The following is a 57671-nucleotide window of genomic DNA, read 5'->3' as shown; positions in this document are numbered from 1 at the left end:
GAGTCGTCCTATCATTCCGATGGGAAAAGATATTGGATTCCTTCCTGGAGTTAAGGAAGAAAAGCTTTTACACTGGATGCAGCCTATCTACGATAACATGGAATTCCTTTTTAATATTAGTGGTATGGGAGATTTTTCAGAGGTCTTACAATCTTTAATGGAAGCTAAAAAATTAGAGATGGAAGCTCTGACATATATTCGTGGAAGGTCCTTACCAAAAGTGTTTATGATTATCGATGAAGCGCAGAACCTTACACCTCACGAGATTAAAACCATCATTTCTCGTGCAGGGAAAGGCACGAAAATTGTTCTTACAGGTGATCCTACACAAATCGATAGCCCATACTTTGATGAAAATTCCAATGGACTTACCTATTTAGTAGGTAAATTTCACCATTTATCTCTTTATGGTCATATGTTCATGACACGTACGGAACGTTCCGAACTTGCTGCTGCTGCTGCAACTATTTTATAGTTTAGTGGTTTAGCCTAGGAAATCATAGATTTCTTCTTGAGCAGATTTTGGAGGGAACATGGGTTGTTTCTTGGGATCAATATCGGCAGATGTTGGTGTGATATCACCGCAGACTCTTTTAAAGTAATTGATTATCACTCGAAGAACTTTCAGAACTACTTGACAAATAGTTAGAAGACCTTTGATTCCAAAAATTTCTAACCAGGCATCCTTGCGAATCGTGGGTAACGCTTCATTGATTTCGAGACAAGGGGAAATAGTACATACTTTACTATAACCTCCTGTTGGAAGAAGCAAAGCAGTTTCAATATCGGAAATTCCTAATAACGCACGTACTCCTGTTAGAGTACTAAAAATTGGTAAATAGCTCAGGAAAGATTCAAAACATGAACGATACAACGGATTCTGAACAACATGTTGCTTATTTTGTTCAAAATAATGATCTAGTTGCCCAGTTGATGTGTGCTGGTGATTTATTATTAAAACTGTGTCTTGTGTAATTCTCATGCTTTGCTCAAGCTTGCTATTGTGGGATTTAGAGAAAAACTATAATGCAAAAATAAGTTTCCGGACAAATTCTGATTGAAATCCTTGTACATTTCAAGAAATTATTTACTGATTCGATAAAGAATGGGTTAAAGTTGGAGTGTGGCTTGAGAAAAATTAAAAATATGGAGGTGGAGAGACTCGAACTCTCGTCCTTAGTAAACTCCCTGCTAACCTCTACATGCTTAGTCCCTAGTAGTATTACATTGAATTTCCTCAGCTAAGAACATCTATGGAAACCAACGACTCTCAATAATCTCGAAAAAACCTTCTTGAGAATTAGAGAAGGTAAATTCCAACCAGATAGATGACGGTACTTCACAAACCTCTGGTGGAGTCTATGAGCACCGGGTTATCTAGAGGTTATCTAAATAACAACTTTTGCTAATTAAGCAGCTAGTCTTTCCTCAATGAGGTCAGAGAAACTGATAATTTCGCATTCAGCCTTAGGTTCGGCATTTATTGTTTTGTCGGCTTTTTAGGAGGCCAGCCAACGCCCTCCGCATGCAATTAACACTTCATTTCCAAGTCGAAACCTATACACCCCCAGAGTATATTTTAAATTTTTCTTCGCTTTTGTGCAACTCAAGTATCTCTCTATTTTAAATGTTGTCAAGAGAAGGAGAATTTTTCTCAAATTCTAGGGTAATGTGGACGAAAACCAGAAAAATCTTTATTTTGAGAGTGATTTTACATCTATACGTACTTAACGGCTAAAGCATGAATACGGAAGGCGAAGGGAGCAAGGAAAGTCTTGCTAACAGAGAAGAGAAAATATTGGATTTTTGGAAAACAAATCATATTTTTCAAAAATCCTTAAAAAACAGAGAAGGCAAAACTCTGTATTCTTTTTATGATGGCCCGCCGTTTGCTACGGGTCTACCCCATTATGGTCACCTCCTTGCAGGGACAATTAAGGATGTTGTCGGACGTTTTGCTACTATGGATGGATATTATGTTCCTAGGCGTTTTGGATGGGACTGTCACGGTGTTCCTGTAGAATATGAGGTAGAAAAATCTTTAGATCTTACTACTCCCGGGGCTATTGAAGACTTTGGGATTGCCAAGTTTAATGAGGAATGTCGGAAGATTGTTTTTCGTTACGTCGATGAGTGGGAACACTATGTAAATCGCTTGGGACGTTGGGTAGACTTTTCTGCTACGTGGAAGACAATGGATGCTTCATTTATGGAAAGTGTCTGGTGGGTATTTCGTTCTCTTTATGATCAGGGCCTAGTTTATGAAGGTGTGAAGGTGGTTCCTTTCTCTACGAAATTAGGTACACCTTTATCTAACTTTGAAGCAGGTCAAAATTATAAAGAAGTAGATGATCCTTCTGTAGTTATCAAGTTTGCTTTGCAAGGAGATCCTGCATCTTTATTAGTATGGACAACAACACCATGGACATTAGTATCTAATATGGCAGCTGCGGTGGGTCCTGAAATTACTTATGTACGTGTTGCGGATAAGGTTTCCAAAGAGGAATGGATCTTAGGCCAAGGGTGTTTATCCCGATGGTTTTCAGACCCGGATTCATATGAAATTTTAGAAAGTTTTTTAGGGACAGCTTTAGTAGGGAAAAGCTATGAACCACCCTTTAGCTTTTTTGAACATAAACGTGCAGAAGGAGCTTACAAAATTCTTTCTGGCTCATTTGTAGAAGAGAGTGAAGGTACAGGGGTTGTACACATGGCTCCTGCATTTGGTGAAGCGGACTTCTTTGTATGTAAAGAACACCATGTACCTATAGTGTGTCCTGTGGATAATCACGGATGCTTTACGGAAGAAATTCCTGAGTATCAGGGCCAATACATTAAGAATTGTGATAAGGGAATTATTAGATCTTTAAAAAATCTAGGAAAGGTTTTTTATCACGGGACTATAATGCACCGTTATCCTTTCTGTTGGAGAACAGATACCCCATTAATTTACAAAACAGTGAACTCTTGGTTTGTTTCTGTTGAGAAGATCAAGGATAAGATGTTGCGAGCTAATCAGAAGATACATTGGGTGCCTGAACATATCAAAGAAGGGCGTTTCGGTAAGTGGTTAGACGGTGCTAGAGATTGGGCAATTAGTAGGAATCGTTATTGGGGAACTCCTATTCCTATTTGGAAAAGTAAAGACGGGGAAATCTTAGTTATAGGCTCTGTAAAAGAGCTTGAAGAGCTTACTGGGGAGAAGATTTCTGATTTGCATTGTCATTTTATTGACCAATTAAAAGTTGAAAAAGATGGGAAGACTTTTCAAAGAGTTCCTTATGTATTTGACTGTTGGTTTGATTCAGGCGCTATGCCTTATGCGCAAAATCATTATCCTTTTGAAAATCAGAAGGAGACTGAAGCTGGGTTTCCTGCAGATTTTATAGCAGAAGGTTTAGATCAGACGCGAGGATGGTTTTATACTCTCACTGTGATTTCTTCTGCCTTATTTGATCAACCAGCATTTAAAAATGCGATAGTTAACGGTATTGTTTTAGCTGAAGATGGAAATAAGATGTCTAAAAGGCTAAATAACTATCCTAGTCCTATGGGAATTATGAATACCTACGGAGCTGATGCTCTAAGATTGTATTTGTTAGACAGCGTTGTTGTTAAGGCTGAGGATTTGCGGTTTTCAGATAAGGGTGTTGAATCTATTCTTAAACAAATTCTCCTACCTTTAACAAATGTGTTATCTTTTTTCAAAACTTATACAGATCTGTATGGTTTCGATGCTAATAATTACGATAAGGAAGAGATAACCTATACCGAGATCGATAGATGGATTCTTTCTAATCTCTATACTGTTGTTGGTAAAGTTCGTGAGAGTATGAGCTCTTATAATTTAAATACTGCTGTAAATCCTTTTGTTACTTTTATTGACGATCTAACAAATTGGTATATTCGTCGTTGTCGTAGACGTTTTTGGGAATCTGAAGATACTCCAGATAGAAGAGCAGCTTTTGCTACACTTTATGAAGTGCTTACTGTTTTCTGTAGAGTAATCGCTCCTTTTATCCCATTTATATCTGAAGATATTTACCAACAGATCAAAACTGAACATTCTCAAGAGTCTGTACATCTTTGTGATTTCCCTCATATAGATCTTGCTAAAGTATTTCCAGATTTGGAACAACGCATGAGCGATGCTCGAGAGATTGTAGGTCTAGGGCATTCTCTACGTAAGGAACATAAGTTAAAAGTACGTCAACCCTTAGCGAATTTTTATATAGTAGGTCCTAAAGATCGTTTAGATGAGTTGACTTCTTTTGAGCAACTCATCGCAGAAGAACTCAATGTAAAAAATATCGTATTTTATAAAGAGACGCCAAGCTTTGTAAAAACGACTGTGAAACCTAATTTTCGTTCTCTAGGTAGGAAGGTTGGTGAGAAGATAAAGGACGTGCAAAGAGCGCTGAGCTCTCTTTCTCAAGGGCAAATACAACAGTTGCTAAAACAACAATTTATTCTTCTTGATTTGGGTTTGGAAGAAATTACTTTGGGTATAGATGATGTATTAATTTCTTGGGAAACAGATCCAGGATATGTTGCTCGAAGTTCTTCGTTATTTACTGTGGTTCTTGATTGTCAGTTAACTGAAGATTTGATCATTGAGGCAATTTCTAGAGAATTAGTAAATAAAATTAATACAATGCGTCGCAATCATAAGTTGCATGTTTCTGATCGTATTCTTCTGCAAATAAATACGTCAGAAGACGTTAAAAAGGCATTTCTTCATTATGAAGATTACATTTGCGAAGAGACGTTGACTATTGGATTCGAATTTAAAGATACTGTTGAGGGAGAAGAGTGGGATATTAATGGACATCCTACATGTATTGCTCTTACATTAGCTCCCAAAGTAAACTAAGGTTCTGAAATTTCTTCAAAGAAGATTCTCTACAAAATAGAGAGTCTTCTTTATTTCTTCTTGTCATTTTTTGGAAATAGACGGCGATGTCTTTGGTAATACATATATCCAAAGATATAAACGAAGAATCCTAAAGCTAGGCTATTAACTAAATATCCAGGTAATGTGGTTGGAGCGGGAACATTTTTTAAATGTCCAAAATGTCCCAAAGGCCAGAAAATCCATAAGGGTGATCCTAAAAGATTTTCTATAGGAACAAAGCCAAATTCACGGCTATCAGCACTCATAGGATAATTATCTCCTAAAACTAGAACATGACCTTCAGGAATTTGTATTCCAAAATTATGAATGAATCTTGAGAATTGTTCTAGATCTTGTGGAGGAGGGCCTCTATCAATAAAACCTATATAAGGGCGATCTTCTGAAGATGCTTCTTGCTTTGTTTTTTCAGATTCTATGAACTTTTGTAAGGCGGGATCATTTTTAATGAAGATAGGAGAATCCATAACATAGAGATTCCCTTGGTTATAAAATGCATAACGACTTGGCAAAGGGTTGTATTTGGGATTTTTTGGAATAAAGAAAGAGCTAAAATTAATACCGCAGTTAAATAGATCAATTACCTGACTATCATTTAGTTGCATTAATGCGTGCGTTGGTTTTAGCTTATAACGCATACCCCCAAAACCTATTTTATAAGCTTCTCCCTTAGAATATTCGTAACAACCGTTATCCACTCCTGGAAAAGGTAGGGCAAAGAGTTTTGCCGTATCCTCTGATCCTCTCGCAAATGGTTGGTACTTGTAAGCAACGCCATCGGAAATAACAAATCGTGATGTATTAAGATTATTCCTAATAAGATGAATATGCTCTTGCCTTAGGGGAAGAAGCGTCTTCATAGGTTGTATAGTAGGAATTATTTGGTTGTTATAGTGTTGAAGATGGGGCGTAGGGTAAGAAACGTTTGGAGTGTGACAAATTTCTAAATAGGTTTGAGCTATTGGATTTGGAATAGTATGACATAGACTGGCTTGTTTATGAGTAAGAATACGTACCATAGCATAGTTGCCCATGCCAAAAAGATCGGAATAACTAACAGGAGATGTGTGGGGAGTTTTCAACGCGTTAGGGATATCATTATGCCAAGAACCATTGTGAAAAAATTTGCCGTAAGGGCCTTCCTGAGGTAATGAAATCTTACCACAAGGTTGGTTCATTTGTTTAAATAATGCTATAGTTTTTTCATTATTTATAATTTCTGTAGAGCCGTCGAAAGATATGTAGGGGACGTGATAGAGATTCTCAAGACCAAAATCATTAGGGAAATGAATAACCGCCCCATCTTTATCAAGACCGTAAATTTTTCCTCCGTAAAAATAGAGAATATCACCGGGTTTCCCCATACAACGCTTAATATAACGTTTTTTCCCGGGAATGAATCCAAAGTACTTTGTATCAGAATTTGGAATGGGAAGATCGCCAACAGTGAAAACTATAAGTCCACCACGAGTAATGGCTTCAGGACGTAATCCCCATGGTTTTTTCTCAAAAGGGAAGTGTAGACCGAAAGTTGTTTTGGAAACAATCATCCGATCTTGTTCTAAAATCGTTGGGCGCATAGACCCAGTAGGAACTTCATAAAGCTCAAACCAAAATTGACGAATAAGAAAAGCAACTACAGCGGCAAAAAGAATAGCTTTAGTAAGCTCCCAAGATTTCTTTGCAAAAGAAGCGGGATAGCATTTACTGAATCTCTGAGCCTGCTCTGCAAGTTGACTAGCTGTTTCTTGATCTTGTTGAAAGATAGCTTCTTCGAGTTGTTCTAGTAATATTTGTAATTCTTTTTGAGAGTCGGGATGTTGAGAAAGTTTTTTGCTTTTAAGTAACTTATAAGTCGAGTGCAGTATTTGACGACTTTTATTTAAGGAATACCGATGTCTCATGAAGATGCCTAGTGAAACCCTTAATTTCTTTCTGAGTTTGAGAGTCCTCATTTAAATGAGGGTTCGAAAAGGGCGTTCCCCTAATCGAAATAGTGGCTATATTTAGCGCACCTGAAATAGACAAAAGTTTTGCTGCATATTTTAATTGTAACATTAAAAATTAAAATATGGGCATTTAACAAAAGCCTTGACCGCTATTTTACTGTATCAGATTTTTCAATCAAAAATATTTTCTAGATAAGTTTAAAAATTTCGTATTTTTTAAGACTTAATCTATAAAAATGTCTAGAAACCACTTTGAAATAGGTTTGCCCATCCGGTTTATTCTTTAATCTCGGGAAGAGTATAAGAGTAGGGAGATATAGCTTCGTGACCCACATCAATAGTTCTTAAAACAACTGTCCCTTTTGGGGTTTCTATGCTAGTCCATAAGGGGAAAACAGAGATTTCACAAGCTGTGAAATACATGAGTACATTTTTTCCTGATAAAACGGATGAATCTTTAGGCCAACTCGCGCACCAAGCTTGAGCAGGCATTTTAAGAGAATGATTTCCCTCTATAGTAATTCTAGGTGACCACGGATCGCGGTTTTTACCCTGTCTTTTTATTAAATGATCAGGTGCTTCATTTAAAGAAAGTTGTAAGAGTGTAGAGAAAATAGGAAGATCTTCTGATTGCAAGCGCCGTAGTTGCTGAGTTTTTGGATTCAAACAAAAGATATGAGTATCTTTTTTTGATAGAGATATTAAAAAAACTCTTCTGGGGGAATGTAAATTGTTAATTAAGTTTTTCCATGGTGTATTTTGTACCAAGGTTCGATCTTGCTGAGATAAGTGTGGGAATTCTGTCATTTCTATCCATACAATGTTGGAAGACACAGATTTTACAAATAAAAAAAACTTTTGAACTCCCTTGCTGAAAACAGCGTAGTCCCCAGTTCGCGCACGAAAAATATTTTGTTTTAAAGAGAGGGGAGTTTCAGTGAAGGCAGAAAACGGATAGAGGAAAATTGCTAAAATAAAAAGTCTCTGAAACAGAGGTGATAAGCGTATTTTTTCTTGCTTTTTCATAAGGTATTTCTGTACACTTTTCCTTTAGTATTTCATGATGTTATTTCCCACATACCATAAGATGGTGATTTTGGAGTTGTCAATATGAAAAAGAACACTCATCCCGAATATAACAAAGTTTTATTTGTAGATTCTTCTACAGGATATAAATTTGTTTGCGGATCTACATATCAGAGCGATAAGACGGAAGTTTATGAAGGACAAGAGTATCCTGTATGCTACGTCAGTGTGTCCTCCTCTTCACATCCTTTCTTCACAGGAAGTAAGAGATTAGTGGATGCCGAAGGCCGGGTAGATAAGTTCTTGAAACGTTACAGCAATGCAAAACCTGCGCAACCTGCTCAAGCTTCTGTAGAAGAACAGCCTGTTGCTAAAGCTAAGAAAAAAACTTCCATAAAGAAAAAGAAATAGTCTTTTCTATTAAATTCTAATCTTTTTGTATAAACACGTTATCATTCTCTTTGATCTAGGAGATATTGAAACGTGTTTTTTTATTTAATGTTTCATTCGGAAATATTTATATCCCTTTAGTATATATTTTTGTCTTCCAATAGTTGTTGGAATGTTTTTTTCGTTTGCAGTGACTCATATTGACAGGATATGATAAAACATTGACTCATGATGTTGACCACAAGGTGATTGAAAATCTTCTTGTGTTAATAATGTTCTCTATGCCCTACAGAGCGTTAACTTGTTCTCTAATTTTCAATAATTGCGATATTGAAGAAGGAAACTTGTAAAACTTCAATGGGTAAAGAATTTGAAAAGTTAACTTAAAAGCTCCTCGGTATTCAATTCGAGAAGTATGTCAGGAACTCTTGATTGAGAAGTAATTCATGGAAAAAAAGATTTTAGAGTATTTGAAGCGTCTAGAGGAAGTGGAAGTTAAAATCTCTAACCCAGAAATTTTTGAAAATCCTAAAGAGTATAGTAGCTTGAGTAAGGAGCATGCGCGTCTTTCTGAATTAAAGAACGTATATGATAAGGTTTTAGGACAGGAAAAAGTTCTCAATGATGATAGAGAAGCATTAGTTCAAGAAAAAGATCCTGAAATGATCGCTATGTTAGAAGAGGGTATTCAATCAGGAAAAGTTGAAATTGATAAACTGTATAAAGTTTTAGAGAATCTATTAGTCCCACCAGATCCAGATGATGATTTAAATGTTATTATGGAATTGCGTGCGGGTACTGGTGGAGACGAGGCAGCTCTTTTCGTCGGAGACTGTGTCCGGATGTATCATCTGTATGCATCTTCAAAAGATTGGAAATATGAAGTCCTTTCTTCTTCTGAGTCTGATATTGGCGGGTATAAAGAATATGTAATGGGTATATCGGGAACAGGAGTAAAACGTTTACTACAGTATGAAGCTGGAACACATCGCGTGCAAAGAGTTCCTGAGACTGAAACGCAAGGTCGTGTGCATACTTCTGCAATTACTGTTGCTGTATTGCCAGAGCCTGCAGAAGACGATGACGAAGTCTTTATTGATGAGAAAGATTTAAAAATAGATACCTTTAGGGCTTCTGGGGCAGGGGGTCAGCACGTAAACGTTACTGATTCTGCAGTTCGAATCACTCATATACCCACAGGTGTTGTTGTTACTTGTCAAGACGAGCGTAGTCAACATAAGAATAAAGCCAAGGCTATGCGTATTTTAAAGGCAAGAATACGGGATGCAGAAATGCAGCGACGCCATAAAGAAGCTTCCGCTATGCGCTCAGCTCAAGTGGGTAGTGGAGATCGTTCGGAAAGAATACGTACGTATAATTTTTCACAAAATCGCGTGACTGATCATAGGATAGGTCTTACTCTTTATAACTTAGATAGAGTTATGGAAGGGGATTTAGATGCTATCACTTCTGCTTTAGTTAGTCATGCTTATCATCAGCTCTTGCAACATAATGGAAACGAAGAGACTTCTTAAAGAGGCTGCTGCATATTTAAAGTATCGGGGTGTAGCTTTTCCTGATAGAGAGGCTGCAGATATTTTAATGGACTTTCTTGGAATTAGTTCCAGGACACAATTAGCCACTATTCTATTAGATGAGGATCTTATCCCAATTTATTGGAGTCGCATTCAAAAAAGATCCAGACGTTATCCAACAGCATATATTCATGGTAGTGTGAATTTTTTGGGTCTGAATTTGGAAGTGGATTCTCGTGTCCTTATCCCTAGAATGGAAACAGAATTATTGGCCGAACTGATTATAAAATATTTAAGCAAACATCCTCATATTCAAACATTTTATGATGTTTGTTGTGGAAGTGGTTGTTTGGGATTATCTATAAAAAAATATTGCCCCAATATTAAAGTTATTCTTTCAGATATTTGCCCAAAAGCAGTCACTGTAGCTAAGACAAATGCATTTAAAAATAATTTAAATATTGAAATCTTTAATGGGGACTTATTTTCTCCGTATTCTTGCCCTGGAGATGCTTTTGTTTGTAATCCTCCCTATCTTTCTTTCGATGAGATCTTACGTACGGATCCCGAGGTTCGTTGTCATGAGCCGTGGAAAGCTTTAGCTGGAGGCAATTCTGGATTAGAATTTTATGAACGAATTGCTAATGAGCTGAATAGTATTTTGTCCCCTAGAGGCGTCGGTTGGCTGGAAATTGGCTATAAGCAAGGGAATGCTGTAAAAAGAATTTTTGCAAATCAAGGTATCTCAGGAAGTATACATCAAGATCTCTCGGGATGCGATAGGTTTTTTTTTCTTGAAAATCATGCAAGCGATACTGTATCCTCATGAGATTATTCTTGATTTTTGCTGAGTAGATGATCAGTTCTTTATCGCAAAAACTATCCTCAATTTTTTCTTCGCTGGTTTCCTCTCGTAGAATTACTGAAGAAAATATCTCTGAAGCGATCCGGGAAGTCCGCTTAGCCCTACTAGACGCCGATGTGAATTACCATGTCGTCAAAAGTTTTATTGCTAAGGTAAAGGAAAAAATTCTCGGAGAGGAAGTATGGAAACATGTTTCTCCCGGACAGCAGTTTATACGATATTTGCATGAAGAATTGACAGAATTGCTTGGAGGCAAGGCCGACTTAGTTACTTCAGGGAATCCTGGGGTTATTTTACTTTGTGGCTTACAAGGAACGGGAAAAACTACGACATGTGCTAAACTCGCTGCCTATGTTCTAGAGGAACGCAAGGCAAAGAAGGTATTAGTTGTTCCCTGCGATTTAAAACGCTTTGCAGCAATAGATCAATTAAGAAACTTGATTTCAAAAACCCAAGCCGAACTGTATAATAGCGAAGGTCAGGATCCTGTGAAAGTAGTTTCTCAGGCTTTAGACTATGCAAAACAGCATGGTCATGATCTTATTTTGATTGATACAGCAGGCCGATTGCATGTGGATGAAGTGTTGATGGAAGAATTGGTTTCCATACAAAAAATCTCTAAATCATGTGAACGGCTATTTGTTATGAACTTGGCTATGGGACAGGACGCTGTTACCACAGCCAAAGCGTTTGATGATTATTTAGATCTCACAGGAGTAATTATCTCCATGACAGATGGAGATGCTAGAGCCGGAGCTGTATTGTCGATGAAAAGTTTATTGGGAAAACCAATAAAATTTGAAGGCTGTGGTGAGAAAATACAAGATCTTCGACTTTTTAATGCTGAATCTATGGCGGATCGCATTTTAGGTATGGGAGACACCGTGCATTTTGTCCAAAAAATGCGTGAATGTATTTCTGAAGAAGAGGACGAAGAGCTTGGGAAAAAATTAATAGAATCGACCTTCACTTATGAAGATTATTATAAACAGATAAAGGCGTTTCGACGTATGGGTCCACTTAGAAAGCTTATGGGGATGATGCCGAGTTTTGGCGGTGCTAAACCTAGCGATAAAGATATAGCGGATTCTGAAGAGCATATGAAAAAAACAGAAGCGATTATCCTTTCTATGACTCCCCAAGAAAGAAAAGAGGGAGTTGATCTAGACATGAGTCGCATGAAAAGAATAGCTGCTGGCTGCGGATTGACTTTAGGTGATGTAAACCAGTTCCGTAAGCGTATGGCACAATCTAAAAAGTTTTTCAAAAATATGAGTAAAGAGAGAATAGAACAAATGAAAAAGAAAATGTCTGGAGGAAACCTGTGGCGTTAAAAATTCGTTTACGACAACAAGGGCGAAGAAATCACGTAGTCTATAGATTAGTACTTGCTGATGTTGAGTCTCCTCGTGATGGTAGATACATAGAATTATTAGGTTGGTACGATCCTCATAGTGCTGTTAACTATCAATTGAAAAGTGATAGAATTTTCCATTGGTTGAGTCAAGGTGCTGAACTTACAGAAAAAGCTGCTGTTTTGATTAGACAAGGCGCTCCTGGAGTTTATAGCGAATTGATGGCTAAACAAACTGCTCGTAAAGCTGCTATATGTCAGAAACGTCGCGCTTATCGTCAACGTCGTGCTTCAAAAAGAGCTGAAGCTGTAAAAGCTGTTGCGAAATAGTTTTTAGGGTTGGGATGGAGATCGAGATACTTTCTTTATTCCCAGACTATTTTGATAGCCCCTTACGTTCCAGTATTTTGGGCAGGGCTATTAAGAACGGGCTGTTAAAAATTCAATCCAGAGATATACGAGATTTTGGATTAGGAAAGTGGAAGCAAGTAGATGACGCTCCATTTAATAATGATGGAATGCTTCTTATGGCAGAGCCTGTAGTACAGGCAATACGACATATTAAAAGAAGTGATACCAGGGTAATACATCTTTCTCCTCAAGGAATGCTTTTAACAGCACAAAAGAGCCGAGAATTGGCGAAGTGTTCTCATTTGATATTCTTATGTGGGCACTATGAAGGAATTGACGAAAGAGCTTTAGAAAGTGAAGTGGATGAAGAGATAAGTATCGGAGATTATGTTTTAACTAATGGTGGAATTGCTGCTTTAGTCGTAATCGATGCTTTATCTCGGTTTATCCCCGGAGTTTTGGGAAACCAGGAAAGTGCGGAAAAAGATTCTCTAGAAAATGGATTATTAGAGGGACCTCAATATACACGTCCTCGAGTATTTGAAGGTAAAGAGGTTCCCCAAGTGCTTCTTCAAGGAGACCATCAAGCAATTGCTCGATGGAGAAAGAAAGTAAGTTTAGATAGAACCCGAGAAAGGCGCCCTGATTTATATGTGCGCTATCTTTATGATCGAGAGAACAAGGAAATTTTCCCACAGGAAGAAGATCCAAAACGGTGTACATTAGAAGGGGAGAGTGCTGTAGTTTTAAAGGTGGAAGATGTACAGCGATCTCGCAAATTTTATTCTAAGATGTTTAGATTAAATCAACCTGGCAATGATAAACTACAAATCCCGGGAAAGACGCAAATGGTTCTACATTTGCAAGAAGTAGGGTTAGAAAATAAAAATACAGCCATTTTGTCGCTTCGATTGGATTGTGAGGACGATTTTTTTAATTTTTTAGGACGATGGAAGATGCTTGGAGGGACTCTAGAACAAGCTGATGATCGTGGAGCGGTGAGAGTAGTACGTGATTTTGACGGACATCAATGGATGATCTCTTACAAAAAGGCAAAATAGAAATAGAGAATTTAGGTGAAGTATATGGGGAACTTAATTAAAGAATTGCAAGACGAACAACTTCGAACGGAAGCTCTTACAGATTTTCGTGTGGGTGATACAATTCGTGTGGCTACAAAAATTGTAGACGGTGGTAAAGAACGTACACAGGTATTCCAAGGAACAGTGATGGCCCGTAGAGGCGGAGGAGCCGGAGAAACTGTTGCTTTGCACCGCGTGGCTTACGGTGAAGGTATGGAAAAGAGTTTTTTACTTCATAGTCCTAAGATCGTAAGTATTGAAGTAGTAAAACGCGGTAAAGTTTCTCGAGCGCGTCTATACTACTTGAAAGGTAAGACTGGTAAGGCTGCTAAAGTTAAAGAATATATTGGTCCTAGAGCTGCTAAGAAATAGTTGGTTACTATTGAATTTAGCTGATTTCTGAATTCTACCTAAGATATACCGATCTATGAAGACACTAGCTATTGATGAAGAACAATTATTTCTATCAAAAACTATCTTTGAAGAAGAAGTTTTTGATGAGGGTTTCTCTATCATAGCTGGAGTAGATGAGGTCGGAAGAGGCCCTCTAGCAGGGCCTGTAGTTGCAGGAGCCTGCATACTTCCTCGAGGTAAGGTATTTCCTGGGGTGAATGATAGTAAAAAGTTAACTCCCAAGGAAAGAGCTAAAATTCGCGATATTCTATTGAATGATTCAGATGTATATTATGGAATTGGAGTTGTATCTGTAGAAAGAATAGATGAGATCAATATTCTTGAAGCAACCAAGGAAGCTATGGCAAAAGCAATAGCAAATCTGTCAATTTATCCTGATTTTCTTCTAATAGATGGCCTATATTTACCCCATAAAATTCCTTGTAAGAAGATTATTAAAGGAGATTCAAAATCCGCATCTATAGCTGCGGCATCGATAATAGCTAAAGAATATAGAGATGACTTAATGCGAGAACTTCATCAACACTATCCTAATTATGGCTTTGATAAGCATAAAGGTTATGGAACTGCCGCGCATTTAGCTGCATTGAAGGCTTTTGGCCCTTGTGATTGTCATAGAAAGAGTTTTGCTCCCATAAGGCAGGTATTCTAGTATTTTATGAAAGATAAAGTTCGTGTTCCTTTTTCACCTGATCAACCTTCGTGTGCACCGAAACTATTTACTGTTAGCGCTCCTGCAGGAGCCGGGAAAACTACACTAGTGCGTATGTTAGCACGGGAATTCCCTGAATCTTTTCAAAAAACCTTATCCTTAACAACACGATCTCCTCGTCCTGAAGAAGTTTCTGGTGTAGATTACTGGTTTGTTTCCCAAGAAGAGTTTAAACAACGATTGGATAGTAATGATTTTTTAGAGTGGGTTTCGCTTTTTGGAGAGTACTACGGAACAAGTCGTTTAGAAATTGATGAGATTTGGAAATCGGGGAAACATGCGGTTGCAGTGATTGATGTAGAGGGCGCTTTATCTTTAAAAAATAAGATCCCTACAGTCACTATTTTTATTTCCGCGCCTTCTCAAGAAGAACTAGAGAGGCGTTTAAAACATAGAGGATCAGAGAAAGATTCTCAAAGACAAGAACGATTGCAGCATAGTCTCGTTGAACAAGCTGCATCGGACCAATTTGAATACGTCATTATCAATGATGATTTGGAAAAATCTTACGAGATTTTGAAGAGTATTTTTATAGCAGAAGAACATAGGAACGTATTATGAGCAATAAAGATCGTTTAACAAATGAAAAGTTAAACCAATTGTTTGAAAGCCCGTTTAGTTTAGTTAATTACGCAATTAAGCAGGCAAAAATTAGAATAACAAAAGGCGACGTACGTTCTTCTAATGCAGCCATTGAGGCATTGGTTCTACTAGAAAGGGATGGTGTGCAGGCAGATTTTACAGAAGAAGATGTGGAAAGCACTACTGCTCCAGTTGCTGAGAGAAGAAGAGAAGGGACCTCATCAGGAAGAAGAAAAGATCCTTCGGCTTACACATGGAGTGATGTGAAATAATGCCCGCGCGCGTTTTAATTACTTCGGCATTGCCTTATGCGAACGGACCTCTACATTTTGGACATATAGCTGGAGCCTATTTACCTGCGGATGTCTACGCGAGATTTCGAAGATTATTAGGAGATGATGTTCTTTATATTTGTGGTTCTGATGAATATGGAATCGCAATCACATTAAATGCCGAACGCGCAGGTTTAGAATATCAAGAGTATGTGAATATGTATCATAAGATACATAAGGATACTTTCAATAAATTAGGGATTTCCCTAGATTTCTTCTCACGTACAACGAATCCTTTTCACAAAGCTCTTGTGGAAGACTTTTACCTACAGCTAAAATCGAAGGGCTTGGTAGAAAACAACATTTCGCTTCAGCTATATTCTGAAGATGAAAAGCGTTTTCTTGCTGATCGTTATGTAGAGGGTACGTGTCCAAAATGTAGATTTGATAGTGCGCGTGGTGATGAATGTCAAAAATGTGGAGCTGACTACGAAGCTACTGATCTAATTAATCCACGATCTAAATTATCAGGATCTCAACTAGTTCTTAAAGAGACTGAGCATGCGTATTTTCATTTAGAACGTATGGTTGAGCCTTTATTAGCGTTTGTAGAAAAGGTATATTTACCTGAGCATATTCGTAAGTTTGTTGTAGATTATATTAAGAATTTACGTCCACGTGCCATTACTAGAGATTTATCTTGGGGGATTCCCGTTCCTGATTTCCCAAATAAGGTATTTTATGTGTGGTTTGACGCTCCTATTGGTTATGTCAGTGCAACTATGGATTGGGCAGTATCTGCGAATAACCCTGATGCATGGAAAGACTTTTGGTTAGAAGAATCTACAGATTACGTACAATTTATAGGTAAGGACAATATTCCTTTTCATTCAGCGATATTTCCAGCTATGGAATTAGGTCAAAATGTCCCTTATAAGAAGGTTGATGCTTTAATATCTTCAGAGTTTTATCTTCTCGAGGGTTATCAATTCAGTAAATCCGAAGGGAATTATGTAGATATGGATGCCTTCTTGGATACGTATTCTCTTGATAAATTACGTTATGTGTTAGCTGCCACAGCTCCAGAAACTTCTGATAGTGAATTTACTTTCATAGATTTTAAGACACGATGTAATTCAGAGCTTGTCGGTAAGTTTGGGAATTTTATTAATCGTGTACTTGCTTTTGCAGAGAAAAATGGATTTAGAGAACTAGCATATTCTGCAGATATGTTAGAAGACAAAGATAGACAGTTTCTGGATGAAGCACAAAGAATTGTTCAGGAAGCTCGGGCATATTATAGTAAGTATAGCTTGCGTAAGGCCTGCTCAGCAATTATGGAGTTGGCAGCGTTAGGAAATGTATACTTTAACGATCAGGCACCTTGGAAGCTTCTTAAAGAAGGAATATCGCATCGTGTAGAGACTATACTTTTTTGTGCATGTTATTGTCAGAAATTATTGGCGTTGATTGCATATCCTATTCTTCCGGGGACAGCTTGGGAGATATGGAAAATGCTTTCTCCAAAATCTCTAGATCTTGAAAACCAGAATAAAGATCGTGTGGCAAGCCTTTGGGATGCTGAGTTTTTGGAGTTCTCAGACGAGGTTTTCTTTTTAACAACACCGCAGTTGTTATTTACAATTGTAGACTAGTTTCTTGTTTGTCTCATGAAGATGAGAAAGTTTCTTGTGCGGGTTGCGTAAGTTTCTCAAGGGCTTGCACAAGTCCTGTACAGCGATGTTGTACCTTATCATTTCTTGTGGCTATAGCTATTGCTTTTTTTGTTCCCACTAGAATGACAAGCTGTTTTCCCCTTGTAATTGCTGTGTAGAGAAGATTCCTATAGAGCATCATGAAATGAGATGTATGTATAGGAAGTACAACACAGGGACTTTCACTTCCCTGATATTTATGTACCGAAGTGGCATAGGCTAAAACAAGATCATCAAGTTCTGAGAAGGAATACACAACGTACTTTCCTTCCATATTTACTATAACACGCTTATTTTCAAAGTTGATCATGGAGATATAGCCAATATCCCCATTGAATACTTCTTTATTGTAGTTATTGCGGATTTGCATAACTTTATCTCCAATAGCATAGGAGTGAAACCTGCCGTGGAGAGTTGCTTGTTTAGGATTTAAAGCAGATTTTAGTACTTTGTTGAGATTATGAATTCCTAAAATACCTTTTTTCATTGGGGAGAGAATCTGAATATCTTTAGAATAAATATGATATTTCTTAGGAATAAACTGTGTGACTAGGTGGACAATATGATCCACAGCCTCTTGAGGATCCTCTTTTTGAAAGAATAAGAAATCCTTACGTCCTGATTCAGAATAGAGTATAGGGAATTCACCTTCATTTACTTTATGAGCATTGATAATGATATTTGAGTCATGTACCTGACGAAAAATCTTATTGAGCTTAGTTACGGTGATTTTTTTAGAATTGATAATATCTTTTAAGATATTTCCAGGGCCGATACTAGGTAGCTGATGTACATCTCCGATCAGGATGATAATCACATGATCAGGAAGTGCTTTCAGAAAATGGTATAGGAGATAGGTATCCATCATTCCTGATTCATCGACTATGATTAGATCGCAATCTATAGGATTTTCATAATTCTTACGAAATGAACGTGTTTTAAAATCATATTGTAGTAGAGCATGAATAGTCACCGAGTGCTTTCCGGTAATTTCTGTCATGCGTTTAGCTGCCTTTCCTGTAGGAGCTGCTAGAATGATTTTATAGGTAACCTGCTCAAATATCTTCAGAATAGCCTTTGTAATGGTACTTTTTCCTGTTCCCGGTCCTCCGGTAATGATGTGAATCTTTTCTGAAAAACATGCACGGACTGCTTCCCTTTGATTTTGCTCTAAGTGAAGGCTTAGATTGTCCTCAACCCATTGAATGGCCTTATTTCCATCTATAGAACGAATTTTCCTAGAGGAAAATAAGATCCGTTTTAAATCAGAAACTACAGTCTTTTCTGCTAAGTAAATATGCTTTACCCAGACGTGTGGTATGGTTTCTAACTCTTGAATATGCAAAAGATTTTTCTCGCGCATGCTATATACCTGAGAGATGATCTCTTCAGTTTGTATAATTTTTTCAGGAATGTCCTGATTTAGGAGTTTCTCTACAGCTTGAGCAAGCCCCTGTAGGGGATAACAAGTATGGCCATCTTCTTGAAGTTCTTCTAGAGCATGCTGTATTCCTGCAAATAATCTACTTTGTGAGTTTAGGGGTACTCCTAAGCGTGTGGCGATCAGATCAGCTGTTTTAAATCCAATACCCTCCATTTCTCTAGCGAGTAGGAAGGGATCTTCACAGATTTTCTCTATGGAGTGCTCTTTATATTTTTTATAAATTCTTACGCCATAGTGGATAGCGATATTGTATTGTTGTAGGAAAAGAAGAGTAGTTCTCAGATCTTTTTGTTCGCTGAGTTGTGTGCATAAACTATCACAGCGGGCTTGGCTAATTCCTGGAATTTCAATTAATCTTTCCGGTTGATTATCAAGAATATCAGCAGTCTCATTTTGAAATTTTTCGATAATCTTCTCAGTGATTTTCGGCCCGATACCTTTGACAAGCTTAGATGTAAGATAATTGACTATTCCACGGTTATCGCCCATTTCCGAAGAATCGCAACTGTATACTTGGAAATATTTTCCTAAATTTGAATTTTCTGACCATTTTCCATACAGGTGTAGCTGCATACCGATTTGTAGAAAAGAATCAGGAAACTGACCTTTGATAACGATGATTGTGCCCTTGTAGGGTATTCTCATGTGCGCAGCGGTTTCTTTTGAATCCTGATCTTCAAAAAGTACGCTTTCTAATTTTCCGGAAATTTTTTCCATAGAATTCTTAAATCTAATTTAGGGGAATCAGTGTCATAGGAGAATTAACTGACATATTTCCACAGCTATAGCTTAGAGGATTTGAGAGTATAACCTTTTTCAAGTGGCTTGCCTCCTAAGGCACGCGAATTACCCTTCTCCAATACTTTTTATCTATTGGAGACTGAAAAATTCCCTAGCGCTTAAATGTAACAACAAAAGACACCTATACACTAGTATTTCCAATGTGTCCATAAGAACACTTACGTAGTTTCTTTTTCTCACCAAGATATTCGCGTTATACATTGCGCTCTATATTTTCAAACGCGAGATTTTGATTTGATCTTTATCAAGTTTCATTGATTAAGATAGTAAGGCGAGTGTAGCTGAAGATAAATTTTTTATTCGATGAGTATTTTTAAAGATATACTTTCATCCTGAAGTAAAAATCGCTCTTGGATTCTTAAAAACAAGTTTTATAAATGTATCACGAGAAATTTTGTGTGCTAATCTGCAGAAGGAAGAATCTTGGATTCCTCTGGTTCCTTTTGATTTGCCTTTCTTCCGAAAAGAATCAAACAAATAAGACTGCCTCCCAACATCAAGAAAATCCCAACACCTTCTTGTAAGGTGGGCAGGGTCTTTTCATAAAGATAGGATAAAATCAACCCAAAAATAGGCTCAAAGATTAACATGGCTCCTAAAAGAGCAGGAGATAAATGTAAGCTAGCCTTATTCCATGACGTGATAGCTCGCGATGAGGAGAATATCCCCATAGCTGAGCAGAGAAGAATAAAGAGCAGTCGTTCTGATGTTGGGGTATGTGCTATAAAATTATGAGCAATGTGTGTGATACCTAGACAATCAAAAATAATAATCAGGGGGAGACAAATCGCCAACGAAGCTACCCCCAGCATCCCACACCATAAATCTGGAGAAATATTAGGATTTTTTAACAAAAAATCGTAGTTACAGATAATATAAGCAACCCAAATACCCGTAGATATGATTACACAAGAAAGCCCTATAAAATACTGTAGAGGGTTTACTGCTGTTGTTGAATGAAATTCGGAGAGATTTGTTAGCACGACCCCTAAGAAAATCACGCAGCTAATTGCAGAGAGTAGGGTGTAGGAAAGCTCTTTTTTCTTTACATTTGAATGAAATAGAACAGCTATGGGAGCTAATCCGGCGATAATGATAGTTATAGCGGCCCCCACGTAACGAATTGCCAAAGCAATGCCAAAATAGTAGACCATATTTACAAGAAAGGCCCAGAGGAAGCTTTGACCCCAAACATGCAAAGAGATGTTTTTAAAGATATTTTGTCTTTTCCATAGGATAGGGAACAGAGAAAAAATCCCGAAAATGGTATAACGGGTTAAGACAATATCAAGTTCTTGAAAAGATTCTAACAAATTAGGAATCACGAAGACTATTCCCCAGTAGAGACAAGCTAATAGACTATGAAATAGTCCTACAGGAACGCTACGGGATTGTTTTGTTTGAGAATCATTAACAAACATATCTGCCTTTGAAAGAATTAAATGGTTTTATAGGCAATAAAAGAGATATTTTACCATAAACAACATTTTTAATGGATTGAACACTTTATAATACTTGGGTGATTCTAATCCAAGTATTAATCCTCGGTTTATTTTCTATGAGAACCAAAGTACTTGTTTACTCTGACGAAGGCGTCTCTCCTTATTATTTGCGTCATCTGATCCGCTGGTTAAAAAATAGTCTTCCCTCTGAGGAGAACCTAGAAATCTGTCGCGTAGATGGGAATTTTCTTCTTTACGATCCTTTATGGGAATTTACAGCACGTCTACTGATTATCCCCGGAGGTGCTGATCGTCCTTATCATAAAGTTTTGCAAGGTTTAGGTACCGCAAGAATAGATAATTATATTCGTGAGGGTGGGAATTATCTAGGCATTTGTGCTGGAGCTTATTTTGCGTGTAAAAGCTTAAGTTTTAATGAGCCCGATGGTTCTCTTTATGTTGCCGATCGAGGATTAGGTTTCTTTCCTGGTCGTGCTGTAGGTCCCGCGTACGGTTCGTTATTCTCTTATACAAGTCCAATAGGTGTACGTGCTGCACCACTATTTTTTTCTAATTTGAATACGAGTAGTTGGGCTTTATTTAATGGTGGTCCGTATTTTGAATACGCAGATACCTATGCGGGGATTTGTGTAGAAGCTCGTTATGCGGATCTTCCTGAACAACCTGCTGCAATTATTTCTCGACGCTTAGACAAAGGTTTAGTCATTCTTTCTGGATTGCATATAGAGTATCTTCCTGAGTATTGTCAGATGTTAGAGGATAACGTCGTTAAGGCTCGCGAGATTTTAACAAACGCTACAGCTTTGAATCAGTATCGTGTATCCCTTTTATCACGTTTACTTCATACAACAACGTCTGTAATGATATGATTTAATGAGCGTTATCTCGAGATCGTTCTGGATTTTCTCGTCTAGAGAGATAGCTGAGATTTTGAATTTCAACTTCAGTTAAGTTAGCAATCACTAGGTTTTCTGTTTCCATAAAACGTGCCTGATTTAAATTCCGCATTGAATCTCCATGATTTCCTTGAGGATGAGAAAGAAGTCCGTATGGAGAACATTCTCTTGGGAATGATGTCGTATCTTTCTCTACGAATATCTTCCAATAATCTTCTGGAGATAAAATATAGACGGAGGTTTGGCTTACATCTGTGGAAATGTCTTGTTGAGGTCCCTCCTGAACTAAGAAAGTTTGAATTTCATCAAATTGAGGTGTGGAGATTGTCTCTGTAGACGCTCTTGCTCGTAGTTGGCCGTAGGGAGATTGTTGTAGAATCACCTCAGGATTTGTGTTGTGATTGCGATTTATTGATACGGATGTTCTAGGAGATTCTGTGTTTTTGGGCACGAATGTTCTTAGCTTATTATAAGGGGACTCGTAAGCAGTTGTTATAGGTGTGGCACGTGGGGATTCATGTTTAAGATTAGATGTTGGCTGTAGTACTGGTATGGATACCGGTAATTGTTGCGACTCAACTGTATTTCTCCGAAGATTTGGTAGTTCGGGTGTCCGTGTGAAGCGCATTTGTTCAATAGCACAAAATAGCGCGAAAATTTCCATTTGACGTACTCTAATATCGGGACATCCTGATCTGAGTAGTTGTAGGTTAATAATTTTTTCTTTAGAAACGCTAGCATTTAATGCTACATAATACTTCGTGAAGAAACTTTTGAAGATTTTATAAAGGGTCTCATCGATATCTTCTTTACTTTCTATAACCGTATTTTCATTAGGTGTTAAAGAGTCTCGAAGAATAGGAATTACGTAATTTAGATTCCCCAATGTCGTTCTTATGACCTGGCTTTCTATATTTCGGGATAAATTCTTTTGAAGAACCTGATGTATGTAACAGCGCTTTGGTTGTTCATTGATAACAGATTCTGTTTCAAGTTCTGCGAAATTACGAGTTGTAAGGGTGATATTAAATCCTATGTGATTTCTAGAAAGAGTGACCTCCTCACCATCTGTTTGACAGGTTTTCCATGAAGCTAGGATGCTTTGCAATAAAAATTGCGGATCTCTTAGAAAAATCTTTATCCAAGCATCCTTATCAGGGAAGAAATCCTCTTGATTGACGTGTATGAGATTCTCTATTGTTGCTTGTTCAGATCCTGAAGATATCTTTTGTTCTAGCTCTCTAAAAATAGCTTCAGGAAGTTGAGGAAGAGCCGGAACTGTTCTGGATATTATCGGTATGGGTTGTAGGTGAGATGGATACTTTATTGCCTTTTGCTTCTGATCATGAACATGAAAAACAATTTGTAAAAAACAGAGAATAATAAGAATCCCTGTGATGAATGCAGTTATGACAATAAGTATTTCTGATGAACAAGCTAAGCTTAAACAGGTAATCACAGATGCTGTAGCTAAAATAGCAGACACACTGATAAGGATCCCTAGAGCAGAGGAAGAAATGGATCGGTTATAACAAAGAGGAAAACTAGTTTGGGTCTGATTTTGTATGATTGTTTGTTGCGAGACAGGCTTGGTCATAGATTATATTTCCCTCTACGCCATACGAACCTAATAAAAAGAGAACTCCGGAGGATGGGTTCGAACCAACGACCAATGGATTAACAGTCCACTGCTCTACCGCTGAGCTACTCCGGAATATCCAAAGAAGACAATTCTAAGTGAAATAGCAAAAAAGTCAATAGGTTTTCTGTATAAATATGTTCTTGAGTCAGAGCTATCATTAACGTGAGATGAAAAGCTAAGTAGAACAAGGCTAAGAATTTTATTCATTGCTCTTTTTAATGAAAAAAGAGCTCTCTAACAAATCCTACGATTTCATCTGTGGACTTTTTTGGAGCGACCGTGGTTTCTGGTTCTTCATTTTCTATCAAAATAGGGTATGCAGAGCTGAAATATGTATGGGATTGTTTAGATAGCGCCTTAACAATATCTCCAGGGATATTTACATGATATAAACTTTCCTCTACTGCTAGGTAGAGAATAGACGTAAGTGCTGTAGCAAGATTAGGTAGGGAACTTTGTTTGCTTATATTGCTATGATACTCTAAGGATGGGACAGCAAGATAGGGGATTTCTTTATTATTCGATTTTATTCCATGAATGCGAGTGTTTACAAATAGACAACGTTTAATTAATACAGGGACGTCATCCAATCTTGATGAAAAAGATTGAGATGAAGAAAGTCTGACAGTTTCTTGGTTTTGTGGAGTGAAATTTTTCCATAATAATGACCAGTTCGTTTTTGACGATTGATTGTCATAGGGAAGTATAGTGAAGTTTGCTCCATGAACAAGAAGATCAGAGATCTCTATTTTCTTAGATAGAAACATAGAAATAAGAGAAAAACGTAAGTTCACATATTCAATTTCCATGGCATAAGGAAAGCGCTCCGAGGGCATGGGATTGTGAATACACAGATAACGAATTTTCATTCCTGAAGTTCTAGGAGATACTCTTCCTACAGTTACTTGAGTGTGTAACTTCGCAGATAACCAATGCTCAACAATGCTTTCTTTGCGAATCCAAAAATAAGCGATAATGCAAAATGCTAATAAAAATAAATTCTTTAAAAGTTTAAACATGCATGATGAGAATATTATTTATCTTAGTTCCTAACATAGATGAATAAAGAAATATTAGAAAATAAAAAAAGGCCCCCCTTCTTCTCAATATGGATGAAAGGAGACCTTGTAACATTAGAAAGAATACTTCTAAATTAAGGATTAATAATCCATTCCTGCGCCTGGCATTGCGGGAGCAGAAGAGGATTTATCTTCAGGAATATCGGCAATTAAAGCTTCTGTTGTTAATAGAAGTCCAGCTACAGAAGCTGCACTTTCTAAAGCACAACGTGTTACTTTAGTTGGATCGAGAATTCCTGCCTCAATCATGTCGGTGTAAGCATCGCGTAAAGCATCATAGCCTTCGCTAGAGGAACGAGAAAGCACCTGTTGACAGATGATAGCGCCTTCTTTACCAGCATTTGCTGCAATTTGCTTTAATGGAGCGGATAGTGCTTTGAGAACAATACGTGCTCCGATTTGCTCATCTTCATTTGTAAGAATAGGAATGAAAGCTTCTAAAGTGGGAATGCAGCGAACTAAAGCTGTACCACCACCAGGTAGAATACCTTCTTCAACTGCAGCAAGAGTTGCATGCTGAGCATCATCTACTCTGTCTTTTTTCTCTTTCATTTCGATTTCTGTAGCAGCGCCTACACGGATTACAGCTACGCCTCCGGAAAGTTTAGCTAACCGTTCTTGGAGTTTTTCTTTATCGTAATCAGAAGTGCTGTCTTCGATTTGTTTTTTGATATTTTCGCATCGAGATTCAATATCTTCTTTACTTCCAAGTCCTTCAACAATTGTCGTATCTTCTTTGGAAACGATTACTTTTTTAGCTTTTCCTAACATAGCTAGAGTTGTATTCTCAAGCTTCATGCCAAGCTCTTCGCTAATGAGCTGACCACCAGTTAAAATAGCGATGTCTTCTAACATTGCTTTTCTTCTATCGCCAAATCCAGGAGCTTTTACTGCACAAACTCTAAATCCAGCACGTAGCCTGTTCACTACTAAAGTGGCTAAAGCTTCACCTTCGATATCTTCGGCGATGATAAGTAGGGGACGTCCAGATTCTGCTACTTGTTGTAAAACTGGTAGGAAATCCTTAATTCCGGAAATTTTTTTGTCATAAATAAGCACAAGAGCTTCTTCCAAAACACATTCTTGTGTTTCAGGATTTGTAGAAAAGTAGCTAGATAAATATCCACGGTTGAAATTCATACCTTCGACAACGTCGAGAACAGTTTCGAAACCTTTAGCTTCTTCAACAGTAATAGAGCCATTTTTGCCAACTTTTTCCATGGCTTCGGCGATAAGATTACCGATTTCAGAATCGTTATTTGCAGAAATAGTTGCTACTTGAGCTATTTCTTTGTGATGTTGTACGGGTTTACTAATTTTTTTGATTTCATCGACAACGACTTTCACAGCCTTATCGATTCCTCTTTTGAGATCCATAGGATTGGCGCCCGCAGTTACGTTTCTCAATCCTTCGCTGTAGATAGCTTCAGCGAGAACAGTAGCTGTTGTAGTTCCGTCACCAGCTTTATCTGCAGTTTTGCTGGCAACTTCTTTGACCATTTGAGCTCCCATATTCTCGTGTTTATCTTCGAGCTCAATTTCTTTGGCGACAGTTACACCGTCTTTTGTAACTTGAGGAGAACCAAAGCTTTTATCGATGACCACATGACGTCCTTTAGGACCTAAGGTTACCTTTACAGCTTCTGCAAGAGTTTTAACCCCTTTATGGATTTTCTTTCTGGCGTCTTCGTTATATTTAATATTTTTTGCTGCCATTGTTTTTGTGCTCCTTAACTTTTTGCAATCTATAAATAATGATTTATCTTACTTGAGAACTGCCATAACTTCGCTTTCCTGAACAATGACGTACTCCTCACCATCGATGGTAAGGTCTTGTCCCGCGTATTTATCTATTAAAACAGTATCACCTACTGAAACCTCGAAAGGTAGGGTATTACCATCTTTATCTCGTTTTCCTGTGCCTAGAGCGAGTACTTCTGCTCGATCTTGTTTTTTCTTTGCCGTATCAGGTAAAATGATGCCGCCGCGCGCTGTAGAATCTTCTTCTTCTCTTTTCACTAAAATTCTATCGCCCAGGGGCTTAATCCTAAGGGTCGTTGCTTGATCTGACATGTTATAAGCTCCTTGTGTTTTATGTTCTAAGAGACTTTGCCGTTTCTCGAAAACGATATCAGAGTCTCTCGTTTTTGGCAATGATTTTAGCACTTAATAATATCAAGTGCTATTTTTTTTAGTTATTTCAAATTAAAGATGATAACTCCTGGATTTTTCTCTCTATAAAGGAAAAGGCCTTATGTATTGGCTCACTTGTTATCATATCCAATCCAGACTTCTTCAAGATTTCTAATGGGAAGTCAGAGCCTCCACTTTTTAAGAAGTTCAGATACGAGTTGAGAGCGTTGTCCTCTTTGTTAAGAATTTTTTCTGCAAAGCATAGAGAAGCAATGATACCTGTTGCGTATTGGTACACGTAGAAATTGTAATAGAAATGAGGAATTCTTGCCCATTCTATGTTAGAAAGAGTGTCGAATGTTACGATTTCTCCATAAAAATCATTTTGTAAATTCTTATAAGTTGAAGATAGGTACTCTTCGGTTAAAGGAAGACCTTGTTCTGCAGCAGAATGCACTTCATATTCGAAAGATGCAAATAACACCTGACGAAATAGTGTAGAGAAGATTGTATCCAGACATCTTGTAAGAATAGTGATTTTCTCTTCTTTAGAATCGCTCTTTTTAAGCATTGAGTCCATAAGAAGCATTTCATTTAGCGTTGAGGCAATCTCTGCAAGGAAAATAGGGTATTGTGCTTCATGGAAAGATTGATTCTTCCGACTGAAATAGGAATGCATGCTGTGACCACCTTCATGAGCAATTACAGATACATCATATAATGTTCCCGTGTAGTTTAATAGAATATAGGGGTAGCTATCATAACATCCCGAAGAATAAGCTCCAGAGCGTTTGTTAAGGTTCTCGTATTTGTCTACCCAACCTTCTGTAGTTAGTCCCTGTTTTAAAGTATCAACATATTCAGTTCCAAGTGGTGAGAGGCTGTTATAGATAAGATCAACGGCATCTTCATAAGAATATTTTTTTTCTTCGGATTGACTTAGAGGAGCATATACATCATAAAAATGGAAATCTTTTAGATTTAGAGCTTTTTGTTTTAGAGAGTAGTATTTTGTAATCAGTGAAGAATTTTTCTTCACGATTTCGATGAGATTAGTATAAACCGTTGTCGGAATATTATTATGATATAATGCTGATTCTAGACAGGAACTGTATTTTTTGTTTTTTGCATAGAATAAATGTGCTTGAACTTTTCCATTAAGGAGATTAGCAAAGGTATGTCGATAATTATAATATCTTTCGCATTGTGCTAGATAAGCTGTTTTCCTTAATTCTCTATCCATAGACTGCATATATAATGATGCTAATGCATGGGAAAGGGGATGAGAATTGCCTTCTGAATCGGTAGCTTGACCAAAAGGAATTTCAGAATCACTTAAAGAAGAAAATGCCTTGCTAGCCACTTCAAAAGGAGCAAATGCGGAAGCTAAGATTTTTTCTTCTCCAGGGGTGCCTGTATGCATAGATAGTCTAAAGATTTTCTCTAAATAGAATCTATAAGGTGCTAAGCAGGGAACCGATAAATGTTGAGCTATTATAGTCTCTGATAAACTAATTAAAGCAGGTTGTATCCAAGAGATTTCTTCAGAAAAGAGAGTATATAGATGTGTGATCGATTTTAGATCTGCGATTCCCTCCTGGTTTGTTATGTCTTGATCATGAACTAGATGAGCATAAACGTAGAGTTTGTCAAGCTTTCTTTCAACCGAGAAAAGTTTAGTTAATAGAGAAAGGAGAGATTCTGAATTCTCAATTTGATATTGCGTTGCTTGTAGTTCTGGCCAGGTAAGTGAGCCGTCCGTTTTCAGCCCAAAAGAATCCAAATCTGCTTTCCAGTCCGCTCTATTTGGGTATAGAGGACTTACATTCCAGCAGTCTTCGGTAGGGATTTCGTTTCTTGGACGAACTATTTGTTGTTTTTCTGTATCTATGGTCATGATGATCTATGGATTTTTGAAATAGTAAAAAAGAACTTACTATAAAGTAAGTTCTAAGAAAAAGCCAAGAACGATCACACACATTTTTTGTATATTAAAACTGATTGTCAGTATCAATAAATGTTGAGGAAACTTGTAGGTTTGTTTGAAGATAATGTGCGAGAGCTTTTGGTCCTACTTTTTCTGTTGCCGTATGACCAAAGGCTAGAAAATGCACATGATTTTCTATGGCCATTGACCATGCAGGTTCATCAAAATTTCCCGTGATGAAACAATCAATTTTACAAAGAATAGCTTGAGATAGCTCTTTGTAAGCTCCGCCGGAAATTAATGCTGCTGAGGAAATGGTTTGCGGACCACCAAGTGCTTGAGCTTTTATTGGAGACTGGTAGTAATTAGATAGATTTTCTACAAAATTATCTATAGATATTGGGGTGAAGGATCCTTGAACTCCTAGATAGGGAAGAGAGCTGCCAAATGGCTTTAAGTTTGTCCATTGTAAATCGCGAGCTACTTTCCAATTATTTCCAAGGATTGGATGCGCATCTAGGGGTAGATGATAAGATAATAACTGTATGTTATGCTTGATCAGGAGTTGTACACGCTTATAAAGCATTCCTGTAATAGGATAGGGCATTCCTTTCCAAAACAGTCCATGATGAACAATCAATATATTAGCGCCTAGTTTGACAGCTGCTTCTATGGTTGCTAGGTCTGCAGTTACCCCAACAGCTATCTTCTCAACATTCGTGTCAAGATTTCCTATTTGTAGTCCATTAGGGCCATAATCCGGAAATGATTCCGAAGAGAATAGATCGTTTAAATAGATAAGAAGATCGGTAACGTTCATGAGAAGATAATAGTTATAAGAAGTCATTATTAATTCATAAATGCACATTCTTGACAATCTTTACCAAGATATAGAGATATTACGATTATTTTTTTCTTATGTGATGGATCAGATTCTTCAAACTTTCATAGATAAACTTATTTTTTTTCTACCCAGACATCTCTCATAAGTAATTCTCTAATATATTGTTTATTAATCTCTTAGTTTGTTTTTGTTTTGCAAAATAATTTCACAGATAAAAATATAGATTCACTAATTAGTTAATTATAAATAGACTGCTTACCCTAATATATCAGGGCTTTTTAATTTAACTTGTTGCACCCCTGTCATTGGATAAGAAAACTATTCTTGATAGTCGTGGATCAATGAGTTGTCACAATACATTTTTTTTCTGTGTTAAATCATCTCTAGTTGATGATTGTTCATATTCTTGTATTTCACAGCGCTTGTATAAGCATGCTGTAGTTATATCTAGCGTTTTTTTGCGATCATATCTCTTGTCTTGGCTTCTGTTGTTTTTAGTGGAATCTCTGAGCCAATAATAATATTAGGTTTAGTAATCTCTTTAGTGCTTTGTGGATCTGTATTAATCTCTACTTTGTATTATTCTAGACGCCCTCATGTTATTATAACGCCTGTTATTGATCCTGGTATAAGTAGTTCTATTTCTCCTTCTACTGAAGAGGGTTCTTTTTTTGAGGATTTTACAGAGGTTAGTCCTAGCTCTACATTAGATTCTCAATTTGCTGCTGAAGCATCTTCTCAGGAAGAAATAGATCCTGTTTCAGAATTGCTTTCCGAAGTTGTTTCTATTGTTGCATTGGATTCTGATGTTGTTCATGAGGCATCTTTTGAAGAAGAGAGTATTTTTTTTGAGGATTCTGTAGAGGTTGGTTCTAGAGATACATTAGATTCTACAATTGATGGTGTGGAACCTTCCGATAACGATTTTGTTTTAGCTGAAACACCAGAATCATATTCCGAGAATGCTACCGCATCTATGTTAAATTCTAATGTTATTCGTGAGGAATGTTTCGATGAAGAATCGACTTCTATTTTAAATACCGCATTTAATTTATCTCCCTTGGTTGCTAGTGATGTCTCTACTAGAGAGGAAGATAGTTTAGAAATAGATATGGACTTAAGTTCGTTATACGATAGTCAATTAGCAATCAATACGGAGGCTGCTGTTGACGTTGCAAACTGTGTAGATGAAAGAAAGCTTATTCCACAAGGATTTCTTGAAATAGTAGAAAAAAATTATCCTAGAATTATCTATCAGATATGTATTGACGAGAGCTTAACAGTTCAAGAGCTACGCCTTCTTATAGAAGGCTTGATTGAGAATAGAAGGCTTGAAAATTATCCTGAAAGTCTCAGGATAAAATTACAAAGTTTCGGTTTATCTATTATAGAACTTAATTGTCATAATATTGAGCTGCAGCTCTTAGATGAAATTTTACTAAAGGAGTGCCCTTTTTATTTTCTCAATAAGTTGATTGCATTAGGGAATAGAGAATTGCCTGCAGCAGAGAGAATATCTCCTGCTGTTTATTGGACAAGTCGTTTAGGGTTTGTGAGTCAAATGGATACGATTTTCATTCCATCCGTTTGGATTTTATCTCGAGTAGCAACTCGAGAAGAATATGTGACGTTATTCGATCATGCTAAAAATAATACATGGAATCAAACTCAGGATTTAATTTCTGATTTGCAGAATCGTTTGATGATCTATTTAGATAGTGAATATAATCCAAGCTTTTCTTGCACGAAGAGTAGTGTTCGGTGGGATTTAAGAACTTCTTCTTGGCTTTTCTACCTATCTAAACACGGATTGAGTTGGGAACAGTTACAGTTATTTAGAAAAATAGATAGCCGTTCTGTGAATTTCCTTTGTGAAATTGAACAGCAAGGTCGAGGGGGACATTTAGCAAGAAATATGGTCTCTGTTTTCGCATATATCAATGAGAATCAAGAAAACTTCGATTCAAATATTGCATTATTTACATGGGAAGAATGGATGAGGGATTATTCTGAGAGTACTAAAAGAGGCGAAAGGTGGAGAACACACGAATCAACCATAAGGTTATTAAATGCTAAACGAAATGAATTAGATTCTCTTAAGGAGACTTCATTTGATTGCGAAGAGTTAAGTGGGTTGCCATATTATACTTATGATTTCTCTACAGGAGAAAGACGGACTCTAAGCTAACTAATTTTACATTCATTTAGTATCAGTTCTTGATTGTTATAATTGTCAGTTTGTAAAGAATCTAGGGTCTATAAATACTTAAAGAATAAGTAGATCATTTTATATTTTTTTTGAATTGCTAATATTTAGATTCACTTTCTGATTGAGGACATAATGCAAAAATTTGTCGCAATACATTTTCTTTTGGGTATCTAAAACACTCTCCTTAATATTAGGGCCTTAGCTATTTTATTATGTCAATGATACAGGATTATATGAGAATATTCCATGAGTCTTATTTTTGGAATAGATAGGGATAAAGGAACAAAGGCTCTAGCTTGATTTTCAAAATAGTATGGAATTGCTGAGAATAAGATTTTTTGTGTGATTGGGAATGTAGTGTGGCCAGTTCTATTGCTGATGTGGTCTTCCCAATAGTTGGAGAAAACACCTGACTTCGTTACCTAATAGATAAGTTGAATAAGGCTGCCCATTAGTCAGTAGGTTGTGTTTAATTATTCTTTCTATCACTGGCTATTCCTATTATTTATGAGATAATTCATTTGGCATTACGTCCTTGTCTACTTTTTAGTTTATGCTTTGGTATTTTCTTAGTTTCTATAGGAATAGCATCATATTTGAGAAGGGAACCTTCTATTCCTAAAGGTTCCCTTTCTGTCATTCGTCAAGCTTTTCTTAGCGTGATTTATAAGTTGATTCTTCAACAAAGATTATAGCTACATGAATTATGGGATGTTTCATTATGGTTGATTTCGGGAAATTTTATTTTCGACCCATCCGGAGAAGTTCGGCTTTGAGTGTTTACAAATAGCTTGTGGGGAAGTTGATCTTCTAGATTTAGAAGATCTTTTACCTATACATTGTCCTTTTTATTTAATCCAATTAGGTCCTAGGGAATTTCCTGAGTTAGAGGAGTTAGATCCGCCAATTTATTCGCTAAGCCGTTTAAGTTTGTCAGATAGTTTGGATACCGTATTCCATCTCTCTACGTATGGATGTTTGCGCAATCTATTCTCAAAATGAATATGAACAATTGTTACTGCATGCTAAAAACGCTACCTGGGATCGTGTTGAACATATAAGAGAAGATCCCTTGTGAGGTAAAATAGCTACACCCGGGCTACTATATCTATGTTAGCACGGTGTAACTTGGGAACAACTGAAACTTTGTAAGAAAATCTACATGAAATCGGTTAGATTTCTTTATGATTCAGAAAGATCAGATGAAGGTAGAGATCTTGGACGAATAATCAACTCTACATCGAATTATATTCACGAAGATAATGAAGAGATTGACTCCTTCATGGCTCTTACCTGGGAGGAATGGAGCGAGATTGTCAGGAAAATAGTGGGCATCCTAACTGGTGCTATAGATTTTTTGAATAAAATCGAGCGTGAAGAAGGTTTTCCTTATTATACAATAAATAGAACAAAGAGAGGGAGGGGAATCAATTAAATCTTTACTATTTCTTAATCTATTGAACTTTAATATGTTAAATGGTTAGTGTATTTCAAGTTTTTTGTTAAAATGAGAGTTCTTCCTTCTCTCTTAGAGGAATTTTTTAGTGAGGTATTTATGCAGGAGACAACCCCCCCCCCTTAGGGTCTAAATTAATGCAAGAAAGAACTTCTTTTCATTGTCTTGCAGAGAAGTTATGTAAAAATGCCTAAAGATATAGAGTGTGAAAACTTGTGCCTTATACATCATTTGGACATGTCTATGAGGGGGAAAGTTTTAATGAAGCTGGGAATCGCCCTATTCCCCCATATTGATGAGAATGATCCGAAAAATTTCGATCCATTCATTACTTTACTCACTTTTGATGAGTTGTGGGAAGATTATAAACATAATCAGGATAAACCTCCCTGGAGCTTCTATGATGCGATAATCACACTTTTAAATAAACGGAGTATAAATCCCGTACAAAAGTACAATGATGAAGCTACTCTTTTAGCTTTTCAGTATGACATAGATAAACTTACAGGAAATAGGTTGCTTGTAAGGGTTGATGACATCTGATTTGTAGGTTTTTTTATATGTTATTATTGTCAATAAGTTGAGTGAGTTAATGAATTTAATAAGTACACCTTCACATTCTGGTTCCAATGAATTCCCAATAATTAAACAAAATAGCCAATCGTGCTTAACAGATAAGTTGCGTAAGTACGCTTTAGTTACAACCAGTATTTTTTGTTCAGCTGTTGCTATTGCTATGGTAGCTATAGTTGCCTGTGGATTTATACAGCCTATAATTCTTGCCTGTTTATTAGTGTCTCTTATTGTTGCTGGAGTGATGTTGGTTTTAATGACCCGTCATATCCGTGACATGCGACCAGTACTTCCCTCAGGTTTTCTTAATGTAATAAAAAAAGAATACCCAGAAGCGCTTTACAACTTGATTATTCAGGAGAGATTGACTCTACAAGAGCTGCGTGTTGTTCTTTCAGGTTTATCTTCTGGAACATTTACTTTTCCTTCGAGCAAATGTCAAAAGAAGCTAGAGAGATTTGGTTTTGAGCGTTTGCAAAAAGCTTGTGAAGGAATTCAATTACCCGATTTAGAGAAGATTCTTTTGAAGAATTGTCCATTTTATTTTGTGAATAAATTTATTCAATTAGGTCCTAAAGAATTTCCTGAAGCGGAAAATATGGATCCTGAGATTTATTGGGTGTGTCGTACGGGGCTAGATTCTACGTATAATACCGCTTTTGATCCTGATGTATGGGTATTAGCTCATGTGGTCACTCAGGAAGAGTATGAAATGCTATTGATGCATGCAAAAAATAATACCTGGGACCAAGTTAGCGAGGTTTTTATTGCTCAAGAATTAAATCCTCGACTTAGAAAATTTATAGAAACTGCAAATGTTGAAGGTTTTCATATTGACAGGGATATGTTGTTGGGAGGTCTGATATTAAAGTGGTTGTTAAGATTATGTAAACACGGAGTCTGTTGGAAACAGTTGGAACTGTTCAAGGAAATAGAGTGCAAACACGTAAATTTATTTACTCTATTTGACTTGGCAGCTAGAAATTTGAATATCATGAGGTTAATGCTTGTTATTGCTCCCTATATCGATGAGAATAAGGAAGGATTCGATCCGTTTATTACTCTAATTACTTGGGAAGAATGGATTAGAGAATATGAACAAATAAAAGGAGCTAATTTCTTTTTCGGTAGGACTTTAAAGTTTTTAAGTAAGAACAGCCGTAAGACATTAAAGGATCCACCATCTTTTATAACTCCGGTATATTATATAAATACTCATACTGGTAGTAGAGTTTTGGAAGAAGATTCTGAAAAAGGAAAGAAGTTTTTTAATCCATAATGCCTTCTACCCCTATAATTTAGTTATCGTATCATGAATCTAGCCCCCCCCCATTCAGATGCCAGCGCTTCTTTGCCGATAGCGCAGGCCTCTTTTAAGAATAAGTTATATAAGAATATAGCGTTAATAGGAGGTGTTTTTTGTTTAGCCCTTTCCACGGTATTTGCAATTACGCTAGCTTGTGGATTTACACAGCCTATAATTCTTGCTTGTTTATTAGTATCAATCATTGTTGCTGGAGTAATGTTAGCCTTGGCAATTCATCGTATAGTACGCGGTGATATGCGCCATTCACTTCCCTCAGGCTTTCGTTCAGTAATTAAAANTTATTTTAGGTTTATCTTCTGGGACATTTACTTTCCCATCGATAGCATGTCAGGAGAAGGTAGAGAGATTTGGTCTTGAGCGTTTGCAAAAGGGTTGTGAGGGGATCGAATTGCCTGATTTAGAGAAGATTCTTTTAAAGAATTGTCCATTTTATTTTGTTAATAAGTTCATTCAATTAGGTCCTAAGGAATTCCCTGAAGCGGAAAATATGGACCCTGAAATGTATTGGGTGTCGCCAACTGGTTTGGCGGATAGTCCTGACATAGCGTTACATCCTTTTATTTGGATTCTTGCAAGAGTTATTTCTAAGGAAGAGTATGAAACACTACTATGTCATGCACAAAATAATACTTGGAATGAAGTCAGTAATTTAACCAAAGAAATAAAATCCCGCGTCAAGAATAGTTTGAAGGAATACGATGTTAGCGGACTTGGTGTGAAAAGAACTAGTCTCATGGTCGGTTCTCCGTGGCTATTACGCTTATGTAAGCACGGAGTCTGTTGGAATCAATTACAGTTATTTAATGAGGTAAGTAGTCAAAGTATCAATTTATTGAATGCTTTTGATTATTCATTCAGGGGTCTGAATCTCCAGCGATTGTTATTTGTCACTTCTTCCCGCTTAAAGGAAGATTCTCAGGATTTTGATCCGGGAATTGCTCTGCTGACATCAGAGGAATGGATTAAAGAATATGAAAAGAATCGAGATAAAGACGATTGGAAGCCTTTTAATGGTACTATAGATCTTTTAAACAAGCGTGGTAAAAAAATCTTTATAGAATTAGACAATGAGGGACTTCCTGTGGTTTTTAGATATGACATGAATAAGTCTACTGGAGAGAGAATTCGAAGGAAACGGCTCTCCCTCGATATTTAATTTTAAAAATGCTATAATCGTCTTTTAGTTTGTTTATTTTTAATAATTTAGAGGGCCATGAACCCATCAAGTATATCTTCACATTCTGGCTTAAATGGATCTTCAATAATTAAACACAATAACCAACCTTGTGTAAGGAGTAGGCTACATAAGTATACTTTAATTATAACTAGTATTTTTTGTTCCGCGGTTGCTATTGCTATGGTGGCTATAGTTGCCTGTGGATTTACACAGCCTATAATTCTTGCTTGTTTATTAGTATCAATCATTGTTGCTGGAGTAATGTTAGCCTTGGCAATTCATCGTATAGTACGCGGTGATATGCGCCATTCACTTCCCTCAGGCTTTCGTTCAGTAATTAAAAAAGAGTTTCCAGCAGCTGTCTATGATCTGGTAGTTCAGGAGAGACTAACTCTTCAAGAACTGCGTGCTGTTATTTTAGGTTTATCTTCTGGGACATTTACTTTCCCATCGATAGCATGTCAGGAGAAGGTAGAGAGATTTGGTCTTGAGCGTTTGCAAAAGGGTTGTGAGGGGATCGAATTGCCTGATTTAGAGAAGATTCTTTTAAAGAATTGCCCATTTTATTTCGTTAATAAATTCATTCAATTAGGTCCTAAGGAATTCCCTGAAGCGGAAAATATGGATCCTGTACTTTATTGGGTGTCTAGAACCGGATTTTCCTCTACTTGCAACACGGTCTTTGATCCTAATGTCTGGTTATTAGCTAATGTAGTGACTCAAGAAGAATACGAAATGTTATTGATACATGCGAAAAATTCTACTTGGGATCAAGTTCGAGAAACTTTTGTTAGAGGCGAACTACGTAATCGAATCGAAGCACTTATAGTCACGGCGGATGTAGAGCACTTCGATACGCAAAGAGAATCTCTGAAGTTATGTGTTGGTGGTTTAGGTTTCACATGGTTACTATATTTATGTAAGCATGGAGTTTGTTGGGAGCAGTTACAGTTGTTCAGAGAGATTGAGTGTAGGCATATTAATTTTATATCCATGTTCGATGTATCATCCAGAAGTATGGTGACTACGAGGTTGATTTACAGCATTGCTTCTTATATTGATGAGAATAAGGAATTCGATCCGTTTATTGCTCTAATTACCTGGGAGGAATGGATCAACGAATATGAGAATAATAAAAACAATCGTCGATGGCGTTTCTTTGACGGGACCACGAAGTTTGTAAATAAACAAAGTAAGCGTGTTTTAAAATACAACCAAGTTCCTGAGACCCCTAGCTATTCTATAGATAGCCGTACGGGTAAAAGAACCCTTGATTATGATCCTTCCGATAGTGGGAAAGATCAAGAAATAGAATAAGATTCGTGCACCTTATTCCTTTATCCCTTTCGTTGCTTAAGGATAATAGAGGTGTGTGGATAGATGACAGACGTGTCTTATTGTATTTACATTTTTTAGCAGCTAAACAACAGTTCTGATCGATACTATGACTGTGATAGGTGTTCCCCCCATTCCATCAGTGGTTAAGCAAGATGGTAGAATATGTCTTTTCTTAGATATCTTATATAAGAACTCTCTACTTATTAGCAGTATTTGTTGTTTATTTCTTTCTACCGTTTTCATGACATTAATTGCTTTCGGGGTGACTCAGCCCGCAATCATTGTATGTTTAACGGTATCTTTTATTCTCTCTGGAATGCTTTCAGCATTGATTTTGCATCGTTGTGCAACACGAGATTCAAGGTTGCCTATACCAGAAGGTTTTCGTTATGTAATTAGAAAGCATTTTCCTAAAGTACTTTATGATTTGGTTATTGAAAAAGGGATAACGATTCAAGAGTTGCGGGTTGTTTTATCGGGGTTGCATTCGGGATATTTTACTTTTCCATCGACAGCACGCGATGAGAAGGTAAAGAGGTTTGGTCTTGAGCGTTTGCAAAAGGCCTGTGAGGGGATCGAGCTTCCTGATTTGGAGAATCTGCTTTTAAAGCACTGTCCGTTTTATTTTATGAATAAATTTATCCAACTAGGTCCTAAGAATTTCCCTGAATCAGAAAATATACCTCCTGCTATGTACTGGTTCTCTCATACAGGTTTGTCAGATAGGCTAGATACCATATGTCATCCTTATATTTGGATTCTTGCTCAGGTAATCTCCCAAGATGAATATGAAACTCTACTTCTACACGCAAAAAAAGGAACTTGGTTTGCAGTTAAAGACTTGGAGGAAACGGTAATCAATAAAATCCGTATGCATATGAGGAATATTTTTCTAGATAAGTCATGGGTGGAAACAGAGAGGTTATTTACATGTATTAAGTTGCCCTGGCTATTATATGTATGTAAACATGGTGTTAGCTGGGGGCAACTAAAGCTGTTCAAAGAAATATGTTATGATGATGTGAAGTTCCTAAATAAGATTAATAGGCTAGGTGGGGGCATGAACCTAATGAAATTAGCGGCTACAGTTGCTCCTTATATTAATGAAAATAGAAAAGGATTTGATCCATATATAACTTTGCTAACCTGGAATGAGTGGAGAGAGGATAAAAAACACGCTAGCTATGATAGAATAGTAGACTTTCTAAATAGCCATAGTAAAAACCATTTAACGAAACAACTTGTCTTTAAAATTCCCTGTTATTCTTATGATTCCATTACTGGAGATCGTAAATTTAAGAGATGGCTGAAAATCACGAGTTAAATTCTTTTTAAATGTTCTTCCGTTATCTCGATTCACAGATTAGAAAGAGTTGGATTTATTAATTGTTTTTACCCGTGTAAATTGATATAATTTTTCGAATTTATTGGATTAAGTAGGGCGTGGATTATGAATCCTATACAGACTTCCCCTCTCCCAGGATCTAATGCTTCCTTGATATTGATAAGAAAAGACGGGGACACAAAGCCTTGTGTAACCGAAAAGTTGCGTAAATGTGCTGTAGCTATAGGTAGCCTTGCTTTCCTTGCCACATTTACAGCTTTTATTATTATGGGATTGACCCATTTTTCCATTGTTTTAGGTTTAATAATTTCTCTAGTTCTTTCGGGAGTAATGCTTGCATCGTTATATCGTTTATACCTTCCATGTCGAGAGAAACTGCCTATTCCCTCGGGATTCCTATCGGTAATTAAGCAAGAGTTCCCTAAAGCAATTTACGATTTAACTGTTCAGGAGAAGCTTACTCTTCAAGAGCTCCGTATTATTCTCACAGGTTTATCTTCCAAAACATTTACCTTTCCTTCGTTAGAGTGCCAGGAGAAGATAGGGAGATTTGGTCTTGAGCGTTTACAGAAGGCTTGTGAGGGAATTCAATTACCACATTTAGAAAACCTACTTTTAAAACATTGTCCTTTTTATTTTATAAAAACGTTTATTCAGATCGGTCCTAGAGAGTTTCCAGAAGCTGAAAATATGAATTCTGAAGTTTATTGGTTATCTCGTACAGGATTAACACACCGTTTAGATACAGCTTTTCATCACTATATCTGGATTTTTTCTAAAGTGGTTTCTAAATCTGAATATGAAACTCTATTAAGTCATGCTCGAAATAATACTTGGGATGAAGCATCTCCTATGGTTGAAGAAGTGCGAACCCGACTTATAGGTCGTACACCAAATGAGCCTGTGGAACATTTTCATATTGATAGAGCTTGGCTATCCCGTTGTTTTAGTCAATTCTCTCTAGAATGGTTGTTGTACTTCTGTAAGCATGGCGTTTCTTGGGATCAACTACAGTTGATTAAACAGGTAGAATGTAGGGATATGATCTTCCTTTCCATGTTTAATGATGCCAACGGAGGTGCAAATTTAATAAGGCTTATCCTTTCTATATATCCACATATTCAGGAAGATCATGATGAATTTGACGCTTCTATTATGCTACTTACCTGGGAGGAATGGATTGATGATTATGAGAAAAATAAAGAGAATCGCGACTGGCGTTTCTATGATAGGACGATTACCTTCTTAAATGGACGTAGAGGAGAATCTTTAATGAGAAAAGAGCCTCCACATATTCCTATTTATTCAATAGATAGCACAACAGGAATGAGGATACTCGAGTAATATACTTTCTAAAGAGGTGTCTTGAATTTATTTTTTTGTTATTTCTCTGATTGCAGCTAATAATTTTTTTAGATTGTTCTAAGAAATAAAAGATCCCGAGATAGATTGATTTTGCTTGTTGTTTTTAATTTTGGATGTGATTAAAAATCTTCGGATTTTTTTTTATTGCTAAAACTTTAGAAATAACTAGGTGGGTTATGACTTTAAACAACATATTCCCTCATATACAATCTCCTTCTTGTTTACCCTTAATGAATCTAGGAAAGAAAACACGCGGCGTATTGGATACATTGTGTAAGCATGCTATAACTATAACGGGCATATTTTGTCTTATCTGTGCTGTAAGCTTGCTGTCGGTAGTTATCTATGGATTTGCTCATCCCCTACTTGTAACGGGTGTAGCTTTATCTTTAGTTATTGTGGGAATAGTAAGTGCTTTGGCATTACGCTACGCAATGCGTGAGTTAAAACATCCTCTTCCTTCTGGGTTTCGTTCTTTGATAAAAGAAACTTATCCCCAAATTATTTACGATCTCGTGTTTACGAAAGCTCTTACCTTTAGAGAGTTTCGTGCTGTTGTATCCGGATTATCCTCAGGAAATTTTCATTTCCCCTCTGAAGACTGTAAGAATAGAGTAGAATCATTTGGTTTTGAGCGTTTGCAAAAGGCCTGTGAGGGTGTAATGCTTCCTAATCTAGAGAAGATCCTCTTAAAGAATTGTCCTTTATACTTGATAAATAAGTTTATTCACCTTGGTCCTATAGAATTTCCTGAGGCTGAACATATGGAACCTACTGTGTATTGGGTGAATCGAGTAGGTTTATCAGATATAAACCAAACAGCATTTCATCCTTTTGTTTGGTTATTAGCACGTCTTACTTCTGAAGAAGAATACAACATACTATGCCAACATGCACGAGACAATACTTGGCGAGATGTACGTAGTCTTGTTGAAGCGTTATATACACGATTTAGAATGTATTTAGAAAATGAAAATGTAAAAGGATTTGAAAGAAGAGAATCATGGTTATTAGAGGATCTCAATGGGTCTCGAGCTCCTTGGTTGCTGGCATTATGTAAACATGGGATTACATGGGAGCAATTACAGCTGTTTAAAGATATAGAATGTTGCCAACTCAGCTTCCTTCACACTTTCGATACATCTCGTGTTGGAGGTATTCTTATGGAGCTATTACTCGTTGTTTCTCAATACATCAATGAGGAGAATATAAAAGATTTTGACCCTCATATTACTTTACTTACATTGAAAGAATGGATGCACTTCTATCGCCACGACTCGCATCGTCTTTACGGTTTTCATAAGGGGGTCTTGGAATTTTTTAACAAACACAGTAAACATAATCTACAAAAACCGAAACTTTCTTCGTTTCATCTTCATTACTATCTCATGGATCCAAATACGGGAGTAAGATATCGCTAATCAGCAACCATTATTAAATAGGAATGGTGACTCTGACTTGATGTTCTAGTATTGATTTTCTTAAGTATTTAAGAATCAGTTTTTATATCTAGGCTCAAAAAAATTATTCTATTATCAATTACTATTTTATCTCCTAAGTGATTAATACATAATTTATACCTAAAGATATTGTGTTAGCATTGAAAATGAGACTAGATAATCAAAGACCTATGGGCTCTCAGGTAGGAAATAGAGCTACCACGCCCTCTGTTTCTAATACATTTGCTAAATCTAAAATTTCCTACGCTTTAATAACATTAGTCACACTATTTGCCATTGGGATAATAGCTCTTTCTGTTGCTATTCCTGTATTGGGCTTAACAATTAGCTTAGGGCTGCCTTTAATTGCTGCAGCAGCTTTTGGCTGTATTACTGCATTAATTGGGCTACAGCGTATTCATGCGCATAGAAGAAACCGTATTGTCGAAAATAAGAACATCCCTAATAAATTACGTGAGAGAATTTTTGCTAAATATCCTCGAGCTTTCGTATCTCATATAAATAAGCAAGATGGTTCTACAGCTACAGTTTGTGTGTTAGATAAATACAATTTATCATTTGCTCAGCTTTATAGATTAGGGGTTTTAGCTTCGGGAGCAGATATAGATCCCTTTACAGATTCTCAAGAATTAATCGCAGCCTTTAATAGTTTATCTCAAGAATCTCGAGAAAATTTGAAAACCCTAATGCGTAATGGTGAATTGGATTTAGATTCTATTATTGAAGAAAATTGCCCATGTTATTGGCTGGAAACTTTTTCTTCTAAGGTGCTTCAAGATTATAACAGTGATATCTTAAATAGTTTAATCACTGGACAGATGGCATTTTCAGGAATTTTTCACCCTCAATATTTACCGGTATTTTCTTCAATAAGCATGCAAGACTATCGAACATTATCTGCAGCTATGGATCAATCCATGTATACTATCTGGAAAGAAGATGTTAATGTAAAAGCCATAATAGATACAGCCTTGGCCACACAACCTTCTTTATCTAGAGCAGATAGAGAAGAGTTTCTGATTTGGCTATATTCAGGACTAGGGATTTGTACGTTAAATACAGAAGCAAAAGCTTTGCTAAAAGATCTTAGCGATCGTAAAGGTCAGTACTTAAATAAATTTTCAAAAAAACAGATTTGGAATCGTATTTTAGATATATCTACAGATATCGATGATGTTGAATTTCAACCTAGCCTTGCTTATAAAACCTGGGAAGAGTGGGTATAAAGCAGTTATATTTTTGATATAATATTCAAGATAATCAAAGCTACTTTTTAACCTATATGCGGTTTACCAATATCCTCATTTGACCTTGCAAATATGATTATATTAGTATGACTTCGGCTTTTATTTTTTATCTGACATGTCGAGAGTTCTCGATATAAAAGCTATGGAGAATGAAACAAATAGAGGTGTTGTGAAAGAAGATCCCTATTTAGAAGTAAAAAGACATTTAGCTCGTGAAGCTGCTGCTTTAGTAACCTCCGGAATGCTTTTGGGATTGGGGAGTGGTTCAACCTCTAGAGAGTTCATTAAGGCTGTTTCTGCAAAGCAAAAACGGGAAAACCTAGATATTCGTGCTGTAGCGTCTTCAAAAGAATCCTACTCTCTAGCAAGTAGTTTAGGTATTCCTTTGATTGATGATGAAGAATTCACTGAAACAGATCTTGCTGTTGATGGTGCTGATGAGATAGATCCCCAACTGCGTATGATCAAAGGTGGAGGTGGAGCTATGTTTCGAGAAAAGATTCTACTACAATCGAGTCGGCGATGTTTAATACTTGCTGATGAGAGTAAAAGTGTTGAGGTCTTAGGAAAATTTGGTGTGCCTGTCGAGATTAGTCCTTTTGGAAGGTCTTCTATTGTTGCTGCGTTGGCAAATCTTGGATATCAGGGGAATTTAAGAAAGAATCCTCGCGGAGGACTTTTTATTACTAATAACGGGAATTATATTTACGATATTCATACCCCGAATGTATATCCTCATCCCGAGGAAGATCTTCTGAAGCTATTACAAATTCATGGTATTATTGAAGTGGGGTTTGTTATAGCAAATGTAGAGGTATGGTTTGGTTATACCAACGGTCAGATTGGTAAGAAGATTACTGGTAAAGTATGAGTATAGAGAAAGAATTGCTCCAAGATACCCCTTTGGTTTTACTTAACTTTTACAAGTTAGTTAGCTTTTGTCATTACGCAGGAATTATCTTGGGTACCGATGAGAAGAAATTTGCGATATACGGACATGTATCGATGGGACAAGCATTTCAGAATTCTGATCCCTCACACTTTTCTTTATCACGACCACTAACTCATGATCTCCTAAATTTTGTTTTCTCAGGTTTTGATATTCATGTAGCGCGTGTTGTCATAAGTGATTACAAAGATAATGTATTTTACACACGCATGTTTTTAGAGCAAAAACAAGGAGATTTTCTCTATATCACAGATGTTGATGCTCGCCCTAGCGACAGTATTCCCTTAGCGCTTACACACAAAGTTCCTATTCTTTGTGTGAAATCTGTATTTGATGCTGTCGTAGCTTACGAAGAATAAAATATCACGGTATCTTATGGCAAAAATTCCCTATGCTATTTTAGAGAAAGGTTCATTGTTATTGGCTTCTCCTGATACGGATCAGGGGGTCTTTGCTCGCAGTGTAATTTTATTATGTGAGCATAGTCTTAATGGTTCGTTTGGACTGATTTTAAATAAGACATTAGGCTTGGAGATATCAGATGATATTTTTACTTTTGATAAGGTGTCTAATAACAATATCCGTTTTTGTATGGGAGGTCCCCTACAGGCGAATCAAATGATGCTTTTGCATTCCTGTTCTGAAATTCCTGAACAAACATTAGAAATCTGTCCTTCTGTATATTTGGGAGGAGATCTATCTTTTTTACAAGAGATCGCTGCTAGTGATACGGGGCCTACGATAAATTTATGTTTTGGTTATAGTGGTTGGCAGGCAGGACAATTAGAAAGGGAATTTTTAGACGGGAATTGGTTTTTAGCTCCTGCAAGTTATGAGTATGTATTTGCTGATAATCCTGAAAATCTTTGGTCTATGATTCTTAAAGATTTGGGAGGGAAATATGCATCGCTATCAACAGTCCCTGAAAATCTTTTGCTGAATTAGACTTTAGTTTTATTTAATCTTTAGTAAGTCTTTTTCTAGGTTTTAAAGCGGCTATGGCTCAGAATAATCCCGGATTTTTTAGGGGGTTATATGGCGGTTATTGATGAAACAACAATGACATATGCTGATGCTTGTCGCTATTTTCCTGGAGGAGTAAATTCTCCAATACGTGCATGCATTCCTGTAGGGATTGTTCCTCCCATTGTCTATAGTGCTTCTCGAGATATTTTTATAGATAGTTTCGGAAAAAATTTTATTGATTTTTGTGGATCTTGGGGATCATTAATCCATGGCCATAGCCATCCAAAAATTTTAGATGCGATTTGTACTGCAGCATCTCAAGGGACCTCTTATGGCCTCACTTCAGAAAATGAAATTTCTCTAGCAGCTACCTTACTGTCTTGTTTGAAGTTACAAGATCATAAACTACGTTTTGTTTCTTCAGGAACGGAAGCTACAATGACCTCTGTACGTCTTGCTTGTGGAGCAACTAAACGCTCGGTGATTATTAAATTTTTGGGATGTTACCACGGACATTCTGATATTCTATTAAAAGGAATTTCTATAGATGAGAGTAACCTTATGGAAGTTTCTCTTATCGTAGATAGATACTTTTCTTCGGATCCTTGTCTACCTCTTACGTTAATTTTACCCTACAATGATGTAAAAATTTTTGAAGAAGTAATGCAGAAAATAGGAGAACGTGTTGCTTGCGTGATCTTCGAACCTATAGCCATCAATATGGGTGTTATTCTTCCAGAATCTGGATGGATTGAGAGTATTATAACTACATGTCGATGTTATTCAGCTTTATCGATTATGGACGAAGTCGTCACAGGATTTCGTATGGGAATTCAGGGCATGCGTTCTATCCTCGATGCGATTCCTGATATTACTGTATATGGTAAGATTTTAGGTGGAGGTATGCCTGTCGCTGCACTCTTAGCTCATGAAAGTATTATGGATTATTTGATGCCTTTGGGAACAGTATTTCAAGCAGGAACTCTATCAGGAAATCCTATTGCTATGGCTGCAGGAAAAGCGTCTGTGGAGCTTTGCCAGGAGATAGATTTTTATCCCAGGTTGAAAAAGCTCGCAGAAGAGTTCTTATCTCCTATAGAAGATACAATCCGTTCTAAAGGATTCCCAGTCACATTAGTAAAAGCGGGTTCTATGTTCTCATTATTCTTTAGAGAAACACCTCCGAAGAATTTCTATGATGTGCAGCAATGTGACCAGGAAACATTCGGTGTATTTTATCGGTATGTATTTTCTCAAGGGGTGTATTTATCTCCTGCTTCTATGGAAGCGAGTTTCATTTCTGCTGTACATAGTAAAGAAAATCTAGCCTATACGCAAAATGTGCTTATTGATAGTTTAGTGAAAACATTCGAAAGCATTTAAGATAAAAGGTTTTCTCAAGGTTTTGAGGATATGAGCATGGAGGCAAAAAAACGTTCTCGTATTTTCCGTATACTATGTTTATTTCCTTTGGAATTAGGCAGATGGATAGGTTTTACCTGTGCGGTAATAAAAAGTTTCTCATGGAAGAAAAGTTTATTTCAGTCTGCAAGTATACAGGGGTATGATATTGGTGTTGCCTCCCTGCCTGTAGTTATGCTTACAGGAGCTGTTACGGGAGTTGTTTTAGCTCTACAATCCTATTATCAATTAGGTGTTCATGGCTTATCCTGTGCTATAGGATTTTTTGTTGTAAAAAGTATTCTAGTGGAAATAGGTCCCGTACTGACTGCTCTTGCTCTTTCTGGAAGAGTAGGAGGGGCAATTTCTGCATTCTTAGGAACTATGCGCATGACTGAACAAGTTAGTGCTATGGAAACTTTAGGGGTGAATCCTTTAGCCTATTTTGCACTACCAAGAATCATTGCGGGCATTATTGCTATGCCCGCGTTGGTAATTGCTGCAGTGTGGTCAGGAATTTTTTGTGGCTATTTACTATGTCGTTATGCCTTCCAACTTCCTGCTCAGGTCTATTTACATATGGTATCTGGAAATGTATTTGTATCCGATATTGTAATGGTAATTGTTAAATCACTAGTATTCGGATTTATTATTACGTCTTTAGCCTGTTATCAGGGATTAGGGAAGCATTGTCGCATTACAAATGTGGCGAAGGTGACTACAGCAGGAGTTGTTACTTCGTATATTTCTATCTTATTTGCTAATTGCGTGATTACATCATTCTTTCATGTTCTAGGTTACTAGGGAGAGAGGAAGGTATGGTAGAGCCCTGGATTTCTGTAGATCGTATTTATAAGAGTTATTGCAATACCGAAGGTCAAGGTCATATGGTATTGCATGGGATTTCCTTGCAGGTATTTCCAGACGAGCTCTTAGTGATTTTAGGTAAATCTGGGACTGGGAAAAGTGTCCTTCTTCGTCATATTATGGGATTAGAGATTCCTGATTCTGGAGAGGTACGTTATGCCAAGGAACTTACTCATAAAGGACGTTTAAAAGATCTCACCATTGGTATGGTATTTCAGGGTGGCGCCCTTTTTGATTTTCTTTCTGTGAGAGAAAATGTGGCTTTCGGTCTTCATGCATATAATGAACGTCATAAGATATTTTCTAAAGGTGAGATAAACGCTAAAGTAGATCAAGCTTTAGAGAACGTAGGATTAAGTTATGCTTCGGAGTTTATGCCAAACAAGTTGTCGGGAGGCATGGTCAAGCGTGTCGCTTTAGCACGTTCTTTGATTTATTCTCCTAAACTTGTTCTTTATGACGAGCCTACAGCAGGATTAGATCCCATGACGAGTCGGGAAATGACTCATCTGATTTTCCGTTTGCGTAAGGAACAGGGAATCGGAGGAATTGTTATTACTCACGATATAGCATTAGCATTAACTCTTGCAGATCGTATCGCTATTCATCATGAAGGAACAATTCCCCATATCTATACAAAGGAAGAGTTTATACAGACAAAGGATGTGCTGGCAAAGCAATTTCTTGCTAGTCAATGTAACATGCCGATTAAGGAGGGCTAGTGTCTAAAGAAGATCGTAAATCAATATTTTTTGGATTATTTCTTTGTGTGGGGATGTTAGGTTTGTTTTCTGTAATGCTATTTACTCCTAAAAGTCGCGGAGATGGCAAGCAAGAAATCCATGTAGCTTTTACTCATCTTAGTGGTGTGAGCAAGGGAATGAATGTTTGTCTTGCAGGGAAGATAATTGGTTCCGTAGCTTCTGTACAAAACATTATGGATAGAGGGATCTCTGGAAAGTCTGGAGAGCTTTATTGTTATGAATTGGTATTAAAAATCGATTCAGGAGTTTCTCTATATAAAGATGATACTTTTGCTATGTATTCCCCCAAAATCATAGGAGAGTCTATTGTAAACATTATTCCTGGGAAGACAAGAGGAGAGTATAATCGTCTTTATACTCAGGATTTAGTTTACGGACATAATATTGATCCTATTGAGAAATTGATACAATTTGTTGATAAAGCGGATAAGGCATTAGGGAAACTAGAAGCTGAAACTGTGAATCTCTATTCTAAAATATCAACTTTACTCGATGAAGAAAAAGATTCTTCGTTAGTGAAACAGGCTCGATTAGCAACAGAATCTATACACAAGAGCGCTAATAGATTAGCGGATTGTTTAGATAGTGCACGTATCGGACGTATCGATGGGTTAATGGAAGATTGTAAGGATATTACTGCTGCTGTTAAAGATTACGGATTACTATATCAGTACAACTCGCAATGGAAAAAACAGCAGAGAGTAAAAGATAAGAAAAAACAGAATTGTGAGCAGCAAGGAATCGCTTTGGAAAATAGGTAGATTTTTTGTTTTTTCTATGCAATGAAGAAAATGTTTCAGCCGAGTGTTAGGGCTATTTTATGGATAAGATATCGGATGCGGTAAGCGAGGCTCTAGAAAAAGCTTTTGAGCTCGCTAAATCAGCAAAAAATCCTTACGTAAGTGAAAACCATTTCCTCAAATGTCTTTTAGAGAATACGGAATCGCTATTTTATTTGATAATTAAGGATATTCACAGCAATCCCAAATTACTTATTTCTGCAGTAGATGAAGCGCTTTCTTTAGAACCTTCAGTTGTTGAAGGAGACGCAATGCCTAAGCCTTCACCAGGACTGCAAAGTCTACTATTAGATGCGAAGCATGAGGCTAAAGATCTCGGAGATGAATACCTTTCTGGAGATCATATGTTATTAGCTTTTTGGAAATCCAACAAGGAGCCTTTCGCTTCTTGGAAAAAAACGGTAAAAATATCCTTAGACGATCTTAAAAAACTCATTATTAATATAAGGCGTGGCAATCGTATGGACTCTCCTAGCGCGGAAAATAATCTTCGGGGCCTAGAAAAGTATTGTAAGAATCTAACTTCATTAGCGAAAGAAGGAAAGTTAGATCCTGTGATTGGTAGAGATGAAGAAATTCGTCGTACTGTTCAAGTGTTATCGCGAAGAACTAAGAATAACCCCATGCTTATAGGTGAACCAGGAGTAGGAAAGACAGCAATTGCTGAGGGATTGGCTCTGCGTATTGTTCAGGGGGATATACCAGAAAGCTTAAAAGGCAAACAGCTTTATGTTTTAGATATGGGGGCGTTAATTGCAGGAGCAAAATATCGCGGGGAATTCGAAGAACGATTAAAAAGTGTTCTTAAAGATGTAGAATCTGTTGATGGCGAGAGTATTTTATTTATTGATGAAGTGCATACTCTTGTGGGCGCTGGTGCTACTGACGGAGCTATGGATGCTGCAAATTTATTAAAGCCTGCTTTAGCACGTGGCACCCTGCATTGCATTGGTGCCACAACTCTTAATGAATATCAGAAGTATATTGAGAAAGATGCTGCCTTAGAAAGGCGTTTCCAACCTATTTTTGTAACAGAGCCTTCTTTAGAAGACGCGGTGTTCATTCTTCGCGGTCTTCGTGAGAAGTATGAAATTTTCCATGGCGTACGTATTACTGAGGGAGCATTAAATGCTGCTGTCCTTCTCTCCTATAGATATATCCCAGATCGTTTTCTTCCCGATAAGGCAATTGACTTAATAGACGAAGCCGCAAGTTTGATTCGTATGCAAATTGGTAGTCTACCCCTGCCAATTGATGAGAAAGAACGAGAACTTGCGGCTTTGATTGTTAAGCAAGAAGCTATAAAGCGTGAAAAAGCTCCGTCATATCAAGAAGAAGCTGAGGCTATGCAACAGTCTATAGAGCAACTTAAAGAAGAGCTCGCAGCTTTACGATTGCGTTGGGATGAGGAAAAGAAACTCATTGCAGGTCTTAAAGAAAAGAAAAATTCTTTAGAAAATATGAAATTTTCTGAAGAAGAAGCTGAACGTGTTGCGGACTACAATCGTGTTGCGGAGCTACGTTATAGCTTAATTCCCGCTCTTGAAGAAGAAATACGCCAAGATGAGGAAGCTTTAAATCAAAGAGATAATCGTTTGCTTCAAGAAGAGGTGGATGAACGTCTTATTGCTCAAGTAGTGGCAAATTGGACAGGAATTCCTATTCAAAAGATGTTAGAAGGTGAAGCTGAAAAACTTCTTGTTTTGGAAGAATCTTTGGAGGAGCGTGTTGTAGGTCAGCCATTTGCCATTGCAGCAGTTAGTGATTCTATACGCGCTGCACGTGTAGGACTTAGTGATCCGCAACGTCCTTTAGGAGTGTTCTTATTTTTAGGACCTACAGGAGTAGGAAAAACAGAGCTTGCCAAGGCTCTAGCTGATCTTTTGTTTAATAAAGAAGAAGCTATGGTGCGTTTCGATATGACTGAATATATGGAAAAGCATTCCGTATCTAAATTGATAGGATCTCCTCCAGGTTATGTGGGTTATGAAGAAGGAGGAAGTCTTTCTGAAGCTTTACGCCGACGCCCTTATTCCGTAGTGCTTTTCGATGAAATCGAAAAAGCAGATAAGGAAGTCTTTAATATTCTCCTACAAATTTTTGATGAAGGAATTCTTACAGATAGTAAGAAGCGTAAGGTAAACTGTAAAAACGCTTTATTTATTATGACTTCAAACATAGGTTCTCAAGAACTTGCTGATTACTGTGCGAAAAAAGGGAGTGAGGTAAGTAAGGAAACCGTATTATCCGTAGTTGCTCCCACATTAAAAAAATACTTCAGCCCAGAGTTCATCAACCGTATTGACGATATCCTACCTTTTGTTCCTTTAAATACCGAAGATATTGTTAAAATAGTCGGTATTCAAATGCGTAGGGTTGCACAACGTTTATTGGAAAGACGGGTAACGTTAACTTGGGATGATTCTGTGATCCTTTATTTAAGTGAGCAGGGTTATGATAGTTCTTTTGGGGCGCGGCCTTTAAAACGGCTAATTCAACAAAAAGTAGTTACGCTATTATCAAAAGCTTTGCTTAAAGGTGATATCAAATCTGATACTTCTATAGAGCTTACGATGTCTAAAGACGTCTTGCTATTCAAAAAAGTAGAAGGTTAGTTTTTTAAAGTAATCGCTATTTATTTCTTGTTTTAGATCCTCTCTCATATGATAGAGGGTCTTTTTCTTTATAAGATCAGCATTGTTAGAGGGCCTGAATAGGCCCTGCCCCGTGGTGGTGGGCAGGGGAGGTGGAGGTGAGTTAGAACTGGATTTTAGATCCGAGGTCTATATTGTAGGTTCTAGAAGAGCCTCTGAGCTCGAAACCGAACTGACTAAAGACTTCAAAGTTTGGGCTGAAAGATAAGTAATTTCCAGCTCTTACAATGAAGGCTTGTCTAGCTAAGTTTGTTGCTTTAGTTAACCAAACAGCTGTTGTTGGGCTAACTAATAGAGAGGTTGTACAATCAGGATTGCTTCTTGCAATATCTGGAGAGTAGGCCAGAGTTAGGTTGTAAGAAGCACTATCGTTTGCGGAGAATCTCTCAAACTTCACGCCGATGGGCATAGCAATGTTTGTGAGATTACTGCTCTCAAAGTATCTTCCTTCACTACTGCTGTTTTCTTTAAAGTCCTCTTGGTGAGCATGAACAAGCTGGAACTTCAAGAATGGAGAATACATATCGAATAGGGTAGAGTATTGAGACTCGATAGGCACAACAGCGCCAAGTTCCACTCCGAAACAATCGTTGCCCCAATCACCCTTGATCTCTGAGTAGACGACATTTTGCGGAGCGTATTTCGTAGTCATATTAGTCTTCATATCGTTAGAAGTATGACTATAGGTGAGTTGTGCATTAAGAACTAAAGGAGCTTGAGCACCGATAGTATTTTGTAGCAGTCTATCCCAAGGGCTCCAGAATGAGGTATGTTGGTAGTAAATAGATCCTGCATAAATGTTAGAAGAGTTTTTCGAAACAAGATAGTCCTTGTCTTTTCCAAAGAGTTGGCAAAAAGCAGCACTGAAGATATCTTCGGAAGGCGTTTGAGCAAAGGCTCCTAACAAGTATCCTACACTATTGTGACGGAACTTGCGTTTTGTTTCTGTCCCACTTTTGTGTAAGAAGTTAGCCAATCCTGATACCCAGAAGCCTCTCTGATAGTCAGCACCATTAACGCTAACATCCATAAGATTCTGAATAGCGCGTACATCCGAGAAGGATCCCCATAATGTATTAGGAACTAATGGACCTTGACGTTCTGGATTAGGGAGATAGCCAGTTTGTTTCCAGTCCAGGGTAGCTGTTTGTGTGGCAGTGGTTGATCCTTGTTTCCAAGTTGTTGTCCAGTCCCCTTGATAACCATAATGGGCGGGTGGGACATAGTTAGTTAGATTGGTTGTTGGTTTTGTGGCTGTTCCATTGCCATTAGCTTTAGCTTCTATTGCTGAAAAGGATTGTGTTGTGGAGAAAACAGGATATTCGTAGCCGTTCCCGTCGGAATCGACTAGATTAATAGATTGGATTGTAACATTTTTGTCGGTTGTGCCAGCTGAGATTTGAGCTGGTGAAGGAATACCCCCCCCCCCCCAATGAGGCAACGTTAATGGCTAAATCTGTTAAGGTAATAACATCTCCGTCTGTGGACGGGGTTTGTAATGTAGTGCCTAGATCCATCACAACAGAACCACCCGTTTGTTCTAAGGATTTCGCTTCTACTGCTACACCATCTTTAAGAACTAATGAACCAGAGCCTAATTTGACTGTTTGCTTGAATGTAGATTTGAGGTTGTCTGCGACTTTTCTTTCTTCTTCTGTGAGTTTTTCTCCAGAGAAAACAATTTTACCTGAATATGTTGTAGATCCATCAGTCTTATTAATTTCTATAGTAGAAGCGGTGTCTCCGGAATTTGAAATTGGATCATAGAAGAATACGCCAAAACCTTCTTTGGCATTTAATTTCATGAACTTTCCACTGGAGTCTATATTGATAGCATTTCTTTTCGTTGTAGGTTGTGCAACAGAAGTTACGACAGTATTCCCATTAAATATGATATCTCCTAATTTAGCTTCTAGATTAAGTTCCCCAGAACTCGCTATAGATATTGCTCCACCTTTTGGGTTTGCATTTTTAGAAGCAGAATTGTTGAAAAATACTATAGGAGCTCCCGAAGAAATCGTAAGCTTTTTTGCATAGATAGCTCCTCCTTCATCTTTGGAAGTATTGCCTTCGAAGATTATTTTCTGATTGTTTTCTAACTTTAAATCCCCATCACTACAGTAAATAGCCCCGCCTTTCTTATCAGATGCATTTTCTATGAAACTTGCTAATCCTGATGAGTTTTTTAAATTTAAAGTTTTACAACTAAGTGCGCCACCGTTCTCTGTTGAGCAATTTCTCTTGAAAAGCAACATAGTATTGTTATCAAAATTAATTGTTCCTGTTGACTTAACAGCGCCCTGGCCTTTATTTTCCGGAGGGCAGAAAGAACATGAAAACAATGAGAATCCAGTTATTGCTAATGTTTTATCGGCTTCTACATTAATGGCAGCTGGTTTAGCTGTCGTATTGATATTATCAAAGCAAAGGGTATACCCCTTTCCTGTAAAAGTTAAATCTCCGGTAGTGTCTGAAAAACAGCTATTTGATAGAGGTTGTCCTTGCCCTGCATACGCAATACAAATATCTCCTTCACAATTATAAATTGTTCCGTTTGCGTCGTTGCTTACTTTAGGAGTAAAGGTAGAATTTCCTGCAGTATTGCCATTATAACTATTAGAGGAATTCAGAGTTTCTTCCTTTGCAGCTGCGAAGCTCAAGGAGGTCGAGGCCATCAACCCCGAAGATATTAAGAACCAGTAAACTGGATGTTTCATGTTTTCATGCTCTGGGTGAATTGAGATAGCGTTAACCGATCACAAAAATAATTAAAAGTCAAGGGGGTTGGCTCTGCTTTCATGAGATGACAACCTCATGAGTGTGTATTTATCATTGAAAAGATAGAGAGCCTTTCGGAAGATCTTGAAAATAGGAATTATCTAATATTTCTTTTCATGATCTATTGTTAAGTTAGGCATTTAACAAATAAAGAATCAAAATATCAGCAATAGTCTGGTATAGTTATTGTGTTAGTTTGAATATCGGGTTAAAGATACCTAGGAAAGAACGTTTATGATGCCAAGGTTGCTTTGCGCTTTTCTTGTATTTATCATTGGTATAGAAGGATTTGGGGCAAAGATATTTTGTGAAGGTATAGCTGGTTCAAAAAATAAACATGAGGACTTTTGGAATCTTGATCCTTATTGTTTGGAGAGTTTATGTGCGTATTTTATAACACATGGCGATCATCAAAGTAGACAGAAGCTGGCGAATTTTTTCCCTCAATTAATCACTGATGAGTTGACCACTCTATCTAACTGCATTTTATTATCTAAAAATCCTGATTATGTTTTCTCATCTGAAGATATTTCGGTTATGAAAAAACTATCTCTTCCAGGGGTTGTCTTTTTATGTAATTCTGATGGTAATAGCCCTCCTGAAAAAGATCTTGCCCGGGCTTTAGTTCTTGCTGAGTTTCCTGGAGAAGAGGAGATATGTAAGGCAGAGCATTATACCCGTTATCTAGATATTCTGGCATTACGTGCGTATATTGAACGGCAAAGGTACTTGGATAAGGAACATTGTGCTTTAGGATCAGACGCCTATCACAGAGCAACGATAGAAGCTTTGAATACGATTCTTTTTTATGAAGAAGGGATTCGTTATCCATCAAAAAATGAAATGTTTTCTGATGAATTTTCTTTCTTATCTTCAGTTGCGGATAGAAAATTTGGAGTCTGCTTAGGCGTGTCTTCCTTATATTTGTCTTTGTCTCAACGCTTGGAGCTTCCTTTAGAATCTGTCACACCTCCAGGCCACATCTATTTGAGATACGGTGGAGGGAAAATCAATATCGAAACTACCGCTGGGGGCAGGCATCTCCCTACGGAGCAATACTGTGAATGTTTGAATATTGATGAATTAAAGGTGCGTTCCGCAAAAGATCTGATAGGATTAACATTTATCAACCAGGGGTCTTTTGCTTTGCAAAAGCAACAATATCATGAAGCTGATCTCGCTTACGAAAGAGCTAAAGAATATATAGATGACGATGAACTTCAAGAACTTCTGGGTGTTGTAAAAATCCTAAAAGGCCAGAAGAAGGCGGGAGAGATTCTTCTTAAGGGGTCTTCTCAAGCGCAATCTGTCGGGTCGGTAGCTTATGATTATTTGCAGGGCAATATTGATAAAGCAACCTTAAAATTGTTGTTTACTCACCCAGGATCTACCTATGATGAGGTCGTTTCGTATCAAGAAGCATTAAAGAAAGCTATACAGCGTTCTCCGAAATGTTGCGAATCTCGCCGTAGACTTGCTTCTGTATTACTACATCTTGGGAAAACAGCGGAAGGTGTAGTTCTTTTAGAGCAGTGTGCTAAAGAGTCTGCTGATGATATCGCTCTACATTTGAAATTATCCAAGGTTCTTTGTGACCGTCATGATTATGAAAAAGCTCAAAAATATTTTTTAATAGCGCAAAAAAATCTAGAGGAGAAGGGGCTACAATATGAAGATGAAAGATCCTTCACTCTATACCATGAAATCCGTAAAAAAATATTTTTAATAGCGCCTTAATATTAATATTTTGATTTATTGAGATTAATATTAATTCACTATATACTTAATTATCTTTTTATTTGTGAATCACGTGTTTATGAGTACTAATATAGATAGGACGGTGACTCCTGTTCAAATGTCTACCCAGCAGATCCGTACTAGATGTGATAATCTTACATTAGAAATGAATAGAGTTCGGGTTGTCCCTACATGTAGGCTCGTTATTGAGATTGCAACCGCTATTTTAGGAGCCGCGTGCTTTGCTTTAGCCGTTGCTCTTGCTACCGGACTTTTGATTGTCAGCTGTAGTATATGGCTAGTCCCTACAGGATTTGCTTTAGGCTCAGCTTTGTTAACCTTTGCGATTACATCAGCGCTTTTGAGACAGGGAGAATTAAAGCTCGAAAGAAGTTGGAGAAGTCATGCAATGCGTTGGAACTATTTCGCAAATGATTTACAACATGCTCTTAAAATTGCGAAACACAAAAGAAGCGCAGAGCGTGATTCTTCATCCTCTGCAAGTGTACATTCTTGTTAAATAGCTAATTAAATTTTTTTATTGGTGCATATTTATCTACTCAGCTTAAGATATTTTGCAAGAATTTTATAATCAATGTTTTAGGTATTTTATGTCTTGTAAACAAGTTATGTCGGATATTCGCGACGGCCTAGGTTTTAATGGTTTCAGCTCAAGGCATCTTGTGAAACAGAAATTATCTGTGAATATTACTCGCGTTATTATGACGCTTGTAACCTTACTTCTTGGCTTTGGTGCTTTAATTTGTGGTATTGGTACATGTACATCAGCATCCTTTATGGCCATGTCATTAGCCGGTGGCGCTGCTATAGCCTTAGGATTAGTCATGCTAATGTTGGCATGTTACTGGAGTTATGGTGTATTCGCTAGTTTTCAGGCTAGAAAAGCTCCTCTACCTGGAACTATCCAACACGTCTAATACGGCCTTAGACTGTCAATCTATTATTTAAGATATCTTTAGATAAATAGCTTAAATTTGTGATAACCGTTCTATAATCTTTAAGGTTGTAGAACGGTTTTTTTATTAGGGAATTCCCGTTTATAGGTAGTTCTTGATGTATATAAATATAAGAACCCTGTTCTTAGATATGTGTGAGTGGAATATATCTAGTTAATAAGCAATTTCTTCTTTGTGATTATCTTTTGAAATTGCCCTCTCAAGTTGGTTTCAATTATGTAAGGGATGCGAGCAATTTCTGTTTTTATGTACTTAAAACTCAGCATTCTATATCGTTCTTCTCAAATTAAAAAAATAGGAGATAATCATGAGCTGTATGGCAAATGTAAAAGAGGTTTGTAGTGGATTAGGAAGAGTTGATTTTTCTAAAGACGCTGTTCCTTCATTTAAGAAAAAAGAACACCTATGCGCAAGTATAACTAGAGTTGTTCTTTGTGCTTTAGTGGCTATTATGGCAATTGCATCGATTATAGTCGGTTGTATTTGTTGCGCTGCTGGTGGAACATCTCTGTATTGCGGTTTGCTTACTATTGCCTTGTCCTTACTTGGTGTTTCTTGGGCTGCTATTGTCTTAAGACGTATGTTTGATAAGAAGTCATAAGAGATTTTTTTGTGTTTCTAAGCAAACATAAAATGGACTTAATGGATTGTGAAATTACTCGTTCTGGAAAAGTCGAGTCCTTATGATACAGGTGAGATTAATGTTCTTTCAAAATCTCTTTAATCTTATGGATTAGAATTTTTTCTATTGTAACATTAATCATTTCCTGTGTGGTAGCTTATTCTTAATGAAAAGTATTTCCTAAGAATAGGTTCCAAGGGATCTTTTGATGATATCATATAGAAGATCCTGCCCTTTCATAAATTTAGTAGCATTTATGTCCTGCGTTTTT

Annotated in this window: 48 protein-coding genes, 1 tRNA gene, 1 other RNA gene and 2 pseudogenes (1 of these 52 only partly in view); 38 read left to right on the top strand and 14 right to left on the bottom strand. The window is 37.1% G+C overall.

Going from position 1 to position 57671, the window contains the following annotated elements:
* Window positions 1-475 carry the 3' portion of a PhoH family protein gene (locus H9Q19_RS00525; RefSeq protein ID WP_213241191.1) on the top strand. The gene continues 824 nt to the left of window position 1, outside the view, so 475 of the gene's 1299 nt are visible here — the last part of the coding sequence; its start codon lies beyond the left edge, outside the window; its stop codon occupies window positions 473-475.
* A gap of 9 nt (window positions 476-484) precedes the next feature.
* On the opposite strand, the gene H9Q19_RS00520 is transcribed toward H9Q19_RS00525, so the two are convergent.
* Window positions 485-982: a hypothetical protein gene (locus H9Q19_RS00520; RefSeq protein ID WP_213241189.1), complete on the bottom strand. Its 498-nt coding sequence runs from the start codon at window positions 980-982 to the stop codon at window positions 485-487.
* Between the two features lie 162 nt (window positions 983-1144).
* Window positions 1145-1569, bottom strand: a transfer-messenger RNA (tmRNA) gene (ssrA, locus tag H9Q19_RS00515).
* A 172-nt stretch (window positions 1570-1741) separates the two neighbouring features.
* Here ssrA and ileS point away from each other — a divergent pair.
* Window positions 1742-4873 carry an isoleucine--tRNA ligase gene (gene ileS, locus H9Q19_RS00510; RefSeq protein WP_213241187.1) on the top strand — a complete coding sequence of 1044 codons (3132 nt, stop codon included), beginning with the start codon at window positions 1742-1744 and terminating at the stop codon, window positions 4871-4873.
* A gap of 50 nt (window positions 4874-4923) precedes the next feature.
* On the opposite strand, the gene lepB is transcribed toward ileS, so the two are convergent.
* Entirely contained in the window at window positions 4924-6816 is a 1893-nt protein-coding gene (lepB, locus tag H9Q19_RS00505; RefSeq protein ID WP_213241185.1) for a signal peptidase I, read from the bottom strand.
* A gap of 321 nt (window positions 6817-7137) precedes the next feature.
* Window positions 7138-7887: a hypothetical protein gene (locus tag H9Q19_RS00500; protein ID WP_213241182.1), complete on the bottom strand. Its 750-nt coding sequence runs from the start codon at window positions 7885-7887 to the stop codon at window positions 7138-7140.
* 84 nt (window positions 7888-7971) lie between these two features.
* Between H9Q19_RS00500 and H9Q19_RS00495 the strand changes: the two genes are divergently transcribed.
* From H9Q19_RS00495 to metG, 11 genes are all read left to right on the top strand, one after another.
* A complete protein-coding gene (locus tag H9Q19_RS00495) occupies window positions 7972-8298 on the top strand; it encodes a type B 50S ribosomal protein L31 (RefSeq protein ID WP_213241180.1) in 327 nt (108 codons plus the stop codon).
* 425 nt (window positions 8299-8723) lie between these two features.
* The gene (gene prfA / locus H9Q19_RS00490) at window positions 8724-9812 is read left to right on the top strand and encodes a peptide chain release factor 1 (protein ID WP_213241179.1); all 1089 of its coding nucleotides are present in this window, start codon (window positions 8724-8726) and stop codon (window positions 9810-9812) included.
* Window positions 9790-10641, top strand: coding sequence for a peptide chain release factor N(5)-glutamine methyltransferase (gene prmC, locus H9Q19_RS00485; protein ID WP_213241177.1), 852 nt, complete (start codon window positions 9790-9792; stop codon window positions 10639-10641). The genes prfA and prmC overlap by 23 nt, the downstream gene beginning before the upstream one ends.
* A 26-nt stretch (window positions 10642-10667) precedes the next feature.
* The gene (gene ffh, locus H9Q19_RS00480) at window positions 10668-12011 is read left to right on the top strand and encodes a signal recognition particle protein (protein ID WP_213241175.1); all 1344 of its coding nucleotides are present in this window, start codon (window positions 10668-10670) and stop codon (window positions 12009-12011) included.
* Complete coding sequence (locus tag H9Q19_RS00475) at window positions 12002-12361, top strand: 30S ribosomal protein S16 (RefSeq protein WP_213241173.1); 360 nt, start codon at window positions 12002-12004, stop codon at window positions 12359-12361. The genes ffh and H9Q19_RS00475 overlap by 10 nt, the downstream gene beginning before the upstream one ends.
* A 14-nt stretch (window positions 12362-12375) precedes the next feature.
* The gene (trmD, locus tag H9Q19_RS00470; protein ID WP_213241171.1) at window positions 12376-13443 is read left to right on the top strand and encodes a tRNA (guanosine(37)-N1)-methyltransferase TrmD; all 1068 of its coding nucleotides are present in this window, start codon (window positions 12376-12378) and stop codon (window positions 13441-13443) included.
* A gap of 24 nt (window positions 13444-13467) precedes the next feature.
* Complete coding sequence (gene rplS, locus H9Q19_RS00465) at window positions 13468-13836, top strand: 50S ribosomal protein L19 (protein WP_117274420.1); 369 nt, start codon at window positions 13468-13470, stop codon at window positions 13834-13836.
* 55 nt (window positions 13837-13891) lie between these two features.
* A complete protein-coding gene (locus H9Q19_RS00460) occupies window positions 13892-14530 on the top strand; it encodes a ribonuclease HII (RefSeq protein ID WP_213241169.1) in 639 nt (212 codons plus the stop codon).
* A 6-nt stretch (window positions 14531-14536) separates the two neighbouring features.
* The gene (gene gmk, locus H9Q19_RS00455; RefSeq protein WP_213241167.1) at window positions 14537-15151 is read left to right on the top strand and encodes a guanylate kinase; all 615 of its coding nucleotides are present in this window, start codon (window positions 14537-14539) and stop codon (window positions 15149-15151) included.
* Entirely contained in the window at window positions 15148-15444 is a 297-nt protein-coding gene (locus tag H9Q19_RS00450) for a hypothetical protein (RefSeq protein WP_213241165.1), read from the top strand. Before gmk ends, H9Q19_RS00450 begins: the two co-directional genes overlap by 4 nt.
* Window positions 15444-17099 (top strand): methionine--tRNA ligase, encoded by a 1656-nt coding sequence (gene metG, locus H9Q19_RS00445; protein WP_213241163.1) that lies wholly within the window; start codon window positions 15444-15446, stop codon window positions 17097-17099. The genes H9Q19_RS00450 and metG overlap by 1 nt, the downstream gene beginning before the upstream one ends.
* Window positions 17100-17112: 13 nt before the next feature.
* Here metG and recD2 read toward each other — a convergent pair whose 3' ends face one another.
* Together recD2 and H9Q19_RS00435 are read right to left on the bottom strand one after the other, a co-directional pair.
* On the bottom strand, window positions 17113-19320 hold the full coding sequence (recD2, locus tag H9Q19_RS00440) for an SF1B family DNA helicase RecD2 (RefSeq protein ID WP_213241161.1): 2208 nt from the start codon (window positions 19318-19320) through the stop codon (window positions 17113-17115).
* Window positions 19321-19805: 485 nt separating this feature from the next.
* A complete protein-coding gene (locus H9Q19_RS00435; protein WP_213241159.1) occupies window positions 19806-20825 on the bottom strand; it encodes a DMT family transporter in 1020 nt (339 codons plus the stop codon).
* Between the two features lie 137 nt (window positions 20826-20962).
* Between H9Q19_RS00435 and H9Q19_RS00430 the strand changes: the two genes are divergently transcribed.
* Complete coding sequence (locus tag H9Q19_RS00430; RefSeq protein WP_213241157.1) at window positions 20963-21736, top strand: BPL-N domain-containing protein; 774 nt, start codon at window positions 20963-20965, stop codon at window positions 21734-21736.
* Window position 21737: 1 nt separating this feature from the next.
* On the opposite strand, the gene H9Q19_RS00425 is transcribed toward H9Q19_RS00430, so the two are convergent.
* From H9Q19_RS00425 to H9Q19_RS00395, 7 genes are all read right to left on the bottom strand, one after another.
* Window positions 21738-23360 carry a hypothetical protein gene (locus H9Q19_RS00425; RefSeq protein WP_213241155.1) on the bottom strand — a complete coding sequence of 541 codons (1623 nt, stop codon included), beginning with the start codon at window positions 23358-23360 and terminating at the stop codon, window positions 21738-21740.
* Window positions 23361-23405: 45 nt separating this feature from the next.
* Window positions 23406-23477: transfer RNA gene (locus H9Q19_RS00420), tRNA-Asn, on the bottom strand.
* Window positions 23478-23620: 143 nt separating this feature from the next.
* Window positions 23621-24424, bottom strand: coding sequence for an AsmA family protein (locus H9Q19_RS00415; protein ID WP_213241153.1), 804 nt, complete (start codon window positions 24422-24424; stop codon window positions 23621-23623).
* Window positions 24425-24565: 141 nt separating this feature from the next.
* Window positions 24566-26200, bottom strand: a complete 1635-nt coding sequence (groL, locus tag H9Q19_RS00410) for a chaperonin GroEL (protein WP_213241151.1) — start codon at window positions 26198-26200, stop codon at window positions 24566-24568.
* A 48-nt stretch (window positions 26201-26248) separates the two neighbouring features.
* Complete coding sequence (locus H9Q19_RS00405; RefSeq protein ID WP_213241149.1) at window positions 26249-26557, bottom strand: co-chaperone GroES; 309 nt, start codon at window positions 26555-26557, stop codon at window positions 26249-26251.
* A 127-nt stretch (window positions 26558-26684) separates the two neighbouring features.
* Window positions 26685-28514: an oligoendopeptidase F gene (gene pepF / locus H9Q19_RS00400; protein ID WP_213241147.1), complete on the bottom strand. Its 1830-nt coding sequence runs from the start codon at window positions 28512-28514 to the stop codon at window positions 26685-26687.
* Between the two features lie 94 nt (window positions 28515-28608).
* Window positions 28609-29364, bottom strand: a complete 756-nt coding sequence (locus H9Q19_RS00395; RefSeq protein ID WP_213242011.1) for a Nif3-like dinuclear metal center hexameric protein — start codon at window positions 29362-29364, stop codon at window positions 28609-28611.
* 568 nt (window positions 29365-29932) lie between these two features.
* Between H9Q19_RS00395 and H9Q19_RS00390 the strand changes: the two genes are divergently transcribed.
* The 20 genes and pseudogenes from H9Q19_RS00390 to H9Q19_RS00295 all read left to right on the top strand — a co-directional run bounded on the left by H9Q19_RS00390 (window position 29933) and on the right by H9Q19_RS00295 (window position 51247).
* Complete coding sequence (locus tag H9Q19_RS00390) at window positions 29933-31576, top strand: DUF1389 domain-containing protein (protein WP_213241145.1); 1644 nt, start codon at window positions 29933-29935, stop codon at window positions 31574-31576.
* Window positions 31577-32118: 542 nt separating this feature from the next.
* Window positions 32119-32292 carry a hypothetical protein gene (locus H9Q19_RS00385; RefSeq protein ID WP_213241143.1) on the top strand — a complete coding sequence of 58 codons (174 nt, stop codon included), beginning with the start codon at window positions 32119-32121 and terminating at the stop codon, window positions 32290-32292.
* Window positions 32293-32335: 43 nt separating this feature from the next.
* Complete coding sequence (locus H9Q19_RS05400; RefSeq protein ID WP_213242009.1) at window positions 32336-32599, top strand: DUF1389 domain-containing protein; 264 nt, start codon at window positions 32336-32338, stop codon at window positions 32597-32599.
* Between the two features lie 127 nt (window positions 32600-32726).
* A pseudogene (locus H9Q19_RS00375) lies at window positions 32727-33032 on the top strand (DUF1389 domain-containing protein); the annotation flags it as partial.
* Window positions 33033-33314: 282 nt separating this feature from the next.
* Window positions 33315-33596, top strand: coding sequence for a hypothetical protein (locus H9Q19_RS00370; RefSeq protein ID WP_213241141.1), 282 nt, complete (start codon window positions 33315-33317; stop codon window positions 33594-33596).
* A gap of 49 nt (window positions 33597-33645) precedes the next feature.
* Window positions 33646-34905, top strand: a complete 1260-nt coding sequence (locus tag H9Q19_RS00365; RefSeq protein ID WP_213241139.1) for a DUF1389 domain-containing protein — start codon at window positions 33646-33648, stop codon at window positions 34903-34905.
* Window positions 34906-35233: 328 nt separating this feature from the next.
* Window positions 35234-36109 carry a DUF1389 domain-containing protein gene (locus H9Q19_RS00360; protein WP_213242005.1) on the top strand — a complete coding sequence of 292 codons (876 nt, stop codon included), beginning with the start codon at window positions 35234-35236 and terminating at the stop codon, window positions 36107-36109.
* A gap of 57 nt (window positions 36110-36166) precedes the next feature.
* Window positions 36167-37447, top strand: a complete 1281-nt coding sequence (locus tag H9Q19_RS00355; RefSeq protein WP_213241136.1) for a DUF1389 domain-containing protein — start codon at window positions 36167-36169, stop codon at window positions 37445-37447.
* 127 nt (window positions 37448-37574) lie between these two features.
* On the top strand, window positions 37575-38792 hold the full coding sequence (locus tag H9Q19_RS00350; protein ID WP_213241134.1) for a DUF1389 domain-containing protein: 1218 nt from the start codon (window positions 37575-37577) through the stop codon (window positions 38790-38792).
* A gap of 126 nt (window positions 38793-38918) precedes the next feature.
* Complete coding sequence (locus tag H9Q19_RS00345; protein ID WP_213241132.1) at window positions 38919-40157, top strand: DUF1389 domain-containing protein; 1239 nt, start codon at window positions 38919-38921, stop codon at window positions 40155-40157.
* 197 nt (window positions 40158-40354) lie between these two features.
* Window positions 40355-41599, top strand: a complete 1245-nt coding sequence (locus tag H9Q19_RS00340; RefSeq protein ID WP_213241130.1) for a DUF1389 domain-containing protein — start codon at window positions 40355-40357, stop codon at window positions 41597-41599.
* A 185-nt stretch (window positions 41600-41784) separates the two neighbouring features.
* Complete coding sequence (locus H9Q19_RS00335) at window positions 41785-42864, top strand: DUF1389 domain-containing protein (protein WP_213241128.1); 1080 nt, start codon at window positions 41785-41787, stop codon at window positions 42862-42864.
* A 190-nt stretch (window positions 42865-43054) separates the two neighbouring features.
* Window positions 43055-43756, top strand: a complete 702-nt coding sequence (gene rpiA / locus H9Q19_RS00330) for a ribose 5-phosphate isomerase A (RefSeq protein ID WP_213242003.1) — start codon at window positions 43055-43057, stop codon at window positions 43754-43756.
* On the top strand, window positions 43753-44193 hold the full coding sequence (locus H9Q19_RS00325; RefSeq protein ID WP_213241126.1) for a bifunctional nuclease family protein: 441 nt from the start codon (window positions 43753-43755) through the stop codon (window positions 44191-44193). The genes rpiA and H9Q19_RS00325 overlap by 4 nt, the downstream gene beginning before the upstream one ends.
* A 16-nt stretch (window positions 44194-44209) precedes the next feature.
* Complete coding sequence (locus H9Q19_RS00320; RefSeq protein ID WP_213241124.1) at window positions 44210-44779, top strand: YqgE/AlgH family protein; 570 nt, start codon at window positions 44210-44212, stop codon at window positions 44777-44779.
* A 90-nt stretch (window positions 44780-44869) separates the two neighbouring features.
* Window positions 44870-46183 carry an aspartate aminotransferase family protein gene (locus tag H9Q19_RS00315; protein WP_213241122.1) on the top strand — a complete coding sequence of 438 codons (1314 nt, stop codon included), beginning with the start codon at window positions 44870-44872 and terminating at the stop codon, window positions 46181-46183.
* A 36-nt stretch (window positions 46184-46219) separates the two neighbouring features.
* Window positions 46220-47005 (top strand): MlaE family ABC transporter permease, encoded by a 786-nt coding sequence (locus H9Q19_RS00310; protein WP_213242001.1) that lies wholly within the window; start codon window positions 46220-46222, stop codon window positions 47003-47005.
* A 14-nt stretch (window positions 47006-47019) separates the two neighbouring features.
* The gene (locus H9Q19_RS00305) at window positions 47020-47790 is read left to right on the top strand and encodes an ABC transporter ATP-binding protein (RefSeq protein WP_213241120.1); all 771 of its coding nucleotides are present in this window, start codon (window positions 47020-47022) and stop codon (window positions 47788-47790) included.
* A complete protein-coding gene (locus H9Q19_RS00300; protein WP_213241118.1) occupies window positions 47790-48593 on the top strand; it encodes an MlaD family protein in 804 nt (267 codons plus the stop codon). The genes H9Q19_RS00305 and H9Q19_RS00300 overlap by 1 nt, the downstream gene beginning before the upstream one ends.
* A gap of 59 nt (window positions 48594-48652) precedes the next feature.
* Entirely contained in the window at window positions 48653-51247 is a 2595-nt protein-coding gene (locus H9Q19_RS00295) for an ATP-dependent Clp protease ATP-binding subunit (RefSeq protein ID WP_213241115.1), read from the top strand.
* Window positions 51248-51389: 142 nt separating this feature from the next.
* Here the strand turns inward: H9Q19_RS00295 and H9Q19_RS00290 are convergent.
* Window positions 51390-54003: pseudogene (locus H9Q19_RS00290) on the bottom strand (autotransporter domain-containing protein).
* A gap of 295 nt (window positions 54004-54298) precedes the next feature.
* Between H9Q19_RS00290 and H9Q19_RS00285 the strand changes: the two are divergent.
* The 4 genes from H9Q19_RS00285 (at window position 54299) to H9Q19_RS00270 (ending at window position 57379) form a co-directional block, all read left to right on the top strand.
* Window positions 54299-55801 carry a transglutaminase family protein gene (locus tag H9Q19_RS00285; protein WP_213241113.1) on the top strand — a complete coding sequence of 501 codons (1503 nt, stop codon included), beginning with the start codon at window positions 54299-54301 and terminating at the stop codon, window positions 55799-55801.
* 118 nt (window positions 55802-55919) lie between these two features.
* Window positions 55920-56321: a hypothetical protein gene (locus tag H9Q19_RS00280; protein ID WP_407644859.1), complete on the top strand. Its 402-nt coding sequence runs from the start codon at window positions 55920-55922 to the stop codon at window positions 56319-56321.
* 91 nt (window positions 56322-56412) lie between these two features.
* A complete protein-coding gene (locus tag H9Q19_RS00275) occupies window positions 56413-56739 on the top strand; it encodes a hypothetical protein (RefSeq protein ID WP_213241111.1) in 327 nt (108 codons plus the stop codon).
* 346 nt (window positions 56740-57085) lie between these two features.
* Window positions 57086-57379, top strand: a complete 294-nt coding sequence (locus H9Q19_RS00270) for a hypothetical protein (RefSeq protein ID WP_213241109.1) — start codon at window positions 57086-57088, stop codon at window positions 57377-57379.
* Window positions 57380-57671: the final 292 nt, after the last annotated feature.

The sequence above is a fragment of the Chlamydia crocodili genome (assembly GCF_018343815.1).
In the GTDB taxonomy this organism is placed as follows: Bacteria; Chlamydiota; Chlamydiia; order Chlamydiales; family Chlamydiaceae; genus Chlamydia; species Chlamydia crocodili.
This window is presented reverse-complemented; position numbering and strand designations above follow the sequence as displayed.

Coding starts and splice junctions, on each gene's coding strand:
- H9Q19_RS00335 (WP_213241128.1), top strand. CDS start 41,785: ATGAGACTAGATAATCAAAGACCTATGGGCTCTCAGGTAGGAAATAGA.
- H9Q19_RS00315 (WP_213241122.1), top strand. CDS start 44,870: ATGGCGGTTATTGATGAAACAACAATGACATATGCTGATGCTTGTCGC.
- H9Q19_RS00500 (WP_213241182.1), bottom strand. CDS start 7,887: ATGAAAAAGCAAGAAAAAATACGCTTATCACCTCTGTTTCAGAGACTT.
- ffh (WP_213241175.1), top strand. CDS start 10,668: ATGATCAGTTCTTTATCGCAAAAACTATCCTCAATTTTTTCTTCGCTG.
- gmk (WP_213241167.1), top strand. CDS start 14,537: ATGAAAGATAAAGTTCGTGTTCCTTTTTCACCTGATCAACCTTCGTGT.
- H9Q19_RS00430 (WP_213241157.1), top strand. CDS start 20,963: ATGAGAACCAAAGTACTTGTTTACTCTGACGAAGGCGTCTCTCCTTAT.
- H9Q19_RS00395 (WP_213242011.1), bottom strand. CDS start 29,364: ATGAACGTTACCGATCTTCTTATCTATTTAAACGATCTATTCTCTTCG.
- H9Q19_RS00520 (WP_213241189.1), bottom strand. CDS start 982: ATGAGAATTACACAAGACACAGTTTTAATAATAAATCACCAGCACACA.
- H9Q19_RS00365 (WP_213241139.1), top strand. CDS start 33,646: ATGAATTTAATAAGTACACCTTCACATTCTGGTTCCAATGAATTCCCA.
- recD2 (WP_213241161.1), bottom strand. CDS start 19,320: ATGGAAAAAATTTCCGGAAAATTAGAAAGCGTACTTTTTGAAGATCAG.
- H9Q19_RS00370 (WP_213241141.1), top strand. CDS start 33,315: ATGAAGCTGGGAATCGCCCTATTCCCCCATATTGATGAGAATGATCCG.
- metG (WP_213241163.1), top strand. CDS start 15,444: ATGCCCGCGCGCGTTTTAATTACTTCGGCATTGCCTTATGCGAACGGA.
- H9Q19_RS00295 (WP_213241115.1), top strand. CDS start 48,653: ATGGATAAGATATCGGATGCGGTAAGCGAGGCTCTAGAAAAAGCTTTT.
- H9Q19_RS00340 (WP_213241130.1), top strand. CDS start 40,355: ATGACTTTAAACAACATATTCCCTCATATACAATCTCCTTCTTGTTTA.
- H9Q19_RS00495 (WP_213241180.1), top strand. CDS start 7,972: ATGAAAAAGAACACTCATCCCGAATATAACAAAGTTTTATTTGTAGAT.
- lepB (WP_213241185.1), bottom strand. CDS start 6,816: ATGAGACATCGGTATTCCTTAAATAAAAGTCGTCAAATACTGCACTCG.
- H9Q19_RS00425 (WP_213241155.1), bottom strand. CDS start 23,360: ATGACCAAGCCTGTCTCGCAACAAACAATCATACAAAATCAGACCCAA.
- H9Q19_RS00280 (WP_407644859.1), top strand. CDS start 55,920: ATGTCTACCCAGCAGATCCGTACTAGATGTGATAATCTTACATTAGAA.
- trmD (WP_213241171.1), top strand. CDS start 12,376: ATGGAGATCGAGATACTTTCTTTATTCCCAGACTATTTTGATAGCCCC.
- H9Q19_RS00270 (WP_213241109.1), top strand. CDS start 57,086: ATGAGCTGTATGGCAAATGTAAAAGAGGTTTGTAGTGGATTAGGAAGA.
- prfA (WP_213241179.1), top strand. CDS start 8,724: ATGGAAAAAAAGATTTTAGAGTATTTGAAGCGTCTAGAGGAAGTGGAA.
- H9Q19_RS00310 (WP_213242001.1), top strand. CDS start 46,220: ATGGAGGCAAAAAAACGTTCTCGTATTTTCCGTATACTATGTTTATTT.
- H9Q19_RS00405 (WP_213241149.1), bottom strand. CDS start 26,557: ATGTCAGATCAAGCAACGACCCTTAGGATTAAGCCCCTGGGCGATAGA.
- H9Q19_RS00450 (WP_213241165.1), top strand. CDS start 15,148: ATGAGCAATAAAGATCGTTTAACAAATGAAAAGTTAAACCAATTGTTT.
- rplS (WP_117274420.1), top strand. CDS start 13,468: ATGGGGAACTTAATTAAAGAATTGCAAGACGAACAACTTCGAACGGAA.
- H9Q19_RS00320 (WP_213241124.1), top strand. CDS start 44,210: ATGGCAAAAATTCCCTATGCTATTTTAGAGAAAGGTTCATTGTTATTG.
- pepF (WP_213241147.1), bottom strand. CDS start 28,514: ATGACCATAGATACAGAAAAACAACAAATAGTTCGTCCAAGAAACGAA.
- groL (WP_213241151.1), bottom strand. CDS start 26,200: ATGGCAGCAAAAAATATTAAATATAACGAAGACGCCAGAAAGAAAATC.
- H9Q19_RS00415 (WP_213241153.1), bottom strand. CDS start 24,424: ATGTTTAAACTTTTAAAGAATTTATTTTTATTAGCATTTTGCATTATC.
- prmC (WP_213241177.1), top strand. CDS start 9,790: ATGGAAACGAAGAGACTTCTTAAAGAGGCTGCTGCATATTTAAAGTAT.
- H9Q19_RS00275 (WP_213241111.1), top strand. CDS start 56,413: ATGTCTTGTAAACAAGTTATGTCGGATATTCGCGACGGCCTAGGTTTT.
- H9Q19_RS00460 (WP_213241169.1), top strand. CDS start 13,892: ATGAAGACACTAGCTATTGATGAAGAACAATTATTTCTATCAAAAACT.
- H9Q19_RS00435 (WP_213241159.1), bottom strand. CDS start 20,825: ATGTTTGTTAATGATTCTCAAACAAAACAATCCCGTAGCGTTCCTGTA.
- H9Q19_RS00305 (WP_213241120.1), top strand. CDS start 47,020: ATGGTAGAGCCCTGGATTTCTGTAGATCGTATTTATAAGAGTTATTGC.
- H9Q19_RS00285 (WP_213241113.1), top strand. CDS start 54,299: ATGATGCCAAGGTTGCTTTGCGCTTTTCTTGTATTTATCATTGGTATA.
- H9Q19_RS00350 (WP_213241134.1), top strand. CDS start 37,575: ATGACTGTGATAGGTGTTCCCCCCATTCCATCAGTGGTTAAGCAAGAT.
- ileS (WP_213241187.1), top strand. CDS start 1,742: ATGAATACGGAAGGCGAAGGGAGCAAGGAAAGTCTTGCTAACAGAGAA.
- H9Q19_RS00355 (WP_213241136.1), top strand. CDS start 36,167: ATGAACCCATCAAGTATATCTTCACATTCTGGCTTAAATGGATCTTCA.
- H9Q19_RS00325 (WP_213241126.1), top strand. CDS start 43,753: ATGAGTATAGAGAAAGAATTGCTCCAAGATACCCCTTTGGTTTTACTT.
- H9Q19_RS00345 (WP_213241132.1), top strand. CDS start 38,919: ATGAATCCTATACAGACTTCCCCTCTCCCAGGATCTAATGCTTCCTTG.